Genomic DNA, 55517 nt, shown 5'->3' with positions numbered 1-55517 from the left:
TAAGTCAGCGCCGCGCGCCAGCCGTGGATCTGGCTGCCGTCGCTGTCGCGGGAGCGCGACAATGTGGCGTCCGCGCCCAAGGCGCCGTAGCGAGACCCCCACACCGCCCCGCCCAGCAGCGCGGCGTAATTGGACGCCGCCCGCGCGCCCATATTGGCGGTCAAGGCGTTGCTGACGCCGCGCTGATAAGTGAAATCGGCGAACACCGGCTTGTCTTCCAGCGTATTGCGCAGCTGGCCCACCGTCAGGCTGTAACGCGTCTGGCCCGGCCGCATCGATCCCGGCACCGCGGCAAACGGCACGGTGAAACGCTTCACCTGTCCGTCCGCCTCCGTCACCTCCACCTCCAGGTCGCCCTGATAGCTGGTGGGGAACAGATCGTCGATCACGAAGGGCCCGGGCGCCACCACGGTCTGATAAATTTCCTGCTTGCCCTGACGCACCACTACCCTGGCGTTGGTGTCCGCCACGCCGCGCACCACCGGCGCGTAGCCGCGCACGGCTTCCGGCAGCATCCGGTCGTCGCTGCGTAGCTGCACGCCGCGATAGCTGAGCCCGCTCAGCAGGCTGCCGCCGGTGGAGCTGTCTCCTAACGTCAGCTCGCTCTGCAGGGCGGGCAAGGCGCGCTGCACATAGCTGCGGATATGATTCCAACGTCCGCCTCCGGCCATGCCGCTGCTGTAGTTGGATTGCTGGCGCAAACGCCACAGCCCCAGGTTCACCCCGGCATCGGCGGAAACGTAGTGATAGGTGTTGCTGATATCGCCGGTGCTGGAGCGGTAGCTGGTGGCGTCGTAGTTGAGGAAGCCGATGGCCGCGCCGACATCCAGATCCTCTTCCGCCACGTAGCCGCGCGGCAGCCGTTTCATCGCCGCCTGCGGCACCGACAGATTCAGACGCAGCCGCGGCAGGTCGAACTCGCTGCCGGCGCCGGGAATGCGCAGCGCCAGCGGCCAGCACGCCGCCGCGTCCTCCTCGTCCGGCGGCAAGCTTTCGGGCAAGACCCCCGCCTTGATCAGGAAAGCCCGATCCAGACAAGCGGACGTGGGGTGGTCTTCCTCGCGCCGGAAGCTCACGGTTTGGCGAGAGTAAAACGTGTTGTTGACGAAAACATCCACCAGATACTCGCCGGGGTCCACCTGGCTGGGCTTGTTGAAGCGCTCGATGTCGTCCGCCAGCGAGTTGCCTTGCAACAGCCGCTTGTCGAAACGGTAAGCCAAGAGCGCCGGCGCGGCCTCGGCCGTACCCGGCTCGGCCCAGGCCAAGCCAGGCGACAGGCAGACCGCGCCGGCGGCCAGCATGGGGGGAAGACCAGGAAGCCACTGGCCGCGATAGGAAGTTGAAGTCATATCCGGGGAATCACTCCGCTGCCACGGCGGCGGACTCGACTTCGTTCACGCCGCCGTAATCATTGACATGCTTGTAACGCACGGAGAGCGGCGCGCTGGTCTGCGTCAGCCCCGATACCGGCCAACTGGCTCGGGAAAACGGCGCCAGCATGTCCGCCTTGAAAGCGTGGGCCTTGCCGCCGCTCATCACCTCGCCGCCCATCAGCGTCAGGTAGTAGCCGCTGCGGTTGTCCGCGACCAATTGCCATGCGCGGCCCTGACGCTGCAAGGAGAAACGCAGTTGCTCCGGCGCCTGCTCAACCCGGCCCTGAATGCCCGCCGGGCGATAAAACAGCTTGAGCCGGCTGCGCAGCATCACCAGCATCTGGTTTTGCTCCGAGAACTCGCCGGTAACCGACGGGATCTGCAGCATGTTGAAGTAGTAGACCGACTCCCTGTCCTGCGGCAGCTCGCTGCCGTCGAACACCAGCCGCACGGTCTGACCCGCCTTGGGTTCCATGCGAAACACCGACGGCATGGCGGCGAACGGCGCCGAAGCGGACTCCGGCGTGGAGTCCACGTCGCCGGAATCCAGCCAGACCTGGACCACATTGGGCGTGGCGTCTTCGTTGCTCAGTTGGATGCTGCTCTCGCGAGCCTGGCCGGGATAAACGATGCGGGTGTTGTTCAGCACCACGCTGGCCCAGGCCGCCGGCCACGCCGTCAGCAGAATCAGTCCCGGCAGCAGCGCGCGCCGGAGCGCGGCGGCGCTAAACGCGCCGCGCTCCGGCTGACTGCCGCTAGGTTTACAAGTAGGAAACCGCATACTGCACGCTGCCCAGCACCGACCCTACGGTGGCGGCGCCTTCGGCGTAGTAGCGGACGGCGAACTTGTGCTCAGCCGTGGTTTTGCCTGCTTCCAATACCAGGCCCGACGCCTTGTAGCCGCCGGTCAGGTCGAACGGATTAGCCGGAGCAGCCGGGTCCAGCAATTGCAGGGCAACGTTCTTGGCGGTGCCGGTGTTAACGATATTGCCGTCCTTAGTCAGGCTATTGGCTACGAACACGGTCTTGATCTCGGTGCCGCCGGTGGGCGCCGCTTCACAACCGGTCAGACGGATGGTGAAATCGGTTTGCCCCGCCGCCGCGCCCGGCGCGCTCAGGCTGGTCGTCGGCACCGTAGGCAACAGAACCACCGGGTTGCTGTCATTACCGTTGATATCCACCTTGCAAGTCTGCGAAGACACTTCGCCCTGGAAGTTAATGGTGTTGCCCGCCAGCGCTAAAGTCGGCAGAAATAAACTGGCCAAAACGACGATCTTTTTCATGAAACGACTCTCCATTGATATTTAAATATCTTCAATTTCAAACTCGCCGAAAACCCTTTTAATCGAGCCCAAAATAAAGACAGGCCGATTGTACTTAGCCCCCCTAAACAGACAAATAGGATTTTTCCTAAAAAAATCATGTCGACACAAAAAAACGCAAACGCATTTACCAAAAACGAATTTACAATAACGATAAAATTAATATGTTTACAACAATCGAAATATTCTCAAAAATTACATAATGGATCTATTTATAGATAACCAAAACCACCAACTCAGTCCCCTGCCTTACATGGGTGCCATCCAGGCAATATGCGCCGTCCGCTCAGCCAGTATTGCCATATCTTGCGCCACATCAGCGTTTTCCAACCGAGCTTGACTCTGACATCTCCAAGGCCATAAGCGCCCCCTCCTAATGAATTCATCTCAGACAGTGTTATGTTTTAATACTATCCTTAACAGCTAACACCCTATCCATTTCACAAAAATAACCTATCAAAGCTTCAGAGAACATCATGTCAAGCGCCACGCCTGGCAGGAGAGTTTATAAAAACAAAAAGCCCCTTGCTCCAAGAGGCAAGGGGCTGTCATTTCCAGCCGGCGGCGCGCGGCCGCCGGCTGGATCAGACGCTTAGTTTAAAGCGGCGCCCACAGCGCGGGCTGCGAAGCCGGCGTCCAGCCTGCGCCTTCCCAAGCGGTATGCGGCTGCAAGCAGCGGTATTGCTTGCCTTCGAAGACGACGACCTGGCCGGCCTTGTAGTTTGCGCCTTCTTTCCAGGCGTCGCCCTCCACCGGCGGCGTGGTGCCGCTGTCGTCGGCCTTGACCGTCAGCGCATGCGCCGCGGTTTTCTCGCCCTTGCTGTTGCTGACCTTGACCTTGAAGTTGTAGGCGGTGTCCTGCTCCAGCGCCGGCGCCTTGAAATTGAGCGCGGCGGCGTTGAGCGCCAGGCCGGCGATCTTGGGCGTCACTTCCCACAGGTAGTTCAGATTGGTGCCGGAAGCGGCCGCGGCGGACAAGCTGACGTTGGCGCCGCTGTTGACGCTGGATGGGCCGCTGATGGTGACCTGGCCCGGAGCGATTTCGTCCGTCGGCGGCGGCTTGATTTCGCCCAAGGAGGTTTCGATTTCGAAGTTGTAGGCCTTGTTGAGACCATAGACCGCGTTTTCAGTGGCGCTTTCCAGCGGCTGAACCTGATTGTTCACCAGCTTGCCCACTTTGATGATGCTGGACTCCTGATTGACTTTCTGGGCCAGCGCGTACACCCATTTTTCCGGCTGCTGCTGACCGGCGCCCACGATGATTTCATGGCGCGCGATATCGCTGCCGCGAACGCGATCGAACACGCGCATGGTCACCTTCATGCCTGCGTTCAACACGACATTGCTCTTATTGACTACGCCGCTGTGTTGCCATTGGGTATTGCTCCGCACGATTTCCACGTCGGAGCAGGCATAGAACGCTTCGTTATTGTCGTTCGGGTCGCGCTGCCACACGTTGAACACCACTCGCTTGCCCTCCATCGTAGCCGGAATGGTCACTTGCAGATCCGTGTAAGCCACGGTGTGATTCGCCAGAGAGTCGCCGGGCTTCTTGCTCGGCGCTTTGGAATAACCCGCTTCGCCAATCAGGTCCAAGTCCTCCCAACGCAGGCCGTTGGCGGGGTTGTAGTTGTTATTGCTGATATAGGTCTTGAAATACTTGGTATCGTGCGGCGCGCTCTGAGCATAGCGGAAGGTCACGTTCCCATTAGTATCGGGGGTTAGTATCGTCGCCGTCGGCCAGTGCTGGGCATCGCCGTTGTCCAAAGCCGCCCAGTGAGCATCGACTTTACCACCGGCGCAGAGCCGGCCATCCGCCACCAGATCATGATGTTTGCCATCGGAAGCGGCTTGAGCATTGGCGGTCCAGTCTGAAGCCGCCATAGCCGCAGGCCCACAATTCTTGAATTTAGGATTGCTCCAGGCATCGCCTTGAAGTTGGCAAGCCACTTCGCGGCTTACCGGGAAAGACATGGAGCCATGGGCGCTGGCGGTGGACGGGACAATGGCCATCAGGGAGGCGGCGATCTGGCTCAGGGCCAACACGGGCAGGACGAGCTTGCCGGCGGTGCGAGGTGCGGTCATGTTCTAAAACCTTGATCTTAAGGGTTGGGTTGCCGCCCTCCCTGGCCGCCGTCGGCCGAGGAAGGGCTTGTCCGCATTGTTCCAAACCCTTGCCCGCCGCCCAATCATTCTCAATAAAAGCTAAAGTTCAGCGATTTTTAATCAATATCGGCCATCAAACGGCAAAAGCCCGACAGGCTTACGCCTGCCGGGCAGACCCCGAAACCGGGTCTTAAATCTGCGTCCAGCTGGGGCTCAGCCTGAAACGCGCGGCCATCCGGACATTACTTATCCTTGCACTGGCCATGCATGTCGGTCGAGCTTACCGGACGCCATACGCCCCACTGGCCGCCCGTGCCCGGCTTTTCGCCTCGGGTCCACCATCCGTTCATCCATTCCTCGCCCTGATATGTCACTTTGGCGCAAGGCTGGGCATAGGTCTTGGCCGCGTCCCAGGCACCGGCTACCGGCGGCTTGCCGCCTTCATCCTTGGCCTTGACCTCCAGCTTGTGCTCGGCGTTCTTGCTGCCCAGCGCATTGCTGACTTTGACCGTGAAGTTATAGCTGGTGTCCTGCTTAGGCTCCGGCGCCTTGAAATTGAGGGTGGCGGCGTCCAGCGTCAGGCCGGCGATGCTGGGCGACACCGTCCACCGGTATTTCAGATTGGTGCCGGCGGCGGCTTGGGCCGACAGGCTGACCATATCGCCGCTGTTGACGCTGCTCTGACCCTTGACGGTGACCTTGCCCGGCGCGATCTCGTCCACCGGCGGCTTGCCGCCCTCATCCGATTGTTCCAAGGCAAAGCTGTATTCCTTGCCCAGGCCGAACACGGTGTTGGCGGTGGCGTGCTTGACCGGCACCACTTGGCCGTTTTGCAATTGGCCCACCTTGACCACGCTGGATTTGGCGTTGACCGCGGTGGCCAGCGCATAGGTCCAGTCTTTGGCCGCGGTTTGACCGGCGGCGATCTTGATCGAATGCTTTTCAAGGTCCCCGCCCCGCAGCTTGTCGAAAACGCGCAGGGTGATGGTGGAGTCGGGCTTGGCCTCGAACGGGCTGGAGACCAGCGCGCCCAGCGGTTTGAAGTCCGCGCTGTTGGCCACGATGTTCACGTCCGAGCAGCTGTAGAAGGCTTCGGCGCTGTCGCTGCGCTGCCATACGTTGTAGATCACGCGCTTGCCCTGCATGCCGGCCGGGATCTTGACGTCCAGCTTGGTCTTGGCGCTGGGCGCCACCGCGCCGGAATCGCCGATCAGTTGCAGATCGTCCCACTGCAGCGGACGCTTGAAGTCGTAGGAGTCCTTGCTGATATAGGATTTGAAATAGGCGGTCTGGTGCTGGGCGGACTGATGATAAGTCATCGTGTATTTGCCGTCCGGTCCCGGCTGTATGCTGGTGGCCGGCCAATCGACGCCAGCGTCCAGGCCGCTGAATCTTGCGTTGCCGCCGGCGCACAGCTTGCCATTGGGCACCACTTGCTGGTGATTGCCGCCGGCGCCGCCTTGCAGCACGCTGCTCCAGTCGTACATCGCCTGTGCGCCGCCGCTTTGCTTGACGGCCTGGCAACCCGGCGTTCCCGGATTTTCCGGATTGTCCGCGGTGCGGCAGTAGTAGATGCGGCTGATCGGCTCTTCCATCGTGCCGTGGGCGGAGGCGGCGGCCGGAGCCAGCAGCATCAGGGAAGCGGCGATCTGGCTCAGCGCCAGAGCAGGCAGGGCGAACGTGCCTGCGGAGCGGGGTGCGGTCATTGTTGAAACCTTAATTTAAGGGATTGGGTGACAGCCCTCTCCAACCGCCATCGGCTGGGAAGGGCTTGCCCGCATTGTTCCAAACCCTGGTGCGGCCCCCAATCAATCTCAACAGAAGCTCAAGCCGGCGGCCGCGCCTAGCGCTCTCCTCCCTCGCTCTCCACCCACGGCGCCAGCAGCAGAAATTCGCTGCCCAGCCGGCTTCTGGATTTGACCTCGACGCGGCCGCCGTGGGCCTGCATCACGGCCTTGACGAAGGGCAGGCCCAGGCCGGCGCCATCGCGACGGCCTTCATCCACCTGATAGAACGGCTCGAATAGCCGCGGCAAGGCGTGTTCCGGAATGCCTATGCCCTGGTCCACCACGCTGATGCCGGCCATGTCCCCCCAGCGCGCCAGCCGCAGCACGATGTGGCTGCCGGCCGGCGAGTACTTGACGGCGTTGTCCAGCACATTGACCACGGCGCGCAGCAGCATGTCGTAATGGCCGCGCACCCACAGCGCTTCCATCGCCTCCGGGCCGTGCAGCACGATGCGCTTTTGGCGGGCGCCGGCCTCGATCTGGTCCATTGCGTCTTCAGCCAGATCGGTCAAGGCCACCGGCAGAAAGCCGGCCGGGTCCAGTTGCTCGGCGCGGGAGAGGCGCATGAAGTCCTGCGCCACGCGCAGGCTGTAGTTCACTTGCCGGCGCAGATCGTTGAAGAATTGGTCCTGCCGCGGCCCGGTCTCGCCGCCGCGTTGTTCTATCATCGCCAGCATGGTGGTCAGCGGATTGCGCAGATCGTGCGCCATCTGCCGCAGCACGCGCCGGTCGCCGGACACGCTGGCCTTGACGCTTTGCAGGTCGACCAGGCTGATCAGACTGCTGGACAGGCCGTCGCACAGTTCCGGACAGGGCGTGACCAGCAACATGTGTTCGCCCTGGCTGCTGCGCACTTCCTCCACGCCGATGTTGCCGCTGTGAAGCGCTTTTTCGCGCGCCCGCCCGGCCAGGCCCAGCACCCAGGCTTCGGCCTCCTCCGGCGCGCCTTGCTCGCACAGCAGCTTGCGCGCCGCCTGGTTGCTGAGGATGATTTTGCCGCCCTGCTCGAAGAAGATCGGATAGGGCAGCATATTGAGCACGCTGACGTAGGAGTTTTGCCAGGCGCGCATCTGCCGCATCAGCCGTTCGATTTCGTCGGCGCCGGACTCGGGCTCCTGGCCGCGCAGCGGCAGGTCCATGCCGGCTTCGCGCAAGCTCTGCCGCATCGCCTCCATTTCCTGCCGCAGCAAGAGATGAGTCTTGGTCTGCCAGCGCCAGGCGCAGCCGGCGTAGATCAGCAAGCCGCCTGTCAGCGGCGAGCTGACCGGAATCCAGATCTGGGTTTGCAACAGCAAGAGGGTGGACGTCAGCCAGCAGCCGCCCAGCCACAGCCAGGCGCGGCCGTGCATGCGCGCCGGCGGCGCCAGCAGGCAGACCAGCAGCAGGCCGAACATGAGGCCGAAGTTGACCAGCAGCTTGTACGGGGCGGCCAGCAGGGTGACCGGCCCGTGGTTCATCAGGGTCTGGGTTTGCAAGGCCAGGATCTGGCTGCGGGTATGGCCTTCGCGGTCCAGCGGGTAACGGTTGGAGCGCAGGCCCTTGAACGGGTCCAGCGCCAGATGGCCGACAAAGACGATCTTGTTGTGAAACGCCTGCCGCGGCACCGCGCCGGTCAGCACGTCCAGCATCGAATACTGCTGGATGCGGTGGTGGGCCGGCAACACCAGCAGCCAGCCGTCGGCTTGCGGCGCGCAACGCCGCCAGAACGCGGTCAGACAGCGGGTGTTTTCCCGCGGCGGCAGTTCATAGCCGGCGACGCGGATGGCTTCCATCACCATATGCGGCGCCAGCTTCCGGCCATGCTGCTTGTAGGGAACGATGCCGGTGACCACGCTGCGGTCCCCTATCAAGAGGTCGCGGTGCCCCAGCCCGGCCGCGGCGGCGTAAACGGCGGAGGGCTCGGGACCGTCCCGCCCCGGCGCGGCGGGGGCGTCGGGCGGCAAGGCCAACACCACGCGGCCGTGGCGCCGGATGGCGTTCGCCAGCATGCCTTCGTCCCGGCGCGACAGCAGGTTCATGTTCAGCGCCACGCTGTCGGCCTGCTCCAGTCTTTGCAGCAGCACGGCGTAGAGCACGTTGCCGTTGACTTCCTCATGGCCCAGCGCCTGCACCGTGGCCTGGTCGACATTGACGAGCACGACATCGTGTTCGTCGTCTTCGGTTTGCAAGGCGGAGAGCAGTTCGAAGTACAGCCGGTCCAGCGAGTGGAACAAGGCGTCCTGGTTGGGGATGGCGAACACCACCAGCAGCAGGACGAAGGCGATCAGAAAGCGCGCGTCGTGCCGGTGTCCGCGCCGGAACGCTTGGCAAAGCCATTTCATAAGACGGCCCAAGCGCGAAAAAAGGACGCGGCCAGCCAAGCCGGCGCCTCATTCAAGGAGCAGCTCAAGGCGAGACCGGCCGAAGCCCTTGGGCGCGCATGCGGGAAATGCGGGCACGGGAGACGGCCGTCGGCGCGCAATGCCAGAGTCAACGCGCAGCGGGTTGCAAGCGGGTCCTCAGACCCGCTCCAGCCGGTAACCGTAGTTGTACACGGTGGAGATCACCATGCCGTTGCGCGGCCGCAGGCCCAGCGCCGAGCGCAGATTGCTGACATAGGTGGCCAGGCTGGCGTCGTATTTGCGGTCCGCCTGGCCCCAGATGCGCTGGCTGAGAAAGTCCTTGGTCAGGATGCGGCCCAGGTTGCGGAACAGCAGCGTGGCCAACGCGAATTCCCGCGCTGGCAGCGTGGCGGCCTTGCCGCCGGGCAAGCTGACGCTGCGCGCTTCCGGATGGAAGGTGTAGCCGCCGGCCTCGAACGAGGCCTCCGGATTCCCCAGCCGCTGTTGCTTGCGAAACTGGGCGTTCAGCCGCGCCAGCAGCTCGCGCTCGCGGATCGGTTTTTGCAGATAGTCGTCGGCGCCGTGCTCCAGCGCCAATACGATGTCTTCTTCGTCGTCGCGCTGGGTCACCATCAGGATGGGCAGCGCCGACGGCAGCTTGGCGCGCGCCCATTTGAGCACCTCGACGCCGTTTCGGCCCGGCACCTCCCAATCCAGCAGCATCGCGTCGCAGCGCTGCTGTCGGAATTGGGCGACGAACTGGTCGCCGTCGGCACAGGCGACGGCTTGATGGCCATATTGTTCCAGCAGCTTGACCACGCTGGCGGTTTGGAGCGGACAGTCTTCTAAAATAGCAACAATCATCATATGCGTTTCGGTTGAAAGCGACGGACTCGCGGCGGGAGCGGAAGCGGCGCGCCTTTGGAGCCGCGGCGCGGCCGCGGGCGCAAAAGCGTTGGAAAGCCGCTGTCATCGGTCGCCAAAGAGGGTGATTCTTACGGAAGCATGGTCCGGGAATCTATAGGAGTACTCCTAACTTTCTCAATAATTCCTAAATTAATCCGGATGCATTGAGCCGAAACAAAACACAAATCATGCCTTTAGAATAAATCCGCCCGCCGCCGGCCTCACGGCGCGGCCGGCGCCAGGAACACCCATTGCCGATAGCTGCCCTTGTCTGCGAAGTCGCCCAGCTCCGCGGCGAAGCCCCGCTGCTTCAAGGGCCGGCCTTCCGCCAGGCTGTGCACGCCGACGATGCCGCCGTCCGCGCCCTTGATCAGCCCCCATTCCGGCTTGCCCGTGAGCGGATCGGCGTAGAGGCGGCGCAGGTGGCGGCGGGTGAAGGGCACGCGTTCGTCCTTGAGCAGGGCGTCCAGCGTTTTGGGATAGGCCGGCGCGGGGCCGGAACGGTGGTAGGAGGCGATGGCGCGCTGCAATTGCAGGCCGATGTGCAGCAGCTCTTCTTCCTTGTCGCCTTGTTGTTGCCGGCTCCAGGTGCCGGCCGCCGCGCCCAGGGCCGCGCTCATGGCCAGCACCAGCGTCAGCGCCCCCAGATAGGCCAGCCCGCGCTGCTTACCAGCTGCCATAGCGGCTGCCGTCCAGGCCGGTTCCCGGCGCGCCGCTGGCCACGTCGCCGACGCCGCCCTCCTCCGCCGGTTTGGCTTGCCAACCGTCGCGCCGGCCGGCGATGGGATCGAGCGGCAGTTCGCGCAGATAGCGGCCGGCCACCAGTTCTTGCAAGGCGGCCGGATTGGCGCCGTGGTCGGCGCGGTAGTCGTCTATCGCCTGACGCAGCGCGGCCAGATTGTGGCGCAGCACGGTTTCGCGGGCGCGGTCCTGCTGTTTGAAATAGTTGGGGCCGATCAGGGCCATCAGCGCGCCGATGATGCTCATCACCACCAGCAGCTCGATCAGGGTGAAGCCGCGCGCCGCTTCACCATTGTTGGTAGGGTATGCCATTGATGCCCTTTCTGAGGCTCTTGGAACGGATGTCGTATACGTCGCCGCCGGAGGCGAAGGCTTCCGCCGAGCTGTCGTAGCCGCGCGTGTCCCAGCTCGCCGCCGGGTCCGCGCCGTCGCAGCTTTCGCACATCGGATCCGCCGGCAGACGGCGCAGGAAATAGAGCTTGCCGCCGCCGGCGTCGCTCTTGTCCGGCACGCCGTCCACCAGGCTGGCTAGGCTGGGCGGATAGCCGCTCCGATCCGGAGAAGCGTCTATCTTCTTGTCCGTCACCGCCTGCCGGTAGGCGTCGATGGCCGTGCGGATCTGGCGCAGGCTGTGGCGAAGCTCGGCCTCCTGGGCGCGCCGTCTGGCCAGTTCGCTCAGCGGCAGGCTGGCGCTCAGCAACAGCGCCAACAGGGTGAGCGCGGCCAGCGTCTCGATCAGGGTGAAACCGGTTTGACGCGGCATAAGCACCTCAGGGCGCGGCCAGCGGGCTGTCCAGCGCCGGCGCGGAAGCGCCCCGCGCGGGCGCGGCAGCGGGCGGCTGCGCCTCGGTCCGCAGCGGTTCCACGCTCAGCCGGCTTTCGGTGCCGGAATGGAAATAGCTGTTGGAGGCGGCCGGCAGGTCCAGCGCCCGTTCTATGCGCGGGGTCAGCAGCAGGATCAGCTCGGTGTTTTCGACGCCGCGCTTCTGGCTGCCGAACAGGCCGCCCAGCCAGCTCAGGGTGCTGAGACCGGGCAGGCCGCTGCTGCTGCGGTCGTGCTGCTGTTTGACCAGGCCGGCCAGCACCTGGGTTTCGCCGTCGCGCGCGGTCATCACGGTTTCGGCGTTGCGGGTGCTCATCGGGTAGACGGTGCCGCCGCCGGCGGTCTTGACTTCGCTCTTGAGGTTGCTGACTTCCATATTGACCTTGACGCTGACCTCGTTGCTGAGGCTGATCCGCGGCTCCACTTGCAGGATCAGGCCGACGTCCTGGTAGTTGACCGATTCCGTCACCACGCCGTTGGCGTTGGTGGTGGTGACCACCGGCACTTTCTCGCCTATCTTGATGCTGGCCTTTTCCATATTGCGCACGCGGATCTTGGGGTTGGCCAGCACCTTGGTCTTGCCCTGTCTTTGCAGCAGTTTGATCGCCGCGCCCAGATCGCCGCCGTTGCTGCCGCCGACGCCGATGCCGTCGCGGTTCAGGCCCAGCAGATCGCCCACCGTCACCCTGTCCGAGCCCTCTTTCGGCAGCACCGAAAACCGCAGTTCCGCCGGATAGTCGACGCCGACGTCGAGCATGTCGTTGGTGTTCACTTCCAGCACTTGCACGTCCATGGTGACTTCGGACTGGGCGATGTCCAGGCTGGCCACCAGCCGCTCTATCACCGCCATCACTTCCGGCGTGTCGCGCACGATCACCGCATTGGTGCGCTCGTCCAGATGCACGTTCTTGGGCGAGCTGATCTGGCGCAGCGCGGCCAGCACCTGGCTGGCGTTGGCCTGGCTCAGGTAGAAGGCGCGGGTCATGAGCTCCCGGTATTCCTTGGCTTTTTCCGAGCGCGCCGGATAAATCAGCATGCTGTGCCGGCTGAGCACTTTTTTCTCCAGCTGATGGGTGCGCAGCAGCAGATTGATGGCGTCTTCCGCCGTGGTCCGGCTGGCGACGATGCTGGCCGGGGCGGCGACGGGCACTTCCGGATCGAACACGAAATCGATGCCGGCCAATTGCGAGATGGCGTCGAAGATGCTGGAAATCGGCTGAACCTTGAAGTTCAGCGTCACCGGCTGGCGCAACGCCTCGGCCAGGCTGGGGCGCGCGTCGCGGCGGGCGGCCTCCCGGCTTTGCAGCTCGTCGCGCAAGGCTTGCGCCTGCCGGTAACCGGGCTGCTCCTGCAGGATGCGGCCCAACCGCTCCAAAGCCTCTTGCGGGCGCTGCGCGCCGATTTCGGCGGCGGCGTCCAGCTCCAGTTTCAGCCGCAGCCGGCGCTCCAACTGCCGTTTCAGCTGCTGGGCGCGCATGTGCTCCGGCGCCAGCGCCAGCAGGCGGCTCACCTCCGCCAGCGCGGCCGCGTCGTCGCCGGTGTCCATCTTGGTCTTGGCCGCCCGCAAGGCCTCCTCCGCCAGCGCCGCGCTCTTGGCCACGACGTTTTTGCGGCGTTCCACATCGTCGGGCTTCTGCCGCAAGGCGGTTTCGGCCGCGCGCAATTGTTCTTCCGCGCCGGGCTGATCGGCCGGGCCGAAGATTTTCTTGACCGGTCCGGGCAGCGCGCATCCGCCCAGGGTCAAACCGAGGGCGAGGGCCAGCAGTGTGGGTTTGCAATGTTTCATGATGCCTAATGCCTGGTGAAAACGGCGTCGTCGCGGTGGCGGCGACGCCTCAGTGAGCCAATGGAGTCAGCGGGATCGAGTGCTCCCGCCCTTCGGCGTCCAACAGCAGCGCGCGCTCCGCCTCCAGGGCCTTGAACGTGTATTGCTCCGTCAGCCGGGCGCCCGGCTGCAGCGCATTGGGCGTCTTGCAGCCGACGCAGAGCAGGTAGCTGCGCGCCCGGCCTTCCAGCACCACCACGCGCTGGCCATCCTGCCGCCATTCGCCCACAGCGCTGAACGGCGGCGGCCCGGCTTCCAGCGGCGGCGGCGGCAAGGGCGCCGCCAAGACCGGAGCGGCGTCCGCCGCCGGGACGACGGGCTTGGCCTCTTCGCGCAGCGACGCCCAGCTCTGGACCGGAAACAGGTCGACGCCGTCGGCCCGCGGCTCTTGCGCCTGGGCCAAGGCCGCCCAGGCTAGCGCGAGGCCGCTCAGCCAATGGGCCCGCCGCCTCATTGTCCGGCTCCCAGCAGGCTGAAGCGCATGCGCATGCTCAAGGTCGCGGCATCGGTTCGCGCCCGGTCCAGCGTCAGCGCCTCCAAGCGCAACAGCGGTTGCGCCGTCAGCGCGCCCAGCGCCGCCATCAGTTCCGGATAGCGCCCGCTGGCGCTCAGCTCCACCGAGACGCGGCGCAGCGCGCCGCCGGCTTCCGCCTCTTCGCGATAACTGGCCTCATGCACGCTCAGGCCGGACTGGCGCAGCTGCTCCAGCAAGGCCAGCTTGCGCGGGGCCAGCGCCAGCCGCAGCTGGGCCTGCCATTGCCGCTCGCGCCCCGCCGTCGCCGGCAAGGCGGGCGTCGGCGCGCTCAATTGCTGGCGGCGCTGTTGCAGATCCGCCTGCCGCGTCTCTTGCTCCAGCGCGCCGAAGACCAACAGCAGGCCGCAGGCCGCCAGCGACAGCCGGCCGCCGCGCCCCAGTCGGCAGGCCAGCGTCTGCCGATGCCAGCGCAGCCGGGCCCGCCAATGACTTCCGCCGCCGGCCGGCCGGCCGCCGCGTTTAAAGGCCGCCAGCCAGCGGCCGGCGTCTCGCATCCAGGCCCTCATCGCTCAGCCACCTGCACCGTGGCCAGCACCGCCTGATTGGGATCGCCGGGCTTAAGCCCGTGCCGCAGCAGCCGCGCCCGACCATGGCCGGACGACTGGTTCAGCCTCTCGACGAAATGGAACACTTCCCGCACGTCCGCCGCGCTCAGTTCCAGCCGGGCCTGCTTGCCCGCGCCCTCAAGATGCAGGGACAAGATGCCCAGCCGCGGCGACCAGGCTTGTTCTATCGCCCGCAGCAGCGCCGGGCGCAGCCGGGTTTGATCGTCGCCCTGGACCAGCAGCAACGCCTGGGCCTTGCGCGCCTCCGGCGAGGCGGCCTGGGCGCGGCGCTGTTCGCGCTCGCGCAGAAAACGCTGTTGCTCCTGCCGCCGCTCCCAGGCCGCGGTGTCCTCCGCCAACCGTTCCAACTCCCACTGCCGCCAGCCCAGCGCCGCCAGCAGCATCAACAAGAGCATGGCGGCGACGCCGGCCAGCGGCGCGCTCGCCTCGGGGCGGCTGAAGTCCAGACCGCGGGCGTTCAGGCGGCGCATGGCTGGCTCGCAAGCAAGGGATGGGCAAGGCCCAGCCAACGCGCCCGCGCCGCCGGCGGCTGTGCCGGGTCATGGGTCGCGCACCAATCGTAGTCGCCGCCGGGCTCGCGGCCGCACAGCGCCTCCGCCGCCGCCACGCCCTCGGCCGCGCTCTGTCCCGGCGCCAGCGCCAGGGTGATCAGATCCTCCCAGCCGCGCTCGCCGCGCCACAGGCAGGTGACGGCCCCGGCCTCCGCCAACACCAGCGCGTCCGACGCCAACGCGCGCGGATGAGCTTGCAGGCAGGACGACAACAGATCGCGGCAGCCGGCCAAGCGCCAGCCGGCCGCCCGCGCCGCCGCGCTCAAATCGGCCAGCAGCGGGGCCTGGGCGGCGAAGGCCAGCCGCGCCGCGCCGTAAGCCGCCGGCGCCAGGCGGATGTCCAGTTCGCCCGCGACGCCGCGCTCGCGCAGCAGACCCCGCGCATAGGCGCGCCACTGGGCGCGCTGCCCGGACAAGCCGTCTTGCCACGGCAAGAGCTGGCTGTGCGCCCACGGATAGCCCAAGAGCAGCCGCACGCGGTTGCGCCAGGCCGGACGCCGGCGCGCGGCCCCGCCCAGCAGCATGGCCAGCGCCTCGGCCGGTTTGCCGTGATGGCGGCAACGCCGCGGCTGGGCCGGGGCGCCGGCCGGCGGCAGCAAGGTCGCCAGTTCGGCGTCGATCAACACGGTTCTGTCATTCCATGGCCACGGCACGGCTGACCTCCTGATAGGTGGTGAGTCCGCGCGCCACCGCCTCGAGGGCGGCGTCGCGCAGCGATTGATAATCGGCGCATTGCGCCAGCGCCTGCTGGCGCTTCTGCGGCGAGCGCTCCAGCAGCGCTTCCTTGAGCCGGCTGTCCAGGCGCAGCACTTCCGCCAGCGCGATGCGGCCGTGGAAGCCGCCGCCGCGGCAGTGCTCGCAACCGGCGCCGGCGCAGACGACGCACAGCCGGCGCACCAGGCGCTGCGACACCACGCCGTTGAGCGCTTCCAGGAAAGTGGCCGCTTCCACGCCCATGTAGAGAAAGCGGTCTATCACGCTGAAGGCGTCGTTGGCGTGCACCGAGGACAGCACGCGGTGGCCGGTCAGCGCGGACTGCACCGCGATGGCCGCGGTTTCGGCGTCGCGGATCTCGCCCACCAGAATGGTGTCCGGATCGTGGCGCAGGATGGAGCGCAGGCCGCGGGCGAAGGTCAGGCCCTTTTTCTCGTTGACCGGGATTTGCAGAATGCCGGCCATCTCGTACTCCACCGGGTCTTCGATGGTGATGATCTTTTCCTCGCCGGTATTGATCTCCGCCAGCGCGCCGTACAAGGTGGTGGATTTGCCGCTGCCGGTGGGCCCGGTGATCAGGGTCAGGCCGTAGGGCAGTTGCGCCAGCGCGCGCACGCGGCGCGCGGTTTCGCCGTGAAAGCCCAGGCTGTCCAGGTTCAGGCTGTCGCCGCGCTGGGATTTGTCCAGCAGGCGCAGCACCGCGTTTTCGCCGTGGGCGCCCGGCATGATGGACACGCGGAAGTCCACTTCGCGGCCTTGCAGCGCCACCTTGAAGCGGCCGTCCTGCGGCACGCGCTTTTCCGCGATGTCCAGGCTGGACAGCACTTTCAGCCGCGACATGGTCTGGCTGGCCGCCAACTGCCCCGGCACCTTGCGTATGGCCTGCATCACGCCGTCGATGCGGTAGCGTATCTGCAGCCCGTCGTCGCGGGACTCCAGGTGGATGTCGCTGGCGCGGCTTTGCAGCGCGTCGTACAAGGTCATGTTGACCAGGCGGATCACCGGGCTTTCGTCCTTGGCCAGGCTGGTCAGCGAGATAGACTCCACCGCCTTGGCCAGGCTGTCCTCGGCCAGATCCACCGCCGCGCCGTCCATCACCCGCTCGCGGGCCTCCGCCTGTTTCAGCCAGGCGTCGGCCACGCCGGGCAGGCTGAGGGCGAAGCGCTGGCCGCGGCCCAACAGCCGGTTTTGCAGGCCGAGACGCGCGTCCAGCCGCAGCGGTTCGGCCAGCAGCAGGTACAATTCGCCCCGCCACTCCAGCGGCACCGCCCGGCAGGACAGCGCTTCCGGCAGCGGCAGCAGATCGAAGCGCGCCGCCGCCTCCCCCACCTGGGCCTCGCTCAGCGCGGCCAGGCCCAGCAGCCGCGCCGCCTGCGGCAGGCTGGCCGGCTCGCGCTCCAGCTGCCGGTTCAGCAGCTCGGCCATCGGCAGGTCTTCCTCTCCGCTCTCGCGCCGCCATTGCCAGCCGGCCCTCGTCGTCGGGTCCATCAATGCTCGCATCACGTCTCCTCAGCCCATGCCGCCGGCCAGTTCGAATATCGGCATATACAGCAGGGCGACGATCAGGCCGACCAGGCCGCCCACCGCCAACATCAGAATCGGCTCGAACACTTTGCTGAATACCTCGATCGCCTGATCCAGCGCGCCGTCGTGGAACTGGGCGATGCGCTCGCACATGCCGCCCAGATCGCCGCTTTGTTCGCCGACGCGCAATAAGCGCTCCGCCACCGCCGTGGTCAGTTGGTGGCGCGCCAGGGTGTCCGCCACCGGCCGGCCGGCGCGCAACTCCTCCAGCGCGCGCGCCAAGCGCTGCGCGTAGGCGTCCGGCAACAGCCCCGCGGACAAGTCGAAGGCCTGCAAGGCCGGCGTGCCGCCGGCGATCAATAAACCGGCGGTGCGGTAAAAACGCGCCAGCACGAACAGGCGCGCGACATCCCGCAGCCGGGGCAGCGTCCACAACAAGCTCAGCAGCGCGCGCTGGGTTCGCCGGGCGCGCAGCAGCAGGCACAGCGCCGTCAGGCCGACAGCCAGGCCCGCGCCCAGCAAGCCGCCGTGAGCCTGGACCAAGCGCGCCCACCACAGCATGGCGGCGGCGCTGGCCGGCAGTTCGCGCAGCGATTCGAACACCACGGCGAAACGGGGAATCACGAAGAACAGCATGAACAGCAGAATGCCGAAGCCGACGGAGAGCACCAGCGCCGGATAGACCAGGGCGCCGGTCACCCGCTTGCGGATGGCGACGATGCGCAGCTCGTAATACTGATAGCGCTTCAGCGCCGCCGGCAGCTGGCCGCTGCCTTCGGACGCGGCCACGGTGGCCGCCAGCAAGGCCGGGAAGGCTTCCGGCTGGGCCTCCATCGCGCGCGACAGCGGCTGGCCCTGGTACAGCGCTTGCAATAGCCGGTCCAGCACGCCCTGCAAGGCCTTGTCGCCGCCGCCGGCCTTGTCGCGCAGCGCTTCCAGCGCCTCGATCAGCGCCAGGCCGGCCTCCAGCAACGCCGACAGCTCCTGCAGCAGCAAGCCCAGCGCCGCGCCCTTGAGCGCGCCCTCCGCGCCGGCCTCGCGCCTCGCCTCCAGCACCAGGCCGTCGTCCGCGCCCAGTTGGGCCCGCGCGGCGGCCTCGTTGTCCGCCCGCACCAGGCGCGTCCTCACCTCGCCCTGAGCCAGGACGCTGATCCGGTAGGCCGCCATCTCAGCCCCTCGCCTCGCGCTCGGCGCGCAATTGCAGATACTGCCGCCACACCTTGTCCACATAGCGCTTGCGCGCGCCTTCGCGCGTCGCCGCGCCGCCGGCGTTGTAAGCGCCCACCGCGCGCCAGGTGTAGCCGTAGCGCGCGATGAAGTCCGCCAGGATGGACGCGCCCACCTGTATGCTCAGACAGGGCTCGTCCAGCAGGCGCTGACGCGTGATGCCGCGCTTGGCCAGCCCCGGCAGATGAAGGCTGTTGATCTGCATCAGGCCGATGTCGTGGCTGCCGTCCTTGTTGTAGTTGACGGCGCGCGGATTCAGCGCCGATTCCACCTTGGCGATGGAATACAGCAGCAGCGGATCCACCCGGTGGCGCGCGCCGGCCTCGCGCCAGCAATTGGCCGCCGCCTGCGCGCCGTCGGCCAGCGCGGCGCAGGCGGCCAGCAGCGGCAGCAGTCCCTTACAGCGCATGGACCAGTTCACCGTCGCCTCCCGCCCGCCCGGCCTCGCCCAGGGATACGATCTCAGCCTCGCTCTCGCCGCCGGGCACCCGCCATTGATACGGCCGGCCCCAGGCGTCCATCGGCACATCCTTGGCCAGATAGGGCCCATGCCAGCCGGCCACGCCAGGCGGCGCCTTCAGCAGCGCGCCCAGCCCCTGCTCCGCGCTGGGATAGCCGCCAACGTCCAGCCGGTATTGCGCCAAGGCGTCGCCCAGGGTTTTCATTTGCGCCTGGGTGGCCTTGACCTTGGCCTTGTCCACCTGGGAAAACAGCTTGGGCCCGACATAACCGGCCAAGAGGGCGATGATCAGCAGCACCACCAGCAATTCCAGCAGCGTGAAGCCGCCTTGTCCGGCGGAGCGCCGTCTAGCGTTCATCGTCGTCATAAGATTCGCTTGTCCAAAAAACCGCGCCGCAAGAGCGTGCGCTGGAAGATATAAGCGGCGTCCGCGCCGGACCCCGGCAGGGACGGCGACGGTTCCGCCCCTTGCCAGCGCATGCTCACACGGGGCTTTCGCCGTTCTCAATATTTCTGAAAGGAATCTAAAACGACCGCGGCGGGGCCTGACGGCCGGCGCCGGGAAGGGCGTCCGGCGGCGCGGACGGGCGGCTTGAGAATGGTTTCAGAATCATGGCGCCGTCGCCGGCGGCGGCGCTTGAATAGCGTTTTTAATCGAACGCGCCGCGGGCATCCGTCCCAGCGGCCGCGCCTTGGAGAAACGCATGCCCTCTTCCGCCCCGGCCGCCAACCCTGGCTATCCGCGTCTGCAAATCCTGTTTCACTGGCTGAGCGTGCTCTTGATGGCCGCCCTGACGCTGGCCGGCGGCTTGCGTCACCTGCTGGCCGGCCACGCCGTCGCCGACATGCGCAGCGTGATGATCGTGCACATAGGCTGCGGCATGGCCCTGCTGTTCCTGACCCTGCTGCGCGCCGCCACGCGGCTGGCCGGTCCGGCGCTGCCGCCGCTGGCCGGCAGCAGCCGCGCGCAGCGCGCCTGCGCCCATGCCGCCCATCTGGCCATCTACGGCCTCATTCTGGCGTCCTGCCTGCTGGGCTGGATCATCGTCAACGCCAAGGGGCTGGCGATCCCGATGCCGCTGCTGGGCTTCGACTTCCCGCGCCTGGTCGCGGCCGACCCGACCCTGGTCGTCGCGACGGTGGGCCTGCACGAATGGCTGGGCTGGATCTTCTACGGTCTGCTCGCCGTCCACATCGCCGCCGCCGTCTGGCACCATGTCGCGCTGAAGGACGACACGCTGCGGCGCATGAGCTGGCGGCGGCCGGCGCCGGCGGCGGCTCCCGCCGCGGCCGACTGCCACCGTTGCTCGCCGGACACCCTGGCGCAGAACGAGGAACTGACGTCCGCGGACCGGCTGGCCTCCTGACGCGCGCCCGTCCCACCCGAACAGCCAGGCTCCGGCCTGGAACCGGGATGGCACAATCGAGGTCTTGACTGTTCCCCCGCCTATACGGAGAACCTACCCATGTTACGTCCCCTATCCGCCGTCTTGTGCTGTCTGCCCGCGCTGGCCCTGGCGCAAAGCGTGGAGCTGTCCTTCGTCGACGCCAAGGGCGACGCCGGCCCGGCCGGCAGCGTCCTGATCGAGGACACGCCCTACGGCGCGCTGTTGACGCCCAAGCTTGAAAAACTGCCGCCCGGCGTGCACGGTTTCCACGTCCATGAAAAACCCTCTTGCGCGCCGTCCGTCGGCGCCAACGGCGCGGTCACGCCGGCCGGCGCCGCCGGCGGCCACTGGGACCCGGACAAGACCGGCGCGCACGCCGGCCCTTACGGCCGCGGCCACAAGGGCGATCTGCCGGCGCTGTACGTGGGCGCCGACGGCAAGGCGAGTTATCCGGTGCTGGCGCCGCGGCTGAAAGCGGCGGACTTCTCCGGCCGCGCGCTGATGGTGCACGCCGGCGGCGACAATCACAGCGATCATCCGCAGCCCTTGGGCGGCGGCGGCGCGCGCATGGCCTGCGGCGTGGTCGAATAAACCGTACTCGGCAAGGAAAAACCGGCGCGATTGACAAGGCCGGTTTTTTTATTGACGATGACAGAATTCAAACGACCGTTTCAACCGAGATGAAACCACCCGCCTGGCTGTTCCGATTCCTGCTCAATCTGTGGCCGCCCTTCCTGGGCGCCGGCATCCGCGTCAAACGGCTGGCCGCCGATTTCAGCGATATCGAAGTGCGGCTGAAACTGGGCTTCAGCAACCGCAACTATGTCGGCACCCATTTCGGCGGCAGCCTGTACGCGATGACCGATCCCTTCTTCATGCTGATGCTGATGCACCAACTGGGGCGGGACTACTATGTGTGGGACAAGAGCGGCAGCATCGACTACGTCAAGCCGGGCCGCGGCACGGTGAGCGCGCGCTTCCGGCTCACGCCGGGCATGCTGGAGGACATCAGGCTGCGCACCGCCTCGGGCGACAAATACCTGCCGCAATTGCAGGTGGACATCGTCGATCAACAGAACGAGCTGGTGGCGAGGGTGTTCAAGACGCTGTACATCAAACGCAAGAAGAAATGAGGCGCCGCGCTTCAGCGCGCGGAAAACGGCAGCAGGTAGCGCTTGCCGTCCAGACTCAGGACGGCCAGCCAATCGCGGCTGCCGCTGACGCACAGCGGCAGCGTCACCGTCGCCTTCCAGTCCGCGCCGTCGCGCACAAAGGTGTAACGGTTGAAGCCCATGTCCATGTCGGCCATATTGAACTCCACCTGTGGCGCTTCCCGCGCCGCGACGCCCTGCAAGCGGATTTCAAACGGTCTGCCGTGCTGCGGCGGCGAGGCGAAACGCCAGACGCCGCCGCCCGGCAGGGCGCAGCTCGCCTGGCCGGCGACGCAGGCCAAGGGCGACGGCTTGACCGCTTGCCGCTCGCTGTACCAGCGGTAAATCAGGCCGAACTTGATACAGGCCAGCAGCAGCAAAACGCCGCCCAGCGCCAGCCATTTACGCTGTTTGGCCGTCATCGCCAAGCCCCCCGCATCAGCGCCACCCCATGCGCGCCGTGGCGGCGGGCGGCCTCCAGATCATCCATGCTCATGCCGCCCAGCGCGTAGACCGGCGTCGGCGCGCCGTCCGCCAGACAAAGCCGGAAACCGTCCCAGCCCAAGGGCGCCGCGCCGGGATGGCTGGCGGTGGCGGCCACATGGCCGAGCAAGGCGTAATCCAGCCCCAGTTCGCCTATCCGCGCCACCTGCGCCGCCTCGTGCGCCGAGGCGCCCACCCAGGCAAACGCCGGGCGCTCCTTCAGCGAGGCCAGCCGCGCCGTGTTCAGATGCACACCGTCCACCGGCCATTCCGCCACCCAGGCCGGATCGGCGTTGACCATCAGCTTGCCGCCGCGCTCATGGACAATGGCCGCCGCCTTGGCGACGAAATCGGCGAGCTCGGCGCGCGCCATCTGCGGCTCGCGCACCTGCACCATGCCCCAGGCCGGCCCCTGCTCCAGCCGCCGCAATTGGGCGTCCACGCCGATTTCGTGCGCGCAGGTGATCGCGTAGGCCGCCGGCAATTCCAGCGATTTGAGAATGGGCCCGTTGGCCGGCAACATGGGCTGCACCGTGCAAGCGCCTGGCCTCTGCCAGGCGAAGCTTTGGCCTTCCCGCGGCTGCGGCTCGCCGCGCCAGGACCAGACCCGGAAGAAACGCAGCCGCACCGAGGCGTGCTCATAATGATGGACCTTGCTCAGCCACGGCGTCGCGGCCAGCGTTTCAATGCCCATTTCCTCGTAGAGTTCGCGCGCCAGCGCCTGTTCGCCACTTTCGCCCGGCTCCACCTTGCCGCCGGGAAACTCCCAGTAACCGGCGTAAGGCTTGCCCTCCGGCCGGCTGCCCAGCATGAAACTGCCGTCAGGCCGCATCAGCGCGCCGGCCACTACCTCGATGATCTTGCTGTCGCTCATTGCTTGGTCTTGCCCGGTGAATATCGTTCCGGCTCTCCGCGGCCGGCAGCGCATTCTACCGCAAGCGCTCCCCAGCAATAAGGGCGCCGCGGCGCCCTTATTGACTCAACCAACGGTCTAAGACCTCAGCCCGGGCGGCCCGGCTTGGTGCAGCCGGCGTCCTTATAAGGCTGGGAGCTGAACTGCGTCCAGCCCGGCCCCAGGGAGAATTGCGAGCAAGCGAGCTTGCCGTCGAGCTTGCTTTGCCACAGATACCAGGGCGCCGGCGCGGCCAGGGTCATCAAGGGGAAGGACAAGGCCGCCAGGGCCAGAATGATTTTGCGAGTCATTGCGCATACCTCAGACAAAGTGAAGGAGAACATGGTCCGAATCTGCCGTGACCATGCGCATAAAATGCCAAACAAATATACAACACGATACTGTTGGCATAAAGCGCGATTTGCCGCCGGCATAAAGTCGCCTGACACGACGTTTTTTGCAAAAAATGCGTCCAGCGGGCAGATCCATCCCGGCCAATCGGTAACAAAGTGTTACCATTAGCCCTGTAAGGCAGCGAATTCAACACATTTGTCCCCATTGTCATGAACCCTCCGCCATGAGAAGGCGTTCAAGGACGCGCGCACGGAACAGAGACAAGACGAGAACGGCCTGAGACCAGGGAATGTTCAACAAGAGCATTCCGCACGCCTTCCGCCATGTCGGCTTTGGCTCCGCGCAGCGGACTTTGACCCCCGTCTTGCGGCGCGGCAGTCGGCTTCATCTCGCCCCGGCAAGTCCCGATTCGCAGCATCCCCCGCTCGCATCATCGATGCGGCCCCGCCACCGCCAGAAGGAGATTTTGCTTGGACACCCTGAATTCACTCATTCTGGCCGGCTCGCTGGTATTCCTCGCCAGCCTGGTGGTGTCCTCCATCGCCTCCCGCTTCGGCGCGCCGCTGCTGCTGGTCTTCCTCGCGCTGGGCATGCTGGCCGGCGAGGACGGCCCCGGCAAGATCGTGTTCAGCAATTACCAGCTCAGCTATGTGATCGGCACCATCGCCCTGGTGGTGATCCTGTTCGACGGCGGCCTGCGCACGCGCCAGGACAGCTTCCGCATCAGCCTGAAGCCGGCCGGAGTGCTGGCCACGCTGGGCGTCTTGATCACCACCGGCGTGACCGGCCTGTTCGCCGCCTGGGTGCTGAATCTAAGCTGGCTGGAGGGCTTGCTGATCGGCGCCATCGTCGGCTCCACCGACGCCGCCGCGGTGTTCGCCCTCCTGTCCGGCCGCGGCCTGGAGATCAACCGCCGCGTCGGCAGCGCGCTGGAGATAGAATCCGGCAGCAACGATCCGATGGCGGTGTTCCTGACCTCGGCGCTGATCGGGGTCTTGGGCCAGCAGGGCCAGGACGCCGGCGTCGCCGCCATGCTGTGGCTGTTCGTCAAACAGATGGGCCTGGGCGCCTTGGCCGGCTGGGCCGGCGGTAAGGCCATGGTCTGGCTGTTCCAGCGCCTGGGGCCGCGCGGCGCGATGTTGGCCCTGTTCAGCCTGGGCACCGCCGGCGCGCTGTTCAGCCTGACCACGGCGGCCGGCGGCAGCGGCTTCCTCGCCATCTACCTGGCCGGCATCGTGGTGGGCAACGCCCGGGTGGCGGACCTGCCCAATCTATTGAATATCCACGACGGCTACGCCTGGCTGGCGCAAGTGACCATGTTCCTGGTGCTGGGCCTCTTGGTGACGCCGTCCAATCTGCTGCCGGTGGCGCCCTACGCGCTGGCGATCTCCATCGTGCTGATGCTGGTGGCGCGGCCGCTGGCGGTATGGCTGTGCATGCTGCCCTTCCCGGTGCCCAAGGCGGAAAAGCTGTTCATGAGCTGGGTGGGCCTACGCGGCGCGGTGCCGGTGATTCTGGCCATCTTCCCGCTGATGGCGGGGCTGCCCAATAGCCAGCTCTTCTTCAACGTGGCCTTCTTCGTGGTGATGATGTCGCTGCTGTTCCAGGGCTGGACCATCGCGCCGCTGGCTGAAAGGCTGAAGTTGAAACTGCCGGCGCGGCCGGACGTGGAGCACCGGGTGCCGGTGGTCAGCGGCCAGGAAGCCCGCTATGAGGCGGCCTCCTGCCAGGTGCGCGCCGACAGCCCGGCCGAAGGCCAGCTGGCCGGCGAGCTGGCCTTGCCCAGCGGCGTGCGGCTGGCGGCGCTGTACCGCGACGAACAAGCGCTGGAACCGACGGCGAGCCAGACGCTGCGCGCCGGCGACTGGGCCTGCCTGATCGGCCCCGGCCCGGCGCTGGAGACGGCCGGCGAAGCCTTCCACCCGCCCGGCGAAGATCCCTATTACGGCTACTTCACCGTATCCGGCCTGGCGCGGCTGGCCGATCTGGCCGACAGCTACGGCCTGAATCTGAGCGACCGCGACCGCGCCGACAGCATCGCCGACTACTGCAAGCGCGCTTGCGGCTACCCGCTGGTGGCCGGCGACGTGCTGCGGCTGGACCGGTTGGAGATGGTGATACGCGCGGCCGCCGACGGCCAGGTCAAGAGCGTGGGCCTGCGCTATTTGAAATCACAATAAGGCTTTGCGCTCCTTGGCGCCGCGCCCGGCCCAGTCGCAGGCGAACTGCCAGGCGACGCGGCCGGAGCGGCTGCCGCGCAGATGGCTCCAGTGCAGCGCCGCCTTTTCCGCCTCCGCGTCCAGCTTCAGGCCGAAATGCGCCAGCCACTCGGCCGCCGCCGCCAGATAGGCGTCTTGATCGAAGGGATAGAAGGACAGCCACAGCCCGAAACGGTCGGACAACGACACCTTTTCCTCTATCGCCTCGCCCGGATGGATTTCGCCGTCCTGCACCCAGCCTTCGCGGTTTTCGCTCATTTTTTCCGGCATCAGATGACGGCGGTTGGACGTCGCGTACACCAGCACATTGTCGACGCGGCGCGCCAGGCCGCCGTCCAGCGCGGTCTTCAGCGCCTTGTAGGCGTCGTCGCCCTGCTCGAAGGACAGATCGTCGCAGAACAGGATGAAGCGCTCCTTGCGTCCGGCCACCATCTCGACGATGCGGTTCAGATCGCCCAGCTGCGCCTTGTCCACCTCGATGATGCGCAGGCCCTTGGCGGCGAAGGCCGGCAACAGCGCCTTGACCAGCGAGGACTTGCCGGTGCCGCGCGCGCCGGTGAGCAGCACATTGTTGGCCGGCCGCCCCTTGACGAACTGGCGGGTGTTGCGCAGCAATTGCGCGCGCTGAGCGTCGATATGGGTCAGCCGCTCCAGTTCCGGCGCGTGCGGCTCCGCCACCGCCTCCAGCCAGCCGGCCATGCCCTGGCGCTGCCAGCGGAAAGCCAATGCGCTCCAATCCGGCTCCGGCCGCGCCGGCGGCAGCAAGGGCTCCAGGCGCGCCAGCATGGCTTCGGCCCGGGCCAGGAAGGCTTGCAACTGCTCCATGATTTCCCCTCGATGCGAAACGACAAAAACAAACAGCCTGGCAGAAAGCCGCCAGGCTGTCGATATTCGCGGCCGCGGCCGCGGCCGAACTCAGTCCGCCAGATGTTGGAACAAGGGCGTGGACAGATAGCGCTCGCCAAAGGAGGGAATCACTACCACGATCAACTTGCCGGCGTTTTCCGGACGCTTGGCCAGTTCCAGCGCCGCCCACACCGCCGCGCCGGAAGAGATGCCCACCAGCAGGCCTTCGCGCGCGGCCACCGCGCGCGCGGTCTCCATCGCGTCCTCGTTCTTCACGCGGATGATTTCATCGTAAATGCCGGTGTTGAGGATGGCCGGCACAAAACCGGCTCCGATGCCCTGGATCGGGTGCGGGCCCTTGGCGCCGCCGGACAGCACCGGCGAGGCGTCCGGCTCCACCGCCACGATCTGCACGCCGGGCTTGCGCGCCTTCAGCACTTCGCCCACGCCGGTGATGGTGCCGCCAGTGCCCACGCCGGCGACGAAGATGTCGACCTGGCCGTCGGTGTCGTTCCACACTTCTTCGGCGGTGGTGTTGCGGTGGATGGCCGGGTTGGCCGGGTTCTCAAACTGCTGTGGCATGAAATGGCTGTCCGGATTCTGCTCCACCAGCTCGCGCGCCTTGGCGATGGCGCCGCCCATGCCGTCCGGCCCCGGGGTCAGGATCAGCTCGGCGCCGTAGGCGCGCAGCAGCTGGCGGCGTTCGCGGCTCATGGTTTCCGGCATGGTGATCACCAGCTTGTAGCCGCGCGCGGCGCAGACCATGGCCAGGCCGATGCCGGTATTGCCGGAAGTGGGTTCGACGATGGTGGTGTCCGGGCCGATTTTGCCGGCCTGCTCGGCGGCGTCTATCATCGCCACCGCGATGCGGTCCTTAACGCTGTGAGCCGGGTTGAAGAACTCCAGCTTGGCCGCCACGGTGGCGCCGCAGCCATCGGTCACCCGATTAAGCCGCACCAGCGGGGTGTTGCCGATCAAATCCGTCACTGCATTGGCAATTCGCATCTTTATTCTCCACAGACAGTTTTGAAGAAAACCATATTACCCAGCATCATAAACAAGCCGAGCGACGATCCAAAATATTGTTTGCTTATAATCGACAAACTTGGCAGTCTCAGCCGGCCACGCGCTCTCCGCGGCCCGGCGGCTACACTGAAACCATCGCCCATCACCCGCAGACCAAGGTCCATTCCCCGCCTATGCCCACACAGGAAACCCTGATCCCGCTCACCGGCTGGCGCCGCAAGCTCTACATCATCATTTACGAGGCAGACACCCGGCCCGGCCGCATCTTCGACCTGGCCCTGATCGTCGCCATCCTGCTGTCGGTGCTGACGGTGATTCTGGAGAGCGTGCAAAGCATACAAGCGGCCTGGGGCGTCCAGCTCAAGATTCTAGACTGGTGTTTCACCATTCTGTTCACTATTGAATACGCCTTGCGGCTGATCTGCATCCATAAACCGATGCGCTATGTGAAAAGCTTCTTCGGCGTCATCGATCTGATGGCGGTGCTGCCGATGTATCTGGGTCTGTTCATCCCGGAAAGCCGCTTCCTGGCGGATATCCGCATCCTGCGGCTGCTGCGCATGTTCCGCATCCTCAAGCTGACGCGCTATATCGGCGAGGCCAGCGAACTGAAACGGGCGATGCTGGCCAGCCGCCGCAAGATCACGGTCTTCCTGGTCACCGTGGTCTTGCTGGTGGTGATTCTGGGTACGCTGATGTTCGTGATCGAAGGACCGGAGCACGGCTACACCAGCATCCCGGTCAGCATTTACTGGGCCATCGTCACCCTGACCACGGTGGGCTTCGGCGACATCACGCCCAAGACGCCGCTGGGCCAGGCGCTGGCCAGCGTGGTGATGATCACCGGCTACGGCATCATCGCGGTGCCCACCGGCATCGTCACCGCCGAAATCGCGCGCGGCAGCGGCGCCAAGAGCAAGACCGTGGAGGCGGTGTCCGGCACCCGGCTGTGCCCGCACTGCTTCACCGAGGGCCACGACTGGGACGCGCGCTTCTGCAAGCACTGCGGCGGACAGTTGCCGCGTCCGTCCAAGGGCGAGGTCAGCTAATGCCGGCCAGCAACTGCCGGTAGCGGCCGGCCATCGCGTCGTCGAAAGCCACCAGCAACACCCGCCGCAGGCCATGCGGCTCGCGCGCCAGCCAATCACGCACCGTCTCCACCGCGATGACGGCGGCCTGCTGCTGCGGATAGCCGTAAACGCCGCAGCTGATCGCCGGGAAAGCGATGCCGTCCAAACCATGCCGCGCCGCCAGTGCCAGGCTGTTGCGGTAGCAGGCGGCCAGCAGCTCCGCCTCCCCGTGGGCGCCGCCCTGCCACACCGGACCCACGGTGTGGATCACATGCCGCGCCGGCAGCCGATAGCCGGCGGTCAGCTTGGCCTCACCGACGCGGCAACCGTGCAAGCTCCGGCATTCCGCCAGCAGTTCCGGTCCGGCGGCGCGGTGAATGGCGCCGTCCACGCCGCCGCCGCCCAGCAAGCGGGTGTTGGCGGCGTTGACGATGGCGTCCAGCGCCAGCGTGGTGATGTCGCCCTGCCATGCCGTCAATTCGGTCTTCGCTTCCATTGCATCCCCTCCTCCGTCCAAGCCGCCATTATCCGCCCGCCGGCGCCAGGCGTAAAAAAAGCCGGCTGACGCCGGCTTTTTCCTTTTCCGCCTTAAGCAGGATTGTTCAACAGCGAGTTGCGCCGCGAATAGCCAAAGTACACTACCAGGCCGATCAACAACCAGGCCATGAAGCACAGCCAGGTCAGCAGCGACAGCTGAGTCATCAGGAAGCCGCAGCACAGGATGGCCAGCGTCGGGATGTAGGGCACGCCCGGGCAGACGAATTTGCGCGGCAGATCGGGTTCGCGCTTGCGCAGCACGATCACCGACAGCGCGATCAGGGTGAAGGCGGCCAGGGTGCCGATGTTCACCAGCTCGGCCAGGGTGTGCAGCGGCACGAAGCCGGCCAGCAAGGCGATGATGGTGCCGATCAGCCAGGTGGCCTTGTACGGGGTGCCGTACTTGGGGTTCACCTCGGAGAAGATCTTGGGCAGCAGGCCGTCGCGCGACATCGCGAACAGGATGCGGGTCTGGCCGTAAGTCATCACCAGGATCACCGTCATCATGCCGAGGATGGCGCCCAGGTCGACGAAGCCGGCGAACCAGTCCAGCTTGGCCACTTGCAAGGCCAGCGACACCGGGTGGTCGACACCGGCGAACTGCATATAAGGCACGATGCCGGTCATGATGGCGGCCACCACCACATAGAGCAGCGAACACACGCCCAGCGACCAGATCACCCCGCGCGGGATGTCCTTGGCCGGGTTCTTCACTTCCTCGGCGGCGCAGGTCACCGCGTCGAAGCCGATGAAGCTGAAGAACACGATGGCGGCGCCGTGGAACACGCCGGAGAAGCCGAAGGGCAGCGCCGGCTGCCAGTTCACCGGCTTGACGTGCCACACGCCGATGCCGATGAACAACAACACCACGCCCACCTTGATCAGCACCACCACATTGTTGACGCGCTTGGATTCCTTGATGCCGAAGGCCAGCAAGGCGGTGATCACCATCGCCACGCAGAAGGCCGGCAGATTGAACAGCGTCTGCTTGCCCGGCAGCGAGCCGGCGGCGGCGGTCAGGTATTCAGGCAGGGTTACGCCGAAGCCGGATAGCAGGCTCTGGAAATAACCGGACCAGCCCACCGACACCGCCGACGAGGCCAGCAGGTATTCCAGCAGCAAGTCCCAGCCTATGATCCAGGCGATCATCTCGCCCAGCGTGGCGTAAGCGTAAGTGTAAGTGGAGCCGGAAACCGGCAGCATGGAAGCGAACTCGGCGTAGCACAGCGCGGCGAAGCCGCAGGCGAAGGCGCTGATCACGAAGGAAAGCACCAGTCCGGGGCCGGCCACCGTGGCGCCGGTGCCGGTCAGCACGAAGATGCCGGTGCCGATGATGGCGCCGATGCCGAGCATGGTAAGGTCGAAAGCGGAAAGCTCCTTGCGAAGCCCACGCGAGGTCTGAGCGGTAGCCAGCATTCCCTGGACGCTCTTTTTGCGCATCAAACTCATTTGTTTCACTGTCCCGTAACGGCCGTCCGGTACAACGACAAAGCGCCCGCTGTCCCGGCGGGCGCTTCATACTCGGATAGGGCCTGTATGATCTGTTGTGTCCTCTCCCCGCTGCTCTGTCTGTCGTTGGCTTTAAATAAACGCGATAACAAGGGCTTGCCGTTGTCGAGCGCGGTGCTTAAGCCGCCGATCCACGCAGTTCATGCCGGGGAAGAATGCGATAGTACCGCAGGGCCGGCCGCCGGCAATACGGGAAACCCCATATAGCCCGCGGCCATCAAACCCTGCGCGTCATCATAGCGCAAAACAAATCATGGCAATGGCATTAAATCTATCAATTTGCGCGCGGCGTTCTCCAATTGCTGACGACCGTTGTCGCCGTCGCCCAATTCCTGCTGGCCCTGCCACAACATGGCGCCGTCGGCGCTGTTGACCACTTCCAGCGCCAGCGTGCGCACCGTGCGCACCTGATAGTCCGGCGACCAATACATGCCGCCACCGTAGCGCCAATCGCGCCAGCCGCCGGCGTACCAGCCGTCCGCCGGCCAATACACCTGGCGCTGCTGGCTTTGCTTGAAGCACAGCTTCCATTGCGGACGCGCCTCGTCCACCGCCGCCCCCTTCAAGACCAGCCGGTCCAGCAGCCACTCGCGCATGTCCACGCCGGCGCCGGCCGACGGCAGGCAGCTCAGTCCCACCGTGCCCGCGCCGGCCCAGGACGGGCCGGCCGCCAGCAGCGCCAAGAGCGCCGCCATCGCTGTTTTCATCTTCATCGCCTCAATTCCAATAAGCCGCGTCAGCATACACTGACCGCAAATAGTCGACGAAGTGCCGTACCCGCGCCGGCAGCAGGCGGCGCTGCGGCACCACCGCGCACACCGGATAGTCCGGCGCGGAGAATTCATCCAGCACCGTCACCAGCCGGCCATCGGACAAATCGTCCTTCACCTCCCACAGCGAACGCCAGGCCAGGCCCAGGCCCTGCAAGGCCCAGTCGTGCAGCACCGCGCCGTCGTTGCACTCCAGCCGGCCGCTCACGCGCAGGTTCACCGCCTCGCCGTCGCGGCGGAACGCCCAGCCGCGGCTCTGGCTCTCGCCCAGGGACAGGCAGTTGTGCTCGGCCAGATCCTCCAAGCGGCGCGGCAGGCCGTGACGCGCCAGATAGGCCGGCGCCGCCACCACCACGCGGCGGTTTTCCGCCAGCCGGATCGCCACCAGCGAGGAATCGGCCAGGTCGGAGATGCGGATCGCGCAATCGATGCGGTCGCGCTGCAGGTCCACCAGCCGGTCCGACAGATCCAGCGTCACCTTGACGTCCGGATGGCGTAGCTGGAAACCGGCGATGTGCGGCGCCACGTGCTTGCGGCCAAAGCCGGCCGGCGCCGACACCCGCAGATGGCCGCGCGCGCGGCCGCTGCCGGAAGCCACCGCCGCTTCGGCGTCCTCCAGGTCGGCGAGGATGCGCTGACAGTCTTCGAAAAAGGCCGCGCCCTCCTGAGTGAGCGCCAGGCTGCGCGTGCTGCGGGTCAGGAGCTTGACGCCCAGCCTCTCCTCCAGCGCGTCTATGCGCCGGCCGATGATGGCCGGCACCACGCCCTCCTGGCGCGCGGCGGCCGACAAACTGCCCTGCGACACCACGGCGACAAAGGTCTCCAATTGTTTCAACATCCGGGCCGCCCCACGATTAGCTAACAAAAAGTAAAAGATGATATGTCTATATATGCATTTTTTTTTACGCTTTGCCTAGATAGACTAGCCAGGTCCCGTTTCACTGTCCCAGGTCCGGACGCGGGCGCCGCCCGTCCCGGCGCGTCCGCTCGCCGCCCCGTCCAACGATGCAAAGGAGTCCCAGCATGGCAGCCGCGCTTCCCCAGGGGATGGAAATCCTCGCTACGCTCACCCCGGCCTACGCCGACATCCTCAGCCACGACGCGCTGGCCTTCGTCGCCAAGCTGCACCGCCGCTTCGAGCCGCGCCGCCGCGAGCTGATGGCCGCCCGCGCCGCGCGCCAGGCGGAACTGGACGCCGGCAAGCTGCCGGACTTCCTGCCCGACACCGCCGCCGTCCGCGCCGGCGACTGGAAGATCGCGCCGCTGCCGGACGACTTGCTGGACCGCCGCGTGGAAATCACCGGCCCGGTGGACCGCAAGATGATGATCAACGCGCTCAATTCCGGCGCCAAGAGCTTCATGGCGGACTTCGAGGACTCCAACTGCCCAAGCTGGGACAACCAGATCAACGGCCAGATCAATGTCCGCGACGCCTACCGCAAGACCATTTCCTTCGCCAACCCGGACGGCAAGCAATACCGGCTCAACGCCGACACCGCCACCTTGCTGCTGCGGCCGCGCGGCTGGCATTTGATGGAAAAGCACGTCAAGGTGGACGGCGACATCGTCTCCGGCGCGCTGTTCGACTTCGCCCTGTCCTTCTTCCACAACATCGAATTCTTGCGCGGCTCGGGCAGCGCCACTTATTACTACCTGCCCAAGATGGAAAGCCATCTGGAAGCGCGGCTGTGGAACGAGGTGTTCGTCTTCGCCCAACAGGAGCTGTCCATCCCCCAGGGCACGATCAAGGCCACGGTATTGATCGAAACCATACTCGCCGCCTTCGAAATGGACGAAATCCTGTACGAATTGCGCGAGCACAGCGCCGGCCTCAACGCCGGCCGCTGGGACTACATCTTCAGCTGCATCAAGAAATTCCGCCAGAACCGCGACTTCTGCCTGGCCAACCGCGCCCAGATCACCATGACGGTGCCCTTCATGCGCGCCTACGCGCTGCTGCTGCTGAAAACCTGCCATCGCCGCGCGGCGCCGGCGATAGGCGGCATGGCGGCGCTGATTCCGATCAAGAACGATCCGGAGGCCAACGAGAAGGCGCTGGCCGGCGTCCGGGCGGACAAGGAACGCGACGCCGCCGACGGCTACGACGGCGGCTGGGTGGCCCACCCCGGCCTGGTGCCCATCGCCGCCGAGGCCTTCGGCAAGGTGCTGGGCGACGCGCCCAACCAGATCGCCAAGCAGCGGCCGGACGTTCAGGTCGGCGCCGCCGACTTGCTCAACTTCCAGCCGGAAGCGCCGATCACCGAAGCCGGGCTGGCGATGAACATCAATGTCGGCATCCAGTACCTGGGCGCCTGGATTTCCGGCAACGGCTGCGTGCCCATCCACAATCTGATGGAAGACGCCGCCACCGCCGAGATCTCCCGCTCTCAGATCTGGCAATGGATGCGCAGCCCCAAGGGCGTGCTGGACGACGGCCGCAAAGTCACCGTCGAGCTGTTCCGCCAGCTGCACGCGGCGGAGACGGCCAAGCTCAAGGCCGAGTACGGCGCGCGCTGGACCCGCCAGTACGACGACGCGGCGGCGATGTTCGATCTGCTGACCACCTCGGACGATTTCGTCGAGTTCCTGACGCTGCCGGGATACGAATACCTGGCCTGACAGGACAAATGAATCCCGGCGGCCTCATTGTCGGGATTTGTCAGCCCGGCTGCGTAGCTTTGCGGATTGAAGAGCATGGACAAGGGCCCTATGATGGGCCGCTTGTCATAATTCACCTTGCAAAGCGCGCCCGCCTCGGAGCCTGTTCAAGCTCTGGCGCCCGCCCGCGACACAGGGCGCCGCGCTCGCTGCGCGAGCTTTCAACGCGCGCAGCGGACTTTGAACAGACTCCTACATGCAAAGCATCCTCGACTTTCAGGCCACCGTGCTCAGCACCACCGGTTACGGCCTGGTGCTGACCGCCGTCATCACGATGTTCTGGCTGCGCAACCGCGACGAGCGGGCCTTTCTGTATTTCTGCGCGGCCGGCATCTGCGTCAGCCTGGGCGGCGTGTTCAGCCTCTTGCCCATCGGCCTGCCGCCGTGGCCGCAACTGGTGTTCAACAATCTGCTGTGGATGCTGTTCCATCCCGTCGCGCTCTGCGGCATCCGCCATCTGAACGGCAAGCGTCCGCGCGTCTGGCAAAGCCTGCTGCTGACGGCCGCCGGCATGAGCGCCTATATACTGGCCGGCCCGGCCGATATGGGACGCCGCACCGCCGCGGTCTGCCTGGTTTATCTGATCGCCTGGCTGCTGGCCGCGCGCGAGCTGTGGCCCGGACATTCGCGCATCGGCGGCGCCGGCCGCAAGATGGCGCTGACGGTCTGCCTGCTGTACGCCTTGCTGGCGCTGGCGCGCATCGTCCACGCCGGCTGGGCCGGCAAGGTCTACGACGCCGACGCGATGCGCTTCACCATGCTCAGTTCGCTGGGCATGCACTGGCTCAGCTTCAGCTTCATCCTGTGCGCGCTGTACATCTGCTACGAGCGCGCGCTGGAGCGGACCCAGCACCAGGCCAGCCACGACGGCCTGACCAATCTGCTCAACCAGCGCCGCTTCCGCGAACTGGCCGAGGCCGCCTGCCGCCGCGCCTGGCGCGAGCGCAAACCGCTGGCGCTGCTGCTCTTGGACGTGGACCACTTCAAAAGCATCAACGACCGCTACGGCCACCAGTGCGGCGACCTGGTGCTGCAACAACTGGCCGCCTGCCTGCGCGCGGAGGCGGGCCGCGACGACATCGTCGGCCGTTACGGCGGCGAGGAGTTCGTGATGCTGCTGCCGCGCACCGGCCTGGAGGACGCGCACGCGGCCGCGCAACGCATCCTGCGCGCGGTGGACGCGCTGCGGCCGCAACCGGCCGCCGCCGCCCCGCCCTTGCGCGTCAGCGTCAGCATCGGGGTGGCCAGCACCAGCCAGCAGCCTTACGACGGCCTCTCCAGCCTGTTCCGCGCCGCGGACGGCCAGCTCTACCGGGCCAAGCGCAACGGCCGCAACCGGATAGAACTGGCCGAAGGACAGTATGCCGTCGGAAACTTTTCTCGGGCATGATGGGCCTACACACTGCAAATCGGACTTTTCCGATCAAGACAACAATGTCATGGGAATCGACACATGAACAAACCAACTCTCTTGCTTGCCAGCCTCGGAACCCTGTTCGCCGTCAGCGCCGCCCCGGCGCTGGCCGAAAGCACCCAGCTCAATCTGTCCGCCAGCGCGCAGCGCGAAGTGGCCAACGACCAGATCAGCGCCACCTTCTACCAGCAAATGAGCAACGCCCAGCCGGCGGTGCTGGCCGATAGGCTTAACAAGGCCGCCGCCCAGGGCATTGCGCTGGGCCGCAACTACTCCAAGGTGCAGCTGTCCAGCGGCGGCTACAACACCTGGCCCAATTACGACAAAAACGGCAAGATTCAGGGCTGGCAAGGCCGGGTGGAAATCCAGCTGAAGAGCCGCGACTTCACCCAGGCCGCCGAACTGATGGCCAAACTGCAACAGAACCTGTTGCTGCAAGGGCTGCAATTCAGCGTGTCCGACCAGGCGCGCAAGGAAGCCGAGCAGAGCATGCTGCCGGAGGCCATCGCCAATCTGGAAGCCCAGGCCAAGATCGCCGCCAAGGCAATCGGCAAAAACGTCAGCAATATCAAGGAATTGGACATAGGCAGCCAGTCGCCCATCTTCCGCCCGCCGATGATGATGAAGGCCGCCGGCATGGCCGCCAACGCGGAAGTGGCCCAACCGGACCTGCAGCCAGGACAATCGCAACTGCAACTGCAAGTCAGCGGCAAGGTGGAGTTGAAGTAAGCCTTCCAGCCGCCACGGCATTGCGCTAAAGTAGTCGCTCGCCAGGCCTCGCGTCCGGCGAGCACTTCGCCAGCCATCATCCAGAACGACCCGAAACATGAAACTGATCGCCTCGTTGACCAGCCCCTACGCCCGCAAGGTGCGCATCGTGCTGGCCGAAAAGAAAATAGACTGCCCGCTGGAGGAGGACGTGCCGTGGAACGCGGATACCCGCGTCGGCGACTACAATCCTCTGGGCAAGGTGCCGGTTCTGGAACTGGATGACGGCTCGACGCTGTACGACTCGCGCGTCATCGCCGAGTATCTGGACAATATCTCCCCGGTGTCGCGCATCCTGCCGCAGGAAAACCGCCTGCTGATCGCCACCCGCCGCTGGGAAGCGCTGGCCGACGGCATCGTCGACGCCGCGGTGGCCATCGTGCTGGAAAAACGGCGCCCGGACGACAAGCAGATGCCGGAAGTGATCGCGCGCCAACGCGGCAAGATAGACCGCGGCCTGGCCGCGCTCGCCGCCGATCTGGCCGACCGCCAATGGTGCAACGGCGTGGGCTACAGCCTGGCCGACATCGCCGTCGGCGCCTGCCTGGGCTATCTGGATTTCCGCTTCCCGGAAATAGACTGGCGCGACAGCCATCCCAATCTGGCCAGCCTGCTGGAGCGGCTGATGACGCGGCCGTCCTTCGCCGACACCCTGCCGCCGGCCGCCTGAGCCGCGCCGCCGTCACAAAAAACCGGGCCCAAGCCCGGTTTTTTCATGTCGTCTCGCCGCGCGGCGGATAGACAATCCGTTCTCAGACCGGCCGCGGCGCCAGCATGATGATGGCCATCCCGCACAAGGCCACCGCCGCGCCGGCCATGTCCCAAACACTGGGCCGCACGCCGTCCACCAGCCACAGCCACAACAGCGCCACCGCCACGTAGACGCCGCCGTAGGCGGCATAGACCCGGCCCGCCGCCGCCGGATGCAGGCTGAGCAACCAGACGAAGAGCGTCAAGGCCAGCGCCGCCGGCAGCAACAGCCACCACGGCCCCTCCTTGCGCAGCCACAACCAGGGCAAGTAACAGCCGACGATTTCCGCCACCGCGGTCAGGCCGAACAAAAGCAATAATTTCAAAGCATTCAACATGGGGTCTCGCTGCGCGCCGGCATCAGATCAGGCCGGCGGCGATATTGATCATCAAGGCCAACACCGTGGCGTTGAAAAAGAAGGACAGCACGCAATGCAGCGTGCCCACCTTGCGCATGGCGCTGGTGGTGTAGCTGACGTCGGCCGTCTGTCCGGACGTGCCTATGATGCAGGCGAAATAGAGGAAGTCGCCGTAATCCGGCTCCTCCTTGCCGGGAAACTCCAGGCCCGGCGCCAGGCCACGCGCGTGGGCGGCGTAGTAGGCGCGCGCGTAATGCAGCGCGAACATCACGTGAATGAAGGCCCAGGAGGAAAAAATGGTCAGGATGGCCAGCGCGACGTGGACGGCGCGCGGCCAGCCGTGCAGGTCCTTGACCGCCGCCAGCTCCAGCACGATGGCGGCCAGGCTGGCCAGCGCCGCCAAAACGGCCAGCGTCATCACCAGCGTCTGCCCCTCGTCCTCCAGCCTGGCCCAATGGCGGATGTGCTGACGGCCCTCGCTGAACATCATCCAGGCCACCAGCGCCAGATAGAGCGCGGCGCCGGCGTTCCAGCCGACGATGTAGCGGGTGATCTCCCGCATCGGCAACAGCCAGGGCAGCGCCAGCACGGTCAGCAGGCCGACGGCGGCGGCGATCACCAGCCGCGGACGGGCCAGCAGCATGCGCGCCGGCGCGAACCGGCGGACGGAGCGAAACAGGGCGGACATGGCGGCGAAACTCCCGGCAATGGATCAGGGCCTCAGTGTACCTGTCCCGGCGCGGGCGGCAAGCCCTCGCCGCTCAGCCCGGCGACGCGCTAAAGCGCCGGGTGAACAGCCGGCGGAAGGTCTCGAACTCGCCCGGCGCCAGCGTCAGCCGGCATTGCCTGCCGTTGCGGGTCTCGGTCAGCGCGTCCTCGGTCAGCACCCGGCTGCCTTCGGCGGTCAGCAAGGCCATCAGCCGGCTCTTGTTGAACGGCGAGCGCGGATCCTCGGCGATACGGCGCTGGATCTCGCTCAGCGCGCCGCAATCGGCGATCTCGTCGTCCAGATCGAAACCGTAGGCGATGCGCCAGCTCTCGCCCTCCCCCGGCGGCCGCCGCTCCAGTTGCGCGAAGCCGGCGCCGGCCGGCCAGGCCACTCGGTAGTCGCCGTTGGCGGAGCGCGCCACTTCGCCGCACAGCGGCACCATGCGCAGCGGCTGCTTGAGGCCGTAGCCGCAATCCAGCAGATAGCCCTGGCCTTGATGCCACAGCAGAATGGCGACATGGGTGCCGCCCAGCGGCAACCAGTCCTGGCTGTCTTCATCGAAGATCGTCGCGCGGATCAGGCTGGCTTCCAGGCCGTTACGGCGCAGGAAGAGATAAAGCAAGGGATTGAGTTCGTAACACAGGCCGCCTTCGTCGCGCAGCGCGATTTTTTCCAGCAGGCTGTGCTCGCTGATGGGCTCGGGCCCGCCCTGGAACAGGCTCAGGTTTTCAAACGGCAGGCTCAAGGCCGTCTCGCGCAACAAGGCGTCGATGTCCTCGAAAGCCAGCGGCCGCTGCGCGTCCCAGCCGACGCGGGCCCGAAAAAGAGCGTTGATGTCCGGCATAGTCCCTCCCGTCTAGCGTCAGACAGGCAATCTAACAGCCGCCGGACGGGATCGACAGATCAATTATCCGGGCGAGACGTTCAAAAAATTTGATGGTCCGCCCCCTTGCGCTCAAACGCCGCTCACCACCAATGTTCCAGCTGCACCCCGAAGGTGGAGCCGCTGAGCGCGTTGCCGAAGGCGCCGCCTTCAGCCAGCGTCGAGCCGGGCGCGGCCGCCTGCTGGGCGGCGCGGTTCCAGCGCGCGTAGGTGTAGAAGAAGCGCAGTTCCGGCCGGCTCCAGAACGCCTTGTCCAGCGCCAGCGTCGGCGCGATGGTGAACTTGCTCAGGGTGCGGACCTGTCCGTCGGCGGCCTTGACCCGGTCGAAACCCAGCTCGGCCGCCAGCTTGAAGCGCTCGCCGAAGGCGTAGACCGGCCGCGCGCCGGCCGACCACCAGGTCTGCCCGCCGTCCGGCCGCGCGTCGCGCTGCCAGGCCAGCATCAGCTGGCCGCCGAACTCGCGCGTGGCCTGCCAGTCCAGCGCCTCCACCAGGCGGCTGCGGCGCGCGCCGCTGTCGCTGACGAGGCTGCCGGTGCCGCCCAGGCCGGTGCCCGGTCCCACCCCGTATTGCAGCGAGAACAGATTGCGGCCGCCCAACACGCCTTTTTGCTCGTGCAGCGCGCTGAGCGACCAGCCGCTGTTCGCGCCCGCCACCTGGCCGGCGCGCTGGATGTAGCTGAGGCCCAGGCTCAGCTCGCCGCCGGGATTGACGGCGATGCCGCCCAATTGCAGATCGTGCTTATTGGCCTGGTCCGCCTGCCACCAATTGTCGTTGCGCGAGAAGGCGTAGCTGAGCTTGAGCTCCCGGCCCAGCTTGAAATCCTCCAGGCCGAAGCCGGTGCCGCTGGGGTTCCAGAAATAAAAGTCGGCGATATGCACGTCGTGACGCTTGTAGTAGCGCCGGCCGGCCCACAGCGTGGCGCCGTTCAGCTGCGGGATGTCGCTCCATTTGGCGTAGGCCTGCGGTAGCCGGACATTGCCGTTGTCGCCCTGGAAGGTCAGCGAATGGCCGTTGCGGTTGTACAGGCTGGCCATGCCCACCACGCTGAGCTTGCTGCCGTTGTCGGCCTGGAACAGCTGCTGGCCCAGTTCCAGTTCGGCGTACTGCTCGCATTCGTTGCCGAGCCGGTACTTGGTTTCGGCGCCGGCCAGCTGGAAGCAGCTCTGTTTGCCGCCGCCGTCCGATCCGCCGGCGCCCAGGCGGGCGTAGCCGTGAAAGTCCAGCGCCTGGGCGGCGGCGGGCAGCAGCAAGGGGGCGGACAAGGCCAGCAAGGCCAGGCCGCGGGGTACGAATTGAGTCATTGTTCTCTCCATTTCCCTTAGTTTTGGGCACAGCGCGGCCTGCCGGCCGGGAATGCCGGCAGCTCGCAGAGGATTAACTCCTCGAAAATCTGAGGCTCAGTTCAGAACGGCGCGGTACATCAACGATTCGTAAGGCCGCAGCCGCGCCCGGGCGGGATGCGCCGCCGCGTCGGCGTAATTGGCGCACAGCAGCTGCCAGGCGTGATCCGGGCCCAGGTAGTCGGCCGGCGGCGAATAGTCGCGCTCCTCGGCGCTGAAATTGCTGATCACCAGCAGCTTCTCGCGCGCTCCGGTCCGCGCGTAGACCCATAGCGCCGTATCGTCCGGCGTCAGGCAGCGGTAATCGCCGTCGCTGAAGATCGGGTACTGCTTGCGCAGCGCGATCAAACGCCGGTAATGCTGCAGCACCGAGTCCGGATCGCGGCGCGCGGCGGCGACGTTCACCGTCTCCGCGTCCGGCGCCAGCCCTATCCACGGCTCGCGCCGCGAGAAGCCGGCGAAGCGGCCGTCGTCCCATTGCATAGGCGTGCGCGAGTTGTCGCGCGACTTCTGCCGGATCGCCGCCATCGCCTCTTCCCGCCCCAGGCCGTCGGCCAGCAACTGGCGATAGGCGTTGCGGGTTTCCACGTCGCGGTAGTCGTCGATATCGGCGAAGCCGGGGTCGGCCATGCCGATTTCCTCGCCCTGGTAGATGTAGGGCGTGCCTTGCAGGCCGTGCAGCGTGGTCGCCAGCATCTTGGCGGACTCCAGCCGGTAGCGGCCGGCGTCGCCGAAGCGCGACACCACTCGCGGCTGATCGTGGTTGCACCAGAACAGCGCGTTCCAGCCGCCGCCCTCGTGCATGCCGCGCTGCCAATCAGACAGGATGCGTTTGAGCGCGATGAAATCGAAGGGCGCCGCGCGCCATTTCTCGCCGTCCGGGTAATCCACTTTCAAATGGTGGAAGTTGAAGGTCATCGACAACTCGCGCCGTTCGGGATGCGAATAGGCGACGCAGTGCTCCAGCGAGGTGGACGACATCTCCCCCACCGTCATCAGATCGCGGCCGGCGAACACCTCGCGGTGCATCTGCTGCAGGTATTCGTGCACCCGCGGGCCGTCGGTGTAGAAATGGCGGCCGTCGCTGTCGTCCTCGGAAAAGGCCGGGTCCTTGGAAATCAGATTGATCACGTCCAGCCGGAAACCGGACACGCCCTTGTCCGCCCAGAAGTTCATCATGTCGAACACCGCGCGCCGCACCGCCGGGTTGTCCCAGTTCAGATCCGCCTGGGTCTTGTCGAACAGGTGCAGATAATACTGGCCGCTGGCCTCGTCCCACTCCCAGGCCGACCCGCCGAACTTGGAGCGCCAGTTATTGGGCCGGTCGCGCCAGATGTAAAAATCCCGATAGGGATTGTCCCGGCCCTGCAAGGCCTGACGGAACCACGGATGCTCGGTGGAAGTGTGGTTGACCACGATGTCCAGCATCACCCCGATGCCGCGCAGCCGCGCCTCGGCCAGCAGCAGTTCGAAATCGGCCATGCTGCCGTAGGCCGGGTCTATGGCGTAGTAATCGCTGACGTCGTAGCCGTTGTCGCGCTGCGGCGAGCGGTAGAACGGCGTCAGCCACAAATAATCCACGCCCAGCCAGGCCAGGTAGTCCAGCTTGTCCGCCACCCCCAGCAGATCGCCGGTGGCCGTGCCGTGGTGGCTGTAAAAGCTCTTGGGGTAAATCTGGTACACCACCGCGGATTTCAAATTCTTGTTCATCGGAACGGCTTTCGTATCAGGACTGCGGCAGCTGACGGCGCGCCAATACCCAGGTCAGCGCGAACGGCGTCACCAGGGCCACCACCATGCCCACCAGGAACATCGGAATCTGCTGCGGAATGATGGAGATGAAGGCCGGCAGGCCGCCGACGCCTATCGCCGAAGCGCGCACATGGCTGAGGGTGATGGTGGCCGCCGCCAGCGCGGAACCGGCCAGCGCCGCGTAGAACGGCAGCTTGTAGCGCAGGTTGACGCCGAACATCGCCGGCTCGGTGATGCCGAAGAAGGCGGAAATCGCCGAGGTGGACGCCATGCTCCTCTCATTGCTGGCGCGCGCCAGCCAGAACATCGCCAGCGCGGCGCTGCCCTGGGCGATATTGGACAAGGCGATCATCGGCCAGATGAAGGTGCCGCCCTGGTTGGCGATCAGCTGCAGATCCACCGCGATGAACATATGGTGCATGCCGGTCAACACCAGCGGCGCGTACAAGGCGCCGAACAGCATCGCGCCCAGCACGGGCGCCAGGTTGAACACATAGACCAGCGCGTCGGTGATGGCGATGCCCAGGTGGCGCGCCACCGGACCGATCACCGCCAGCGCCAGCACCCCGCTGACTACGATGGTGACGATGGGCACCACCAGCAGCTGGACGGAATTGGGCACCCGCGGCCGCAGCCACAGCTCCACCCTGCACATCACCCAGGTGGCGGCCAGGATGGGCAGAATCTGCCCCTGGTAGCCCACTTTCTCGATGCGGAACCAGCCCAGCACGTCGAAATACGGCAGCGCCGCGCCGTCCAGGCCGGCGGCGGCCTTGCCGTAGTTCCAGGCGTTGAGCAGGTCCGGATGCACCAGCAGCAGGCCCAGCACGATGCCCAGCACCTCGCTGCCGCCAAAGCGCTTGGCCGCCGACCAGCCCACCAGCGCCGGCAGGAAAACGAAGGAGGTGTTGGCCATCATATTGATCAGCCCCCACACCCCGTCCAGGCCCGGGTAGGCGTCCAGCAGGCTCTTGCCGTCGATGAACATGCCCTTGGCGCCCAGCAGATTGTTCAAGCCCATCAGCAGGCCGGCCACGATGATGGCGGGCAGGATGGGCATGAACACGTCGGAGAACACCTTGACCAGCTGTTGCAAGCGGCCCTGCTTCTGATCGCCGCTGGCCTTGACCTCGGCCACGGTGGCGCGCTGCAGCGCCGCCAGTTCGATCAAGGGCTGGTAGACCCGGTCCACGTCGCCGGAGCCGATCACGATCTGAAACACGCCGCCGTGACTGAACTGACCCTTGATCAGGTCCACCTGGCGCAAGGCCTCCTGGTCCACCCGGCTTTCGTCCTTCAAGGACAGGCGCAGCCGGGTAATGCAGTGCGCGGCCTGCTGGAGGTTGTCGCGGCCGCCCACCGCTTCGAGTATCCGCGCGGCTATTTTCTGGTAATCGTGGCTCATCTGAGGGTCCCTGTATCTCTCGGCCGACGGTCTGCGCCGTCTAGCCCGTTATCAAACCTGGCGGCGATATTGGCAAGCGCCGCCGATGCTGATGGCACGCTAACTGGTACAGACGAGTTGTGTCAACACTCGTATAGACGAGTTTGCGCAAAATCAAACGCCCCCGTGCGTGAACGCAACAGGCGCGATGGATCGCTTCAGATCAAGGAATGACGGCGCGCGCCGCCGCGCCGCTATTTGCGGCGGGCGACGTCGGAGAAGAAGAATTTGTCCAGCCGGTGGCGGGACTCGGTGTATTCGAACTGACGGCCGTCGTAGAGATGGGTGTGGTTCTTGACCACGATCACGTGGTCCATGCCATTCAGATCCAGATAGCGGCGATCGTCGTCGCCGCAGGCCTGCGCCTCTATCACCCGGCGCGCGTAACTGATGTTCAGGCCCAGCCGCTGTTCGATGAATTCGTAGATGGAGCCGGCGGCGGCCTCCCGGTCCAGGCCCGGCACCAGGCTGGCCACGAAGTAATTGATGTCCAGGATCACGTTTTCATTATCGATATTGCGCACCCGCTTGATCTTGAGCAGCGGGGTTTTCTCGCGCACGTCCAGCAGGCGCGCCAGTTGCGCGTCCGCCGGCACCGTCTCCATCTCCGCCACCCGGGAGCTGACGCGGCGGCCCAGATGCTGATGCGCCTCCTTGAAGCTGACGATGCCGCTGAGCTGGAACTCGATATTGCCGGAGCGCAGCACGAACACGCCCTTGCCGTGAATCTTCTGCACATAGCCGCGCTCCTGCAACATGTCCACCGCCTTACGCACGGTGCCGCGGCTGGCCTCGTAGCCCTGCATCAGCTCGGTTTCGGAAGGAATGCGGTCGCCTTGCTGGTAACGCTGGTTGTCGATGTCGGCGACGATGTCGGAAAAGATTTGGCTGTATTTGTTCACGGCGTGGATTCGGCAAGATCTGGCGGAGCGCCCCAGTCCGGCAGTCTGCCTCAAGCGCGGGCGACGCGCCAGTCCGCGCCGGACGCGTTCTTCCGCTCCGCGCAACACTGCATTGTCCGCCGCGGATATTCCGCCTGCCGCCGGCCCGGCGCACACTGGGCGCCTTCCCTCACCAGACAGGAACGTCGTCATGCACGCACCAGAACTCCGCCCGCCGCTGCCGCCCTTCGATCGCGACAGCGCCATCCTCAAGGTCCGCCTGGCCGAAGACGGCTGGAACAGCCGCAATCCGGAACGCGTGGCCCAGGCCTATACCGAAGACAGCCAGTGGCGCAACCGCGCCGAATTCCCGCGCGGCCGCGCGCAGATCATCGACTTCCTCGCCGGCAAATGGCGGCGCGAACACGAGTACCGGCTGATCAAGGAACTATGGGCCCACGACGGCGAGCGCATCGCGGTGCGCTTCGCCTACGAATGGCGGGACGAGGCCGGCCAGTGGTTCCGTTCCTACGGCAACGAAAACTGGGAGTTCGCCGCCGACGGCCTGATGCAGCGCCGCTACGCCTGCATCAACGATCTAGCCATCCGCGAGGACGAGCGCCTGTTCCACTGGCCGCTGGGGCGCAGGCCGGACGATCATCCCGGTCTGAGCGAACTGGGCTTGTAAGAACCTATTCAAAGTCTGCTGCGCTTCAGCGATACGGCGTTGAAAACGAGCTCAAAATGCTCATGTACCACGAGTACATTCCGCTTTTTCGCTCGTTTTCGCCTTGTCTCGCTCTCGCTCGCGAGACTTTGAACAGGCTCTAAGCCAGACCTAGGCGGGCCTCACTCCGCGAAGCAGGCATCCTCCAGCAACATGTCCTCGAAGAAGGCGCCGAAGGGCCGGGACGGATGGCGGATGTGGATCTCCAGCACCCACAGCATGCGCGCCGGAGTGAAGTCCACCTCCGCCAGCGGCCCCTCGTGGATGGCCGCGTGCGGGAAGTCCGCCAGCCGGTGACCGGACAGATCCAGATTCAAGGCCCAGCCGCGGCCGGCGGCGCAGTCCTCGGCGAAGCGGTACAGCTCGCGCCCGCTACAGCCCTCTCTCGCCCATTTGCGCCTCACCTCGTGGAAGATGGCGCGGGCGTCGGCGGCGCAGCGCGCCATCTCGGGATCGGCGCCGGTGACGAAGCTGTCGCCGCCGTCGCCCTCCCACTGTTTCCACACCGGGCCGATGTCGATGAAGAAAATATCGTCCTCGCCCAGACGCACGCCGGGATCGGAGGCCGCGCCGAAAGTCTTCAGCGTGTTGCGGCCGAAACGCACGTAGACGTCGTGCCAGCCGCGCAGCATGCCGCGCTCGGCCAGGATGTCCTTGGCCTGTTCCACCGCGTCCTCCTCCAGCATGCCCGGCCGCATCGCCGCGGCGATCAGGGCGATCGCCTGCCGGGTTTTGTCCCGCACCGCCATCAATTGCTGCGGATCGAAGGCCGGGCCCACGCCCTCCAGCGCCGATTGTTCAATGCTTGCTTCCATTTCATGCTCCTGTGCTTGAGTGCGGGCAGGCGGTCGCCTACCCGGGTATGGCTATCTGTAAACCGTGCAAGCTTGACTGCAGGGCGATCTGGCAGGCCAGCCGGCAGCGGCCCTCGTCCGCCTCCGACAGCTCCAGCGCCGCCAGCAGCCGACGCTCCGCGCGCTCCATCGCCGGCAAACGCGGCAGCCAGTCCGGCTCGACGCGCACCAGGCAAGTGCCGCAGGCGGCCTGCCCGCCGCAGACGCCGCGCATCAGACCGGCGGCGGCCAGCGCCTGCATCAGGCTGCCGGCGGCGGGCGCTTCCAGCCGCCTCTCCCCGCCGTCCGCGGCGCGAACGCTCACCGCCATGACGGCCGCGCTCGGCGCGGCCGACGCCGCCGGCTGGAAGGCGTCGGCCAGAAAACGCTCTTCCGGCAAGCCGCGCTGCCGCGTCAGCAAGCGGCGCGCCGCGTCCACCATCGCCGGCGCGCCGCAGGCGTAGACCTCCGCGGTGCGCAAACAGGGAAAATCCTCGGCCGCCGCCTGCTGGACGAAACCGCGCCGGCCGTCCCAGCCCGGATCGGGCTCGGACAGCACCGGCTCGAAGCGGAATCCCGGCCGCTCGCGCTCCCAGGCTCGCAGCTCCTCGAGCAAATACAGGTCGTCCGCGTTGCGGCCGCCCCAGTACAGGGTCACCGGCCGCCGCCCGGCCGCGCCCAGGCCCTGCTGCAACATCGCCCGCAGCGGCGCGATCCCGGTGCCGGTGGCCAGCATCACGGCCTGATCGACGCCGGAGTCCTCCCGCCACACGCAATCGCCATAGGGCCCTTGCAGCCAAAGCGCGTCGCCCGGCCGCGCCTGCCGGCGCAGCCATTCCGAAAACGCCCCGCCCGGCTGCAGCCGCACGTGCAACTCCACGCCGCCGTCGGCGCGCGGCGGCGCCGCCATCGAGTAACTGCGCGTCAGCCCGCCCGGAGCCGTCACCGAAACGAATTGCCCGCTGCGGAAAAACAGCGGCGCCGCATCGGCGCACTCCAGCCGCAACCCGCAGACCTCGCGCCCCAGTCGCTCTATCGCCGCCAGCCGGTAGCGGCCTGCGCCGCTGTCTGCCACTTGTGTCATTTGCCGCTCCTTGAATGTCCATCTCGATCACTTTAAGCCGCCGCTGGACCAGCAAAAACATCCAGTTTTGATAAGATTGATGGTCCAGAAACAGGAACGAGAGCCAGGAAAGGAGTCCGCGGCATGCTGCGAAAATGGGATTTGCAACTCAGCCTGGATAGAGACGGCGGGCTGCCGGTGCATCTGCAAATCGCCCAGCAAATCAGCGCCGACATCCAACGCGGCCGGCTGCGGCCGGGCGCGCCGCTGCCGGGCAGCCGCGAACTGGCGGCGCAACTGGGCATCAACCGCAAGACCGCGGTGCTGGCCTACGAGGAACTGGCGGCGCAAGGCTGGCTGCTGACGCAGGGCCGGCGCGGCACCTTCGTCGCGCCCAGCCTGCCGCTGCTGTCGCCGCGGTCCGCGCCGGCCACCACGCGGACGCCCGCAAGCATCCCCGCGCACGACGACATCGACTTTGGCGACGGCGTGCCGGATTCGCGGCTGATTCCCTTCGACGTGCTGGGCCGCGCCTACCGCCGCGCGCTGATCGCCGCGGCCCGCGCCGGGCGTCTGGCCTACGGCGACCCGCGCGGCGAACTGCCCTTGCGCCAGGCCTTGGCGGAAATGCTGGACATGGAGCGCGGGCTCAACGCCGACGCCGAACGCATCTGCCTGGTGCGCGGCAGCCAGATGGGCATCTATCTGGCCGGCCGCGCGCTGCTGCGGCCCGGCGACGCGGTGGCGCTGGACGCGCTCAGCTACCCGCCGGCGCGCGAAGCCTTTCGCTCTCTGGGCGCGCGGCCGTTGGACGTGGAACAGGACGCCGCCGGCATGCGTCCGGACGCGCTGGAGCGGCTGTGCCGGAGCCAGCCGGTCAAGGCCGTCTACCTGACCCCACACCACCAGTATCCGACCACGCGGATGATGCCGGCCGAACGGCGGCTGCAATTGCTGGCCCTGTCGCGTCGCTACGGTTTCGCCATCATCGAGGACGACTACGACCACGAATTCCACTACAGCCGCAGCCCGGTGCTGCCGATGGCCAGCCTGGACGCCGCCGAGCGCATCGTTTACGTCGGCTCCCTGTCCAAAGTGCTGGCGCCGGGGCTGCGCGTCGGCTACCTGGTGGCCGAGCCCGCCCTCATCCAGCGCTGCGCCGCCGACATCATGCTGATAGACCGCCAAGGCAACGCCGTCACCGAACTGGCGGTGGCCGAACTGATGCACAGCGGCGAACTGAAACGCCATCTCCGCCGCGCGCTGCGCATCTACCGCGCGCGCCGCCAGGCGCTGGCCGACGCGATAGACCGCCATCTGGCCGGCCTGGCCGAATACGAGCTGCCGGAAGGCGGGCTGGCGCTTTGGCTGCGGCTGCCGTCCTGGGTGGACATGCCGCGGCTGGGCGCGGACGCGCGCAGCGCGGGCGTACGCTTCCTGCCCGGCGGCGCCTTCGCCGACGACGGCCGCGACATCCCGGCGCTGCGCCTGGGCTTCGGCGCGCTGGAAGCGGAGCAACTGGAGCAAGGCGTCGCCCGCCTGGCGCAGGCGCTGCGCCGGCAAATTCCGGCGACGGGATTGCGGAGCTCATGACAAAGAACTAATCTGAGCCGACACCCTCACCCGAAAGGCCGCGCATGAGCCAAGCCCACGCCCCCTACCGGCTAACGCTGGAACGCCTGATCGACGCTCCGCCGGAACAGGTTTACCGCGCCTGGACCGACCCCGAACTGCTATGCCAATGGTTCACCCCGCGGCCGTGGACGGTGGCCTCGGCCGAACTGGACGTCCGGCCCGGCGGCTCCAGCCTGGTGGTGATGCGCAGTCCGGAAGGACAGGACTTCCCCAATCGCGGCGTCTATCTGGAAGTGCGGCCCGGGCGCCGCCTGGTGTTCACCGACGCTTACACCGAAGCCTGGCTGCCTTCGGCCAAGCCCTTCATGACCGTGACGCTGGAATTCCAGCCCCGCGACGGCAAGACGCATTACCGCGCGGACGTCTTGCACTGGACCGAGGCCGACCTGCGCGAACACGAGGCGATGGGCTTCGCCAGCGGCTGGGGCCAGGCCACCGATCAATTGGAAGACCTGCTGGCCGGGCTGGGCGGAGGCGCTTGAGCGTGTGCTTTTTTATCAATCACTTAGCGCCCGCGCCGTCGCCGGAACCGCCCACAGCGGCGGCGCGCCTTGCCAAAACAGGCAAAAAACGCTACATTCGGGCGCTCTAGCCGAAAACGCGCGGGTGTAGCTCAATGGTAGAGCAGAAGCTTCCCAAGCTTACGACGAGGGTTCGATTCCCTTCACCCGCTCCAGTCCGATTTCCCAACCCGTAACCTAGATCAAACCGCTGGCATGGCCCATCCGAGCATCCACCCATGAAATTGAACTCCGGCCGGCTGTGGCTTCGCATCGCTGTTTACAGCCTCACCGCGCTAGTGGCGGTCGTCGTGCTGGTGCAATCGCTGATCTACTGGCAATTTAATGAAGCTCAGGTGCGCGGCACCCTGTCGCACGCCTTGCAGGACACCGGCCGCGTCATCAGCATCGAAGGCCGCGTCACCCCGATATTGTTCCCCTCCCCCGGCATCCAGATCGAAAAGCTCTCCGTCTCCGAACCGGGCCAGCAAACGCCGTTTGCCCGCGTGGAGGAATTGCGCGTCGGCCTGGCCTGGTGGCCGCTGCTGTTCGGCAACCGCGAAGTGAGCTCGGTGGCGCTGTACGGCCCCAGCGCCAACATCAGCCGCGGCGAAGACGGCCGCCTGTCCATCGCCGATCTGTTTCAGCGCCATAGTCAGAGCAGCTTCTCCATCAAGCTGGACACGCTGAAGATACGCGAGGGCACCCTGGTGCTGTCCGACCAGATGACCCATACCGACAGCCGCGTCGCCAGCATCAGCCTGGACGCGGACGATCTGCGCGGTGGCGCCAGCCTCAGCGCCGGCGCCATCCTGGAACAGGGCTCGCGCCCGGTGCGCCTGGCGGTCAACACGCCGCTGTCCATCCAGGACGACCAGGTCAGCCTGGAGGCGCTGGACGCGGTGGCGATGACCCAGGTTCCCGGCCTGGGCGAAAGCAAACTCACCGTCAGCGGCCAGTACAAACTCAATTTCGCCACCTTGCAGGCCACCGGCAGCAATGTGGCGCTCGCCTTCAGCAGCGAGCGGCCCAGCAGCGAAGTCCACCTGGCGCTGCCGCAGATCAACGCCAGCTTCGACGAGCTGACCATGCCTTCCGGCCAGCTGAGCGCCAAGCTCAGCTACGCGCGCAGCCAGTACCAGCTGGAAGCCGCGCTGGAAAACCTCAAACTCAACGAAGCCGGCCTGTACGCCGACAAGCTGCACGGCGACTTCAACTGGCTGGCCGGCTCCACCAAGGTCAACGTCAAGCTCAACGCGCCGCTGTCCCTGGCCGGCATGAATCAATTGCGGATGCAGCCCTTGGCGCTGACCTCCACCATCACCACCCCGCTGCTGCCGCGCGGCAAGCTGGTGTCCACCATGGACGGCGCGCTGGACGGCGATCTGGACGAGCCGCGCTTCAATCTGCGCGTCGCCGGCAAGATGGACGGCTCCGACCTCGCCGTCACCGTCAGCCAGTACGGCCTGATCAAGCCGCGCCACGAAGCCACGGTGTCGGTGGGCCGTCTGGACCTGAACCGCTACCTGCCGGAAAGCAAGGGCGATCCGGTGGCCATCTTCCAGAACACCGGCGACATCCCGCTGGACTGGCTGGACCTGTTCGACCTCACCGGCAAGGTGGCTGTGGGCGAGCTGGCGGTGGGCCGCTTCCGCATCAAGCAGATCAGCAGCAATGTGCGCATCAACCCGCGCGAGCTGGAGCTGGACCAGATGTCGGCCGACATCTACGAAGGCAGGCTGCAAGGCGACGCCAGCCTCAGCCGCCGCGACGTGCCGCAACTGAAAGTGAACCAGACGCTGCAGGGCATGAAGATCCGCCCGCTGCTGGTGGACCTGTTCAACTTCAGCCGCCTGGACGGCAAGGGCAACGGCAAGATAGACATCAACGCCGACGGCAAATCCTTCGCCCAGCTGCGCGACACCCTGAGCGGCAATGTGCAGATGAGCCTGAACAACGGCGCGCTGACCGGCATCGACCTGGTGGCGGCGCTGAAGAACCTGCCGGCCGAGCTGAAGGAATGGAACAGCGCCGCGCAGAACGACCAGAAAACCACCTTCGCCACGCTGTCCAGCAGCTTCCGCCTGGACAAGGGCGTGGCGCGCAGCCAGGACCTGAAGCTCGCTTCCCAGCTGATGAATGTGGGCGGCGGCGGCAAGATAGACCTGAAGCAAAGCATCGTCGACTACACCATGGACGTGCAGGCCAACCCGCTGGCCTTCGCCCGCCTCAAGGGCGTCAACGTGCCGCTGAAGATCACCGGCCCGCTGAACGCGCCGGTCTACGCGCTGGACTTCAACGCCATGGTCAAGGGCAAGAAGACCGAGGTGGAAAAGCAGCAGGCGCTGAAGCAGCAGTTGCAAAAGCAGATCACCACCATCCTGCCTTAACGCCCGACAAACAGCATCAAGACGAACGGCCCCCGCGGCTCACGCCGCGAGGGCCGTTCGACGTCCTCCCGCCGGTCCTTACTCCCCCTGCAGAATCCGGTACTCGGCCAGCGCCAGTTGCTCCGGCGTGCCCAGCAACACCAGCGCGTCGCCCTGCTCCACCTCGAAACTGTCGTCGAAATCGGTTCGTCGCACCCGCTGACGGCGGATCGCCTTCAATTCCACGCCCAAATCCCCCAGATGCAGATTGGCCAACGGCTGGCCCACCGCCGCCGCTCCGGTGCAGACCTGAATGCTCTGCAGCCGCGGCACCAAGGCCTCGTCCATGCCCTCGCCCTCGTCGCTGACGCCGCGGAAGAAGCCGCGGAACAGGCCGTAGCGCTCCTCGCGCACCGCGCGGATGCGGCGCACCACCCGGCTCGGCGGCACGCCGACCACCAGCAGCGCCTGCGAAGCCAACATCAGGCTGCCCTCCATCACCTCGGCCACCACCTCGTCGGCGCCGGCGTGGCGCAGCTGATCCATATCGCTGTCGTCCACCGTGCGCACGATCACCGGCAGCCCCGGCCGCGCATGCTCCACCGAACTCAAAATACGCAAGGCCGCGTGGGTGTCGGCGAAGGTCACCACCACCGCCTTGGCACGCATCAGGCCGGCCGCCACCAGCACTTCGTGCTTGCCGGCGTCGCCGAACACCACCGGATCGCCGGCCTCGCCGGCCTCGCGCACCCGCTCCGGGTCCATGTCCAGCGCGAAGAACGGGATCTCCTCCGCCTCCAGCAAGCGCGCCAGCGCCTGACCGCTGCGGCCATAGCCGCAGATCACCACGTGGTCGCTCTTGGACATGCTCTCCACCAGCATATGGTGCAGGTCCAGCGCCTGGAACATCCAGTCCTGCTTGATCAGGCGGCGGGTGATCTTGTCCCCGTACAGGATCAGGAAGGGCGCGATCAGCATCGAGATCAGAATCGCGGCGATCGCCGCCTGAGCGGTGCCGGCCGGCACCAGATGCAGGTTCAAGGCCAGCGCCAGCAGCACAAAGCCGAACTCGCCGCCCTGGGCCAGGGCCAGCGCGGCGCGCATGGATTCATTGGACTTGTGGCGGAAGCCGCGCGCCACGCCGAACACCACCGCCACCTTGATCGGCAGCAGCAGGGTCAGCATCAGCAGCACTTCGCCGAAACGCTCGAACAACACCGTCAGTTCCAGCTTCATGCCCACGGTGACGAAGAAGAAGCCCAGCAGAATGTCGCGGAACGGCCGGATGTCCTCCTCCACCTGATAGCGGTATTCGGTTTCCGAAATCAACATGCCGGCGACGAAGGCGCCCAAGGCCAGCGACAGGCCGGACAGCTCGGTCAGCCAGGCCACGCCCAGCGTCACCAGCAGCACATTGATCATGAACAGCTCGCCCGAGCGCTGGCGCGCCACCAGATGGAACCACGGCCGCAGCAGGCGCTGGCCGAAGAACAGCAGCAAGGCCAGCACCACCACCACCTTCAGCGCCGCCAGGCCCAGGTCCATCCACAAGGTGTCGCTGCCGCCGGCGAAGGCCGGGAACAGAATCAGCAAGGGGACCACCGCGATGTCCTGGAACAACAACACGCCAATGGCCAGCTGGCCATGGGCCTGGTTCAGCTCCAGACGCTCGTTCAGCAATTTGCTGACGATGGCGGTGGACGACATCGCCAGCGCGCCGCCGACGGCGAAACCGGTCAGCGGACTGCCGCTGAGCCAGCCCACCGCCAGACCCACCAGCAACATGGTGGCCGCCACCTGACCGAAGCCGACGCCGAACACCAGCTGCCGCATCGCGCGCAACTTGGGCAGGGAAAACTCCAGGCCGATGGAGAACATCATGAAGACAATGCCGATCTCGCCGAGAAAGGCGGTTTCCTCGCCTTGCGGAATCAGATTCATCACGCCGGGGCCGGCCAGAAAGCCCACCACCAGATAACCGAGCATGGCCGGCACTTTCAGGCTGCGGCACAAGGTCACCGACAACACCGCGGCCAGCAGAACCAAGACGATAGGGGCTAGTGACGAATGCATCGCGCGGCGGGGCTCCTGAAGCGAGAGAAAGGAAAAAGACTGCAATTTTTAACACATGCCAAGCAAAAGATGCACCAGCCTGCGTTCAGCGATTATAACCTTTGATATACTTTCGAATTATGGAAAAAGTACAAGCTCCGTCCCGGCTCCAATTGGCCCGGGAAGTCCTGCAGATAGAGTCCGAAGCCCTCACCGCGCTGTCGCGCAGTCTAAACGGCGACTTTCTCGCCGCCGTGGACCTGATCCTGGCCAGCGCCGGCCGTCTGGTGATCACCGGCATGGGCAAGTCCGGCCACGTGGCGCGCAAGATCGCCGCCACGCTGGCCAGCACCGGCACGCCGGCCTTCTTCGTTCACCCTGGCGAGGCCGCCCACGGCGATCTGGGCATGATCACCGCCCAGGACATCGTGCTGGCGCTGTCCAACTCCGGCGAAAGCGACGAAATCATCGCCCTGCTGCCGGCCTTGAAGCGCAAGGGCGTGCGCTTGATCTGCATGACCGGACGCGAAAGCTCCACCATGGCGCAGGAGGCCGACATCCACCTGGACGCCCGCGTGGAGAAGGAAGCCTGCCCGCTGGGCCTGGCCCCCACCACCAGCACCACGGTGCAGATGGCGCTGGGCGACGCGCTGGCGGTCACGCTGATGGACGCGCGCGGCTTCGGCCAGGGCGATTTCGCGCTGTCGCATCCGGGCGGCAGCCTGGGGCGCAAGCTGCTGGTCCACGTTTCCGACATCATGCACAGCGGCGAGGAATTGCCGCGGGTGGCGCCGGGCACGCCGCTGAAGGACGCCTTGCTGGAACTGTCCCGCAAGCGCCTGGGCATGCTGGCCGTCTGCGCCGCCGACGACGCCCTGCTGGGCGTCTACACCGACGGCGACCTGCGCCGCACGCTGGAACGTTCCGCCAACCTTTACGATCTGACCATCGATCAGGTGATGAGCCGCTCGCCGCGCACCATCAGCCCCAAAAAGCTGGCCACCGAGGCGGTGTTCCTGATGGAGCAGAACAAGATCACCAGCCTGCTGGTCGTAGATGAAAGCAACAAATTGATAGGCGCGCTGCATCTGCACGATCTATTCAAGGCCGGCGTGATCTGAGTCGCCGGCATTAGCAAGGACAAGCATGCAAAGCATTTTTGAGCAGGCCCGCAAGGTCAAGCTGCTGATCATGGACGTGGACGGCGTGATGACCGACGGCCGCATCTACTACAACGCCCACGGCGAAGAAAGCAAATCCTTCAATGTGCAGGACGGCCTGGGCCTGCGCCTGCTGCAATCCACCGGGGTCCAGCTGGCCATCATCTCCGGCCGCGCCGACCGCTGCGTCGAGCATCGCGCCCAGGCGCTGCACATCGACCACTACTACGGCGGCGTGCACGACAAGAAACTGGCCTTGGGCGAACTGCTGGAACTCACCGGCCTGACGGCCGAGGAATGCGCCTTCATCGGCGACGATCTGATCGACCTGCCCATCATCACCCGCGTCGGCCTGGCCGTCGCGGTGCCGGAAGCGCCGGCTCTGGTGCGCCAGCGCGCCCACTACGTGACCGGCTGCTCCGGCGGCAAGGGCGCGGTGCGCGAGCTGGCCGAGCTGATCATGCAGGCCCAGGGTTCCTTCGACGCCATCCTGGCCAGGTATCTGGCATGATCCGCCTGCTGCGCTCCCACCGCCTGTTCCCGCTGCTGCTGGTGGGCCTGACCGGCCTGTTGACCGTGTGGCTGGACCAGGTCTCGCGCTGGGACAGCAACCGCCGCGAACTGGACCCGGACAAGCCCGAGTACGTGGCCGAACACCTGATCGCCACCCGCTTCGACCCGCAAGGCAAGCTCTACGAGCGGCTGATCGCCTCGCGCATGTGGCAATACCCGGGCAAGGACGACGCCTTCTTCGAAAACCCCGAGCTCTACCAGTACCAGCAAGGCGCGCTGCAATACCAGTTGATCGGCGACGTCGGCCGTTACAACAACAAGACCCAGCAAGCCTATTTCGACAAGAAGGCGACCATGATCCAGCCCGCCGCCGCGGACAAGCCGGAGACCAAGGTCGTCACCAGCGCCATGCATGTCGACACCGGCAAGAAAATCGCCCGCTCCGCCGCGCCCACCGTATTCTTTCAGGGCAAATCGCACGGCAACTCCGTGGGCTTCGTCTACCAGCAACAGACAGGTTTGTTGAACCTGCTGTCTCACACCAAGATCATTTATGAAAAATAAGCTCCGTCTCCTGCTGGCCGGCCTGGCGCTGGCCGCCGCCTCCGTCGCCCACGCCGAACAGGCCGACCGCACCAAGCCGATGGAAATCACCAGCGACAACGGCTGCACCATGGA

At 66.1% G+C, this 55517-nt stretch carries 55 protein-coding genes and 1 tRNA gene (2 of these 56 running past the window's edge); 18 read left to right on the top strand and 38 right to left on the bottom strand.

Features of this window, described 5'->3' with window-relative positions; genetic code table 11:
- The 19 genes from JC616_RS05445 to gspG form a co-directional block, all read right to left on the bottom strand.
- Positions 1-1349: the 5' portion of a fimbria/pilus outer membrane usher protein gene (locus tag JC616_RS05445; protein WP_227107119.1), read on the bottom strand. Its footprint begins 1228 nt before the window's first position; only the first 1349 of its 2577 coding nucleotides appear in the window; its start codon is at positions 1347-1349; the stop codon falls past the left edge of the window.
- A 10-nt stretch (positions 1350-1359) separates the two neighbouring features.
- Positions 1360-2154, bottom strand: coding sequence for a fimbrial biogenesis chaperone (locus tag JC616_RS05440; protein ID WP_227107118.1), 795 nt, complete (start codon positions 2152-2154; stop codon positions 1360-1362).
- Positions 2135-2656 (bottom strand): fimbrial protein, encoded by a 522-nt coding sequence (locus JC616_RS05435; protein ID WP_107798293.1) that lies wholly within the window; start codon positions 2654-2656, stop codon positions 2135-2137. The genes JC616_RS05440 and JC616_RS05435 overlap by 20 nt, the downstream gene beginning before the upstream one ends.
- Positions 2657-3292: 636 nt before the next feature.
- The gene (locus JC616_RS05430) at positions 3293-4780 is read right to left on the bottom strand and encodes a lytic polysaccharide monooxygenase (RefSeq protein WP_227107117.1); all 1488 of its coding nucleotides are present in this window, start codon (positions 4778-4780) and stop codon (positions 3293-3295) included.
- Between the two features lie 263 nt (positions 4781-5043).
- Complete coding sequence (locus tag JC616_RS05425) at positions 5044-6507, bottom strand: lytic polysaccharide monooxygenase (protein WP_227107116.1); 1464 nt, start codon at positions 6505-6507, stop codon at positions 5044-5046.
- A gap of 137 nt (positions 6508-6644) precedes the next feature.
- Positions 6645-8909 (bottom strand): sensor histidine kinase, encoded by a 2265-nt coding sequence (locus JC616_RS05420; protein WP_227107115.1) that lies wholly within the window; start codon positions 8907-8909, stop codon positions 6645-6647.
- 177 nt (positions 8910-9086) lie between these two features.
- Positions 9087-9776 carry a response regulator transcription factor gene (locus tag JC616_RS05415; protein WP_227107114.1) on the bottom strand — a complete coding sequence of 230 codons (690 nt, stop codon included), beginning with the start codon at positions 9774-9776 and terminating at the stop codon, positions 9087-9089.
- A gap of 260 nt (positions 9777-10036) precedes the next feature.
- The gene (locus tag JC616_RS05410) at positions 10037-10495 is read right to left on the bottom strand and encodes a type II secretion system protein (RefSeq protein ID WP_227107112.1); all 459 of its coding nucleotides are present in this window, start codon (positions 10493-10495) and stop codon (positions 10037-10039) included.
- Positions 10482-10868, bottom strand: a complete 387-nt coding sequence (locus tag JC616_RS05405; protein WP_107798286.1) for a type II secretion system protein — start codon at positions 10866-10868, stop codon at positions 10482-10484. The genes JC616_RS05410 and JC616_RS05405 overlap by 14 nt, the downstream gene beginning before the upstream one ends.
- Positions 10843-11319 carry a type II secretion system protein gene (locus JC616_RS05400; protein WP_227107109.1) on the bottom strand — a complete coding sequence of 159 codons (477 nt, stop codon included), beginning with the start codon at positions 11317-11319 and terminating at the stop codon, positions 10843-10845. The genes JC616_RS05405 and JC616_RS05400 overlap by 26 nt, the downstream gene beginning before the upstream one ends.
- Before the next feature lie 7 nt (positions 11320-11326).
- Positions 11327-13165 (bottom strand): secretin N-terminal domain-containing protein, encoded by a 1839-nt coding sequence (locus JC616_RS05395; RefSeq protein ID WP_227107107.1) that lies wholly within the window; start codon positions 13163-13165, stop codon positions 11327-11329.
- Between the two features lie 49 nt (positions 13166-13214).
- Entirely contained in the window at positions 13215-13658 is a 444-nt protein-coding gene (locus tag JC616_RS05390; RefSeq protein WP_227107105.1) for a hypothetical protein, read from the bottom strand.
- Positions 13655-14245 carry a GspMb/PilO family protein gene (locus tag JC616_RS05385; RefSeq protein WP_227107104.1) on the bottom strand — a complete coding sequence of 197 codons (591 nt, stop codon included), beginning with the start codon at positions 14243-14245 and terminating at the stop codon, positions 13655-13657. Before JC616_RS05385 ends, JC616_RS05390 begins: the two co-directional genes overlap by 4 nt.
- Complete coding sequence (locus tag JC616_RS05380; RefSeq protein ID WP_227107102.1) at positions 14242-14775, bottom strand: hypothetical protein; 534 nt, start codon at positions 14773-14775, stop codon at positions 14242-14244. Before JC616_RS05380 ends, JC616_RS05385 begins: the two co-directional genes overlap by 4 nt.
- Entirely contained in the window at positions 14763-15482 is a 720-nt protein-coding gene (locus JC616_RS05375) for a hypothetical protein (protein ID WP_227107100.1), read from the bottom strand. The genes JC616_RS05380 and JC616_RS05375 overlap by 13 nt, the downstream gene beginning before the upstream one ends.
- Before the next feature lie 7 nt (positions 15483-15489).
- Positions 15490-17070 carry a GspE/PulE family protein gene (locus JC616_RS05370; RefSeq protein ID WP_227107098.1) on the bottom strand — a complete coding sequence of 527 codons (1581 nt, stop codon included), beginning with the start codon at positions 17068-17070 and terminating at the stop codon, positions 15490-15492.
- 9 nt (positions 17071-17079) lie between these two features.
- Positions 17080-18261 (bottom strand): type II secretion system F family protein, encoded by a 1182-nt coding sequence (locus JC616_RS05365; RefSeq protein WP_107798279.1) that lies wholly within the window; start codon positions 18259-18261, stop codon positions 17080-17082.
- 1 nt (position 18262) lies between these two features.
- Positions 18263-18730 carry a transglycosylase SLT domain-containing protein gene (locus tag JC616_RS05360; RefSeq protein ID WP_107798278.1) on the bottom strand — a complete coding sequence of 156 codons (468 nt, stop codon included), beginning with the start codon at positions 18728-18730 and terminating at the stop codon, positions 18263-18265.
- Entirely contained in the window at positions 18720-19148 is a 429-nt protein-coding gene (gspG, locus tag JC616_RS05355) for a type II secretion system major pseudopilin GspG (RefSeq protein ID WP_107798277.1), read from the bottom strand. The genes JC616_RS05360 and gspG overlap by 11 nt, the downstream gene beginning before the upstream one ends.
- A gap of 337 nt (positions 19149-19485) precedes the next feature.
- Between gspG and JC616_RS05350 the strand changes: the two genes are divergently transcribed.
- The 3 genes from JC616_RS05350 to JC616_RS05340 all read left to right on the top strand — a co-directional run bounded on the left by JC616_RS05350 (position 19486) and on the right by JC616_RS05340 (position 21302).
- Entirely contained in the window at positions 19486-20148 is a 663-nt protein-coding gene (locus JC616_RS05350) for a cytochrome b (RefSeq protein WP_227107096.1), read from the top strand.
- A gap of 99 nt (positions 20149-20247) precedes the next feature.
- Positions 20248-20760, top strand: coding sequence for a superoxide dismutase family protein (sodC, locus tag JC616_RS05345; RefSeq protein WP_107798275.1), 513 nt, complete (start codon positions 20248-20250; stop codon positions 20758-20760).
- Between the two features lie 89 nt (positions 20761-20849).
- The gene (locus tag JC616_RS05340; protein WP_227107094.1) at positions 20850-21302 is read left to right on the top strand and encodes a DUF4442 domain-containing protein; all 453 of its coding nucleotides are present in this window, start codon (positions 20850-20852) and stop codon (positions 21300-21302) included.
- Positions 21303-21313: 11 nt separating this feature from the next.
- Here the strand turns inward: JC616_RS05340 and JC616_RS05335 are convergent, their stop codons facing one another.
- The 3 genes from JC616_RS05335 to JC616_RS05325 form a co-directional block, all read right to left on the bottom strand.
- Entirely contained in the window at positions 21314-21742 is a 429-nt protein-coding gene (locus JC616_RS05335; RefSeq protein ID WP_227107092.1) for a hypothetical protein, read from the bottom strand.
- The gene (locus JC616_RS05330) at positions 21739-22677 is read right to left on the bottom strand and encodes a Nudix family hydrolase (RefSeq protein ID WP_227107091.1); all 939 of its coding nucleotides are present in this window, start codon (positions 22675-22677) and stop codon (positions 21739-21741) included. Before JC616_RS05330 ends, JC616_RS05335 begins: the two co-directional genes overlap by 4 nt.
- 125 nt (positions 22678-22802) lie before the next feature.
- Entirely contained in the window at positions 22803-23006 is a 204-nt protein-coding gene (locus JC616_RS05325) for a hypothetical protein (RefSeq protein WP_107798271.1), read from the bottom strand.
- Between the two features lie 513 nt (positions 23007-23519).
- On the opposite strand from JC616_RS05325, the gene JC616_RS05320 reads away from it, so the two are divergent.
- On the top strand, positions 23520-25229 hold the full coding sequence (locus JC616_RS05320; protein ID WP_227107090.1) for a potassium/proton antiporter: 1710 nt from the start codon (positions 23520-23522) through the stop codon (positions 25227-25229).
- Here JC616_RS05320 and JC616_RS05315 read toward each other — a convergent pair.
- Both JC616_RS05315 and cysK read right to left on the bottom strand, forming a co-directional pair.
- Entirely contained in the window at positions 25221-26093 is an 873-nt protein-coding gene (locus JC616_RS05315; RefSeq protein WP_107798269.1) for an ATP-binding protein, read from the bottom strand. The genes JC616_RS05320 and JC616_RS05315 overlap by 9 nt on opposite strands.
- A 90-nt stretch (positions 26094-26183) precedes the next feature.
- A complete protein-coding gene (gene cysK / locus JC616_RS05310; protein WP_107798268.1) occupies positions 26184-27119 on the bottom strand; it encodes a cysteine synthase A in 936 nt (311 codons plus the stop codon).
- Positions 27120-27313: 194 nt separating this feature from the next.
- On the opposite strand from cysK, the gene JC616_RS05305 reads away from it, so the two are divergent.
- Positions 27314-28189, top strand: coding sequence for an ion transporter (locus tag JC616_RS05305; RefSeq protein WP_227107088.1), 876 nt, complete (start codon positions 27314-27316; stop codon positions 28187-28189).
- Here JC616_RS05305 and JC616_RS05300 read toward each other — a convergent pair.
- From JC616_RS05300 to JC616_RS05285, 4 genes are all read right to left on the bottom strand, one after another.
- Entirely contained in the window at positions 28182-28706 is a 525-nt protein-coding gene (locus JC616_RS05300) for an O-acetyl-ADP-ribose deacetylase (RefSeq protein WP_227107086.1), read from the bottom strand. The two genes, JC616_RS05305 and JC616_RS05300, sit on opposite strands and share 8 nt — an antisense overlap.
- 92 nt (positions 28707-28798) lie before the next feature.
- The gene (locus tag JC616_RS05295) at positions 28799-30163 is read right to left on the bottom strand and encodes an amino acid permease (RefSeq protein WP_269326035.1); all 1365 of its coding nucleotides are present in this window, start codon (positions 30161-30163) and stop codon (positions 28799-28801) included.
- A 344-nt stretch (positions 30164-30507) separates the two neighbouring features.
- Positions 30508-30969 (bottom strand): DUF4136 domain-containing protein, encoded by a 462-nt coding sequence (locus JC616_RS05290; RefSeq protein ID WP_227107084.1) that lies wholly within the window; start codon positions 30967-30969, stop codon positions 30508-30510.
- A gap of 4 nt (positions 30970-30973) precedes the next feature.
- The gene (locus JC616_RS05285) at positions 30974-31864 is read right to left on the bottom strand and encodes a LysR family transcriptional regulator (RefSeq protein WP_227107082.1); all 891 of its coding nucleotides are present in this window, start codon (positions 31862-31864) and stop codon (positions 30974-30976) included.
- 185 nt (positions 31865-32049) lie between these two features.
- Between JC616_RS05285 and aceB the strand changes: the two genes are divergently transcribed.
- The 4 genes from aceB (at position 32050) to JC616_RS05265 (ending at position 36536) form a co-directional block, all read left to right on the top strand.
- The gene (gene aceB, locus JC616_RS05280; RefSeq protein WP_227107080.1) at positions 32050-33645 is read left to right on the top strand and encodes a malate synthase A; all 1596 of its coding nucleotides are present in this window, start codon (positions 32050-32052) and stop codon (positions 33643-33645) included.
- 235 nt (positions 33646-33880) lie between these two features.
- Positions 33881-35074: a GGDEF domain-containing protein gene (locus tag JC616_RS05275; protein WP_227107078.1), complete on the top strand. Its 1194-nt coding sequence runs from the start codon at positions 33881-33883 to the stop codon at positions 35072-35074.
- Between the two features lie 63 nt (positions 35075-35137).
- Positions 35138-35827, top strand: a complete 690-nt coding sequence (locus tag JC616_RS05270) for an SIMPL domain-containing protein (protein ID WP_107798261.1) — start codon at positions 35138-35140, stop codon at positions 35825-35827.
- Between the two features lie 97 nt (positions 35828-35924).
- Positions 35925-36536, top strand: a complete 612-nt coding sequence (locus JC616_RS05265) for a glutathione S-transferase (protein WP_227107076.1) — start codon at positions 35925-35927, stop codon at positions 36534-36536.
- Between the two features lie 82 nt (positions 36537-36618).
- Here JC616_RS05265 and JC616_RS05260 read toward each other — a convergent pair whose 3' ends face one another.
- The 7 genes from JC616_RS05260 to treR form a co-directional block, all read right to left on the bottom strand.
- Positions 36619-36954, bottom strand: coding sequence for a YnfA family protein (locus JC616_RS05260; protein ID WP_166450669.1), 336 nt, complete (start codon positions 36952-36954; stop codon positions 36619-36621).
- Positions 36955-36976: 22 nt separating this feature from the next.
- A complete protein-coding gene (locus JC616_RS05255; protein ID WP_227107074.1) occupies positions 36977-37663 on the bottom strand; it encodes a DUF1345 domain-containing protein in 687 nt (228 codons plus the stop codon).
- Positions 37664-37736: 73 nt separating this feature from the next.
- The gene (locus JC616_RS05250; protein ID WP_107798260.1) at positions 37737-38528 is read right to left on the bottom strand and encodes an arylamine N-acetyltransferase family protein; all 792 of its coding nucleotides are present in this window, start codon (positions 38526-38528) and stop codon (positions 37737-37739) included.
- A 122-nt stretch (positions 38529-38650) separates the two neighbouring features.
- On the bottom strand, positions 38651-39871 hold the full coding sequence (locus JC616_RS05245) for a maltoporin (protein WP_227107072.1): 1221 nt from the start codon (positions 39869-39871) through the stop codon (positions 38651-38653).
- 96 nt (positions 39872-39967) lie between these two features.
- Complete coding sequence (treC, locus tag JC616_RS05240; RefSeq protein ID WP_227107070.1) at positions 39968-41620, bottom strand: alpha,alpha-phosphotrehalase; 1653 nt, start codon at positions 41618-41620, stop codon at positions 39968-39970.
- A 16-nt stretch (positions 41621-41636) separates the two neighbouring features.
- On the bottom strand, positions 41637-43067 hold the full coding sequence (treP, locus tag JC616_RS05235) for a PTS system trehalose-specific EIIBC component (protein ID WP_107798257.1): 1431 nt from the start codon (positions 43065-43067) through the stop codon (positions 41637-41639).
- Between the two features lie 233 nt (positions 43068-43300).
- A complete protein-coding gene (gene treR, locus JC616_RS05230; protein ID WP_199225800.1) occupies positions 43301-44008 on the bottom strand; it encodes a trehalose operon repressor in 708 nt (235 codons plus the stop codon).
- A 190-nt stretch (positions 44009-44198) separates the two neighbouring features.
- Between treR and JC616_RS05225 the strand changes: the two genes are divergently transcribed.
- Positions 44199-44675, top strand: a complete 477-nt coding sequence (locus JC616_RS05225) for a nuclear transport factor 2 family protein (RefSeq protein WP_107798255.1) — start codon at positions 44199-44201, stop codon at positions 44673-44675.
- A 161-nt stretch (positions 44676-44836) separates the two neighbouring features.
- On the opposite strand, the gene JC616_RS05220 is transcribed toward JC616_RS05225, so the two are convergent.
- Together JC616_RS05220 and JC616_RS05215 are read right to left on the bottom strand one after the other, a co-directional pair.
- Positions 44837-45529 (bottom strand): M24 family metallopeptidase, encoded by a 693-nt coding sequence (locus tag JC616_RS05220; protein ID WP_227107068.1) that lies wholly within the window; start codon positions 45527-45529, stop codon positions 44837-44839.
- A 37-nt stretch (positions 45530-45566) separates the two neighbouring features.
- Complete coding sequence (locus tag JC616_RS05215) at positions 45567-46631, bottom strand: NAD(P)H-flavin reductase (protein WP_227107066.1); 1065 nt, start codon at positions 46629-46631, stop codon at positions 45567-45569.
- A gap of 123 nt (positions 46632-46754) precedes the next feature.
- On the opposite strand from JC616_RS05215, the gene pdxR reads away from it, so the two are divergent.
- The 4 genes from pdxR (at position 46755) to JC616_RS05195 (ending at position 51135) form a co-directional block, all read left to right on the top strand.
- A complete protein-coding gene (gene pdxR, locus JC616_RS05210; protein WP_227107064.1) occupies positions 46755-48203 on the top strand; it encodes a MocR-like pyridoxine biosynthesis transcription factor PdxR in 1449 nt (482 codons plus the stop codon).
- Positions 48204-48247: 44 nt separating this feature from the next.
- Complete coding sequence (locus JC616_RS05205) at positions 48248-48727, top strand: SRPBCC family protein (RefSeq protein ID WP_227107062.1); 480 nt, start codon at positions 48248-48250, stop codon at positions 48725-48727.
- 120 nt (positions 48728-48847) lie between these two features.
- Positions 48848-48921 (top strand) — tRNA-Gly (locus tag JC616_RS05200).
- 63 nt (positions 48922-48984) lie between these two features.
- Positions 48985-51135 (top strand): AsmA family protein, encoded by a 2151-nt coding sequence (locus JC616_RS05195; RefSeq protein ID WP_107798250.1) that lies wholly within the window; start codon positions 48985-48987, stop codon positions 51133-51135.
- 78 nt (positions 51136-51213) lie between these two features.
- Here JC616_RS05195 and JC616_RS05190 read toward each other — a convergent pair whose 3' ends face one another.
- On the bottom strand, positions 51214-53187 hold the full coding sequence (locus JC616_RS05190; RefSeq protein WP_227107060.1) for a cation:proton antiporter domain-containing protein: 1974 nt from the start codon (positions 53185-53187) through the stop codon (positions 51214-51216).
- A gap of 119 nt (positions 53188-53306) precedes the next feature.
- Here JC616_RS05190 and JC616_RS05185 point away from each other — a divergent pair, with 119 nt between their 5' ends.
- The 4 genes in view from JC616_RS05185 to lptA are tightly spaced (at most 25 nt apart) and all read left to right on the top strand, a layout consistent with a single transcriptional unit that may run on beyond the window.
- Positions 53307-54287, top strand: a complete 981-nt coding sequence (locus JC616_RS05185) for a KpsF/GutQ family sugar-phosphate isomerase (RefSeq protein WP_227107058.1) — start codon at positions 53307-53309, stop codon at positions 54285-54287.
- A gap of 25 nt (positions 54288-54312) precedes the next feature.
- The gene (locus tag JC616_RS05180) at positions 54313-54837 is read left to right on the top strand and encodes a KdsC family phosphatase (protein WP_107798247.1); all 525 of its coding nucleotides are present in this window, start codon (positions 54313-54315) and stop codon (positions 54835-54837) included.
- Positions 54834-55403, top strand: coding sequence for an LPS export ABC transporter periplasmic protein LptC (lptC, locus tag JC616_RS05175; RefSeq protein ID WP_107798246.1), 570 nt, complete (start codon positions 54834-54836; stop codon positions 55401-55403). The genes JC616_RS05180 and lptC overlap by 4 nt, the downstream gene beginning before the upstream one ends.
- Positions 55393-55517, top strand: the 5' portion of a protein-coding gene (gene lptA, locus JC616_RS05170) for a lipopolysaccharide transport periplasmic protein LptA (RefSeq protein ID WP_227107057.1). The gene runs 430 nt beyond the window's last position; 125 of the gene's 555 nt are visible here — the first part of the coding sequence; the start codon lies at positions 55393-55395; its stop codon lies beyond the right edge, outside the window. The genes lptC and lptA overlap by 11 nt, the downstream gene beginning before the upstream one ends.

It is taken from the genome of Chromobacterium rhizoryzae, assembly GCF_020544465.1.
GTDB lineage: Bacteria > Pseudomonadota > Gammaproteobacteria > Burkholderiales > Chromobacteriaceae > Chromobacterium.
Note: the sequence above shows the minus strand (reverse complement) of the source record. Positions and strands in the feature narration are given on the sequence as shown.

What these genes read in the sequence shown, in the direction of transcription:
- JC616_RS05245 (WP_227107072.1), bottom strand. Translation starts at nt 39,871, where the DNA reads ATGACTCAATTCGTACCCCGCGGCCTGGCCTTGCTGGCCTTGTCCGCC.
- JC616_RS05225 (WP_107798255.1), top strand. Translation starts at nt 44,199, where the DNA reads ATGCACGCACCAGAACTCCGCCCGCCGCTGCCGCCCTTCGATCGCGAC.
- JC616_RS05220 (WP_227107068.1), bottom strand. Translation starts at nt 45,529, where the DNA reads ATGGAAGCAAGCATTGAACAATCGGCGCTGGAGGGCGTGGGCCCGGCC.
- lptC (WP_107798246.1), top strand. Translation starts at nt 54,834, where the DNA reads ATGATCCGCCTGCTGCGCTCCCACCGCCTGTTCCCGCTGCTGCTGGTG.
- JC616_RS05380 (WP_227107102.1), bottom strand. Translation starts at nt 14,775, where the DNA reads ATGCGCCGCCTGAACGCCCGCGGTCTGGACTTCAGCCGCCCCGAGGCG.
- JC616_RS05190 (WP_227107060.1), bottom strand. Translation starts at nt 53,187, where the DNA reads ATGCATTCGTCACTAGCCCCTATCGTCTTGGTTCTGCTGGCCGCGGTG.
- JC616_RS05180 (WP_107798247.1), top strand. Translation starts at nt 54,313, where the DNA reads ATGCAAAGCATTTTTGAGCAGGCCCGCAAGGTCAAGCTGCTGATCATG.
- JC616_RS05270 (WP_107798261.1), top strand. Translation starts at nt 35,138, where the DNA reads ATGAACAAACCAACTCTCTTGCTTGCCAGCCTCGGAACCCTGTTCGCC.
- JC616_RS05425 (WP_227107116.1), bottom strand. Translation starts at nt 6,507, where the DNA reads ATGACCGCACCCCGCTCCGCAGGCACGTTCGCCCTGCCTGCTCTGGCG.
- treC (WP_227107070.1), bottom strand. Translation starts at nt 41,620, where the DNA reads ATGAACAAGAATTTGAAATCCGCGGTGGTGTACCAGATTTACCCCAAG.
- JC616_RS05325 (WP_107798271.1), bottom strand. Translation starts at nt 23,006, where the DNA reads ATGACTCGCAAAATCATTCTGGCCCTGGCGGCCTTGTCCTTCCCCTTG.
- JC616_RS05360 (WP_107798278.1), bottom strand. Translation starts at nt 18,730, where the DNA reads ATGCGCTGTAAGGGACTGCTGCCGCTGCTGGCCGCCTGCGCCGCGCTG.
- JC616_RS05295 (WP_269326035.1), bottom strand. Translation starts at nt 30,163, where the DNA reads ATGCTGGCTACCGCTCAGACCTCGCGTGGGCTTCGCAAGGAGCTTTCC.
- JC616_RS05365 (WP_107798279.1), bottom strand. Translation starts at nt 18,261, where the DNA reads ATGGCGGCCTACCGGATCAGCGTCCTGGCTCAGGGCGAGGTGAGGACG.
- JC616_RS05405 (WP_107798286.1), bottom strand. Translation starts at nt 10,868, where the DNA reads ATGGCATACCCTACCAACAATGGTGAAGCGGCGCGCGGCTTCACCCTG.
- gspG (WP_107798277.1), bottom strand. Translation starts at nt 19,148, where the DNA reads ATGACGACGATGAACGCTAGACGGCGCTCCGCCGGACAAGGCGGCTTC.
- JC616_RS05415 (WP_227107114.1), bottom strand. Translation starts at nt 9,776, where the DNA reads ATGATGATTGTTGCTATTTTAGAAGACTGTCCGCTCCAAACCGCCAGC.
- JC616_RS05250 (WP_107798260.1), bottom strand. Translation starts at nt 38,528, where the DNA reads ATGCCGGACATCAACGCTCTTTTTCGGGCCCGCGTCGGCTGGGACGCG.
- JC616_RS05300 (WP_227107086.1), bottom strand. Translation starts at nt 28,706, where the DNA reads ATGGAAGCGAAGACCGAATTGACGGCATGGCAGGGCGACATCACCACG.
- JC616_RS05330 (WP_227107091.1), bottom strand. Translation starts at nt 22,677, where the DNA reads ATGAGCGACAGCAAGATCATCGAGGTAGTGGCCGGCGCGCTGATGCGG.
- JC616_RS05195 (WP_107798250.1), top strand. Translation starts at nt 48,985, where the DNA reads ATGAAATTGAACTCCGGCCGGCTGTGGCTTCGCATCGCTGTTTACAGC.
- JC616_RS05390 (WP_227107105.1), bottom strand. Translation starts at nt 13,658, where the DNA reads ATGAGGCGGCGGGCCCATTGGCTGAGCGGCCTCGCGCTAGCCTGGGCG.
- JC616_RS05430 (WP_227107117.1), bottom strand. Translation starts at nt 4,780, where the DNA reads ATGACCGCACCTCGCACCGCCGGCAAGCTCGTCCTGCCCGTGTTGGCC.
- JC616_RS05275 (WP_227107078.1), top strand. Translation starts at nt 33,881, where the DNA reads ATGCAAAGCATCCTCGACTTTCAGGCCACCGTGCTCAGCACCACCGGT.
- JC616_RS05205 (WP_227107062.1), top strand. Translation starts at nt 48,248, where the DNA reads ATGAGCCAAGCCCACGCCCCCTACCGGCTAACGCTGGAACGCCTGATC.
- treP (WP_107798257.1), bottom strand. Translation starts at nt 43,067, where the DNA reads ATGAGCCACGATTACCAGAAAATAGCCGCGCGGATACTCGAAGCGGTG.
- JC616_RS05385 (WP_227107104.1), bottom strand. Translation starts at nt 14,245, where the DNA reads ATGAGGGCCTGGATGCGAGACGCCGGCCGCTGGCTGGCGGCCTTTAAA.
- JC616_RS05215 (WP_227107066.1), bottom strand. Translation starts at nt 46,631, where the DNA reads ATGACACAAGTGGCAGACAGCGGCGCAGGCCGCTACCGGCTGGCGGCG.
- JC616_RS05260 (WP_166450669.1), bottom strand. Translation starts at nt 36,954, where the DNA reads ATGTTGAATGCTTTGAAATTATTGCTTTTGTTCGGCCTGACCGCGGTG.
- aceB (WP_227107080.1), top strand. Translation starts at nt 32,050, where the DNA reads ATGGCAGCCGCGCTTCCCCAGGGGATGGAAATCCTCGCTACGCTCACC.
- cysK (WP_107798268.1), bottom strand. Translation starts at nt 27,119, where the DNA reads ATGCGAATTGCCAATGCAGTGACGGATTTGATCGGCAACACCCCGCTG.
- JC616_RS05435 (WP_107798293.1), bottom strand. Translation starts at nt 2,656, where the DNA reads ATGAAAAAGATCGTCGTTTTGGCCAGTTTATTTCTGCCGACTTTAGCG.
- JC616_RS05400 (WP_227107109.1), bottom strand. Translation starts at nt 11,319, where the DNA reads ATGCCGCGTCAAACCGGTTTCACCCTGATCGAGACGCTGGCCGCGCTC.
- JC616_RS05255 (WP_227107074.1), bottom strand. Translation starts at nt 37,663, where the DNA reads ATGTCCGCCCTGTTTCGCTCCGTCCGCCGGTTCGCGCCGGCGCGCATG.
- JC616_RS05395 (WP_227107107.1), bottom strand. Translation starts at nt 13,165, where the DNA reads ATGAAACATTGCAAACCCACACTGCTGGCCCTCGCCCTCGGTTTGACC.
- JC616_RS05420 (WP_227107115.1), bottom strand. Translation starts at nt 8,909, where the DNA reads ATGAAATGGCTTTGCCAAGCGTTCCGGCGCGGACACCGGCACGACGCG.
- JC616_RS05350 (WP_227107096.1), top strand. Translation starts at nt 19,486, where the DNA reads ATGCCCTCTTCCGCCCCGGCCGCCAACCCTGGCTATCCGCGTCTGCAA.
- JC616_RS05335 (WP_227107092.1), bottom strand. Translation starts at nt 21,742, where the DNA reads ATGACGGCCAAACAGCGTAAATGGCTGGCGCTGGGCGGCGTTTTGCTG.
- JC616_RS05340 (WP_227107094.1), top strand. Translation starts at nt 20,850, where the DNA reads ATGAAACCACCCGCCTGGCTGTTCCGATTCCTGCTCAATCTGTGGCCG.
- JC616_RS05410 (WP_227107112.1), bottom strand. Translation starts at nt 10,495, where the DNA reads ATGGCAGCTGGTAAGCAGCGCGGGCTGGCCTATCTGGGGGCGCTGACG.
- JC616_RS05315 (WP_107798269.1), bottom strand. Translation starts at nt 26,093, where the DNA reads ATGGAGCAGTTGCAAGCCTTCCTGGCCCGGGCCGAAGCCATGCTGGCG.
- JC616_RS05285 (WP_227107082.1), bottom strand. Translation starts at nt 31,864, where the DNA reads ATGTTGAAACAATTGGAGACCTTTGTCGCCGTGGTGTCGCAGGGCAGT.
- sodC (WP_107798275.1), top strand. Translation starts at nt 20,248, where the DNA reads ATGTTACGTCCCCTATCCGCCGTCTTGTGCTGTCTGCCCGCGCTGGCC.
- JC616_RS05305 (WP_227107088.1), top strand. Translation starts at nt 27,314, where the DNA reads ATGCCCACACAGGAAACCCTGATCCCGCTCACCGGCTGGCGCCGCAAG.
- JC616_RS05440 (WP_227107118.1), bottom strand. Translation starts at nt 2,154, where the DNA reads ATGCGGTTTCCTACTTGTAAACCTAGCGGCAGTCAGCCGGAGCGCGGC.
- pdxR (WP_227107064.1), top strand. Translation starts at nt 46,755, where the DNA reads ATGCTGCGAAAATGGGATTTGCAACTCAGCCTGGATAGAGACGGCGGG.
- JC616_RS05290 (WP_227107084.1), bottom strand. Translation starts at nt 30,969, where the DNA reads ATGAAGATGAAAACAGCGATGGCGGCGCTCTTGGCGCTGCTGGCGGCC.
- JC616_RS05185 (WP_227107058.1), top strand. Translation starts at nt 53,307, where the DNA reads ATGGAAAAAGTACAAGCTCCGTCCCGGCTCCAATTGGCCCGGGAAGTC.
- JC616_RS05370 (WP_227107098.1), bottom strand. Translation starts at nt 17,070, where the DNA reads ATGCGAGCATTGATGGACCCGACGACGAGGGCCGGCTGGCAATGGCGG.
- JC616_RS05265 (WP_227107076.1), top strand. Translation starts at nt 35,925, where the DNA reads ATGAAACTGATCGCCTCGTTGACCAGCCCCTACGCCCGCAAGGTGCGC.